This window comes from Clostridium sp. 1001283B150225_161107_B6 (genome assembly GCF_015556325.1).
GTDB lineage: Bacteria > Bacillota > Clostridia > Lachnospirales > Lachnospiraceae > Enterocloster.
Window position 1 is genome coordinate 1 of sequence record NZ_JADNMD010000011.1, and the last position, 57,671, is coordinate 57,671.

Annotated in this window: 41 protein-coding genes (1 of these 41 running past the window's edge); 22 read left to right on the plus strand and 19 right to left on the minus strand. The window is 49.5% G+C overall.

Translation table 11 applies throughout. From position 1 onward, the window contains the following. Window positions 1-248: 248 nt before the first annotated feature. From I2H39_RS21155 to I2H39_RS21165, 3 genes are read right to left on the minus strand one after another with little or no spacing between them, the layout of a single operon-like run. On the minus strand, window positions 249-1,379 hold the full coding sequence (locus tag I2H39_RS21155; protein WP_138309094.1) for a substrate-binding domain-containing protein: 1,131 nt from the start codon (window positions 1,377-1,379) through the stop codon (window positions 249-251). Window positions 1,380-1,424: 45 nt separating this feature from the next. Continuing rightward, the gene (locus tag I2H39_RS21160; protein WP_195627452.1) at window positions 1,425-2,381 is read right to left on the minus strand and encodes an ABC transporter permease; all 957 of its coding nucleotides are present in this window, start codon (window positions 2,379-2,381) and stop codon (window positions 1,425-1,427) included. After that, on the minus strand, window positions 2,359-3,120 hold the full coding sequence (locus I2H39_RS21165) for an ATP-binding cassette domain-containing protein (RefSeq protein ID WP_195627453.1): 762 nt from the start codon (window positions 3,118-3,120) through the stop codon (window positions 2,359-2,361). Before I2H39_RS21165 ends, I2H39_RS21160 begins: the two co-directional genes overlap by 23 nt. A 377-nt stretch (window positions 3,121-3,497) precedes the next feature. On the opposite strand from I2H39_RS21165, the gene I2H39_RS21170 reads away from it, so the two are divergent. The 5 genes from I2H39_RS21170 to I2H39_RS21190 all read left to right on the plus strand — a co-directional run bounded on the left by I2H39_RS21170 (window position 3,498) and on the right by I2H39_RS21190 (window position 7,781). Beyond that, entirely contained in the window at window positions 3,498-4,679 is a 1,182-nt protein-coding gene (locus I2H39_RS21170; RefSeq protein WP_195627454.1) for a histidine kinase dimerization/phospho-acceptor domain-containing protein, read from the plus strand. Between the two features lie 102 nt (window positions 4,680-4,781). Then, on the plus strand, window positions 4,782-5,183 hold the full coding sequence (locus tag I2H39_RS21175; RefSeq protein ID WP_195627455.1) for a response regulator: 402 nt from the start codon (window positions 4,782-4,784) through the stop codon (window positions 5,181-5,183). 54 nt (window positions 5,184-5,237) lie between these two features. Continuing rightward, window positions 5,238-5,783 (plus strand): GGDEF domain-containing protein, encoded by a 546-nt coding sequence (locus tag I2H39_RS21180; protein ID WP_195627456.1) that lies wholly within the window; start codon window positions 5,238-5,240, stop codon window positions 5,781-5,783. Further along, complete coding sequence (locus I2H39_RS21185) at window positions 5,759-6,061, plus strand: hypothetical protein (RefSeq protein WP_138309100.1); 303 nt, start codon at window positions 5,759-5,761, stop codon at window positions 6,059-6,061. Before I2H39_RS21180 ends, I2H39_RS21185 begins: the two co-directional genes overlap by 25 nt. A gap of 493 nt (window positions 6,062-6,554) precedes the next feature. Beyond that, window positions 6,555-7,781 carry an alpha/beta hydrolase gene (locus I2H39_RS21190; RefSeq protein ID WP_138309101.1) on the plus strand — a complete coding sequence of 409 codons (1,227 nt, stop codon included), beginning with the start codon at window positions 6,555-6,557 and terminating at the stop codon, window positions 7,779-7,781. Between the two features lie 132 nt (window positions 7,782-7,913). Here I2H39_RS21190 and I2H39_RS21195 read toward each other — a convergent pair whose 3' ends face one another. Next, the gene (locus I2H39_RS21195) at window positions 7,914-10,631 is read right to left on the minus strand and encodes a response regulator (protein WP_240305593.1); all 2,718 of its coding nucleotides are present in this window, start codon (window positions 10,629-10,631) and stop codon (window positions 7,914-7,916) included. A gap of 206 nt (window positions 10,632-10,837) precedes the next feature. Continuing rightward, the gene (locus tag I2H39_RS21200; RefSeq protein ID WP_138309103.1) at window positions 10,838-12,280 is read right to left on the minus strand and encodes a GntR family transcriptional regulator; all 1,443 of its coding nucleotides are present in this window, start codon (window positions 12,278-12,280) and stop codon (window positions 10,838-10,840) included. Window positions 12,281-12,464: 184 nt separating this feature from the next. Here I2H39_RS21200 and I2H39_RS21205 point away from each other — a divergent pair, with 184 nt between their 5' ends. Both I2H39_RS21205 and I2H39_RS21210 read left to right on the plus strand, forming a co-directional pair. Continuing rightward, window positions 12,465-15,560 carry a PAS domain-containing hybrid sensor histidine kinase/response regulator gene (locus I2H39_RS21205; RefSeq protein ID WP_195627458.1) on the plus strand — a complete coding sequence of 1,032 codons (3,096 nt, stop codon included), beginning with the start codon at window positions 12,465-12,467 and terminating at the stop codon, window positions 15,558-15,560. An 86-nt stretch (window positions 15,561-15,646) separates the two neighbouring features. Continuing rightward, a complete protein-coding gene (locus I2H39_RS21210; protein WP_195627459.1) occupies window positions 15,647-15,937 on the plus strand; it encodes a hypothetical protein in 291 nt (96 codons plus the stop codon). A gap of 157 nt (window positions 15,938-16,094) precedes the next feature. Here I2H39_RS21210 and I2H39_RS21215 read toward each other — a convergent pair whose 3' ends face one another. Together I2H39_RS21215 and I2H39_RS21220 are read right to left on the minus strand one after the other, a co-directional pair. Beyond that, the gene (locus I2H39_RS21215; RefSeq protein ID WP_195627460.1) at window positions 16,095-17,732 is read right to left on the minus strand and encodes a sugar hydrolase; all 1,638 of its coding nucleotides are present in this window, start codon (window positions 17,730-17,732) and stop codon (window positions 16,095-16,097) included. Between the two features lie 12 nt (window positions 17,733-17,744). Further along, a complete protein-coding gene (locus I2H39_RS21220) occupies window positions 17,745-19,100 on the minus strand; it encodes an MFS transporter (RefSeq protein WP_138309106.1) in 1,356 nt (451 codons plus the stop codon). 137 nt (window positions 19,101-19,237) lie between these two features. Here I2H39_RS21220 and I2H39_RS21225 point away from each other — a divergent pair, with 137 nt between their 5' ends. Further along, window positions 19,238-20,305 (plus strand): AraC family transcriptional regulator, encoded by a 1,068-nt coding sequence (locus I2H39_RS21225; RefSeq protein ID WP_195627461.1) that lies wholly within the window; start codon window positions 19,238-19,240, stop codon window positions 20,303-20,305. Here the strand turns inward: I2H39_RS21225 and I2H39_RS29690 are convergent. The 7 genes from I2H39_RS29690 to I2H39_RS21260 form a co-directional block, all read right to left on the minus strand. Continuing rightward, a complete protein-coding gene (locus tag I2H39_RS29690) occupies window positions 20,229-21,032 on the minus strand; it encodes an MATE family efflux transporter (RefSeq protein WP_347708600.1) in 804 nt (267 codons plus the stop codon). The genes I2H39_RS21225 and I2H39_RS29690 overlap by 77 nt on opposite strands. Before the next feature lie 105 nt (window positions 21,033-21,137). Then, entirely contained in the window at window positions 21,138-21,602 is a 465-nt protein-coding gene (locus tag I2H39_RS21235; protein WP_195627463.1) for a hypothetical protein, read from the minus strand. A 4-nt stretch (window positions 21,603-21,606) separates the two neighbouring features. Then, entirely contained in the window at window positions 21,607-22,404 is a 798-nt protein-coding gene (locus I2H39_RS21240) for a DUF3100 domain-containing protein (RefSeq protein WP_195627464.1), read from the minus strand. A gap of 27 nt (window positions 22,405-22,431) precedes the next feature. Next, on the minus strand, window positions 22,432-23,700 hold the full coding sequence (locus I2H39_RS21245) for an MFS transporter (protein WP_195627465.1): 1,269 nt from the start codon (window positions 23,698-23,700) through the stop codon (window positions 22,432-22,434). 22 nt (window positions 23,701-23,722) lie between these two features. Next, window positions 23,723-25,048 carry an amidohydrolase gene (locus I2H39_RS21250; RefSeq protein WP_195627466.1) on the minus strand — a complete coding sequence of 442 codons (1,326 nt, stop codon included), beginning with the start codon at window positions 25,046-25,048 and terminating at the stop codon, window positions 23,723-23,725. Window positions 25,049-25,204: 156 nt separating this feature from the next. Continuing rightward, on the minus strand, window positions 25,205-26,677 hold the full coding sequence (locus I2H39_RS21255) for a PLP-dependent aminotransferase family protein (protein WP_138309112.1): 1,473 nt from the start codon (window positions 26,675-26,677) through the stop codon (window positions 25,205-25,207). A 113-nt stretch (window positions 26,678-26,790) separates the two neighbouring features. Then, window positions 26,791-27,555: a DeoR/GlpR family DNA-binding transcription regulator gene (locus tag I2H39_RS21260; protein ID WP_138309113.1), complete on the minus strand. Its 765-nt coding sequence runs from the start codon at window positions 27,553-27,555 to the stop codon at window positions 26,791-26,793. Between the two features lie 338 nt (window positions 27,556-27,893). Between I2H39_RS21260 and I2H39_RS21265 the strand changes: the two genes are divergently transcribed. From I2H39_RS21265 to I2H39_RS21275, 3 genes are all read left to right on the plus strand, one after another. Continuing rightward, complete coding sequence (locus I2H39_RS21265) at window positions 27,894-29,423, plus strand: CoA-acylating methylmalonate-semialdehyde dehydrogenase (protein ID WP_240305590.1); 1,530 nt, start codon at window positions 27,894-27,896, stop codon at window positions 29,421-29,423. 377 nt (window positions 29,424-29,800) lie between these two features. After that, a complete protein-coding gene (locus I2H39_RS21270; protein WP_138309114.1) occupies window positions 29,801-34,660 on the plus strand; it encodes a CheR family methyltransferase in 4,860 nt (1,619 codons plus the stop codon). A 64-nt stretch (window positions 34,661-34,724) separates the two neighbouring features. Further along, window positions 34,725-37,511: a transporter substrate-binding domain-containing protein gene (locus tag I2H39_RS21275; protein WP_195627467.1), complete on the plus strand. Its 2,787-nt coding sequence runs from the start codon at window positions 34,725-34,727 to the stop codon at window positions 37,509-37,511. Between the two features lie 15 nt (window positions 37,512-37,526). On the opposite strand, the gene I2H39_RS21280 is transcribed toward I2H39_RS21275, so the two are convergent. Then, window positions 37,527-39,374, minus strand: a complete 1,848-nt coding sequence (locus I2H39_RS21280) for a bifunctional diguanylate cyclase/phosphodiesterase (RefSeq protein ID WP_195627468.1) — start codon at window positions 39,372-39,374, stop codon at window positions 37,527-37,529. A gap of 311 nt (window positions 39,375-39,685) precedes the next feature. Between I2H39_RS21280 and I2H39_RS21285 the strand changes: the two genes are divergently transcribed. From I2H39_RS21285 to I2H39_RS21300, 4 genes are read left to right on the plus strand one after another with little or no spacing between them, the layout of a single operon-like run. Beyond that, window positions 39,686-41,059: a GntR family transcriptional regulator gene (locus tag I2H39_RS21285; protein WP_195627469.1), complete on the plus strand. Its 1,374-nt coding sequence runs from the start codon at window positions 39,686-39,688 to the stop codon at window positions 41,057-41,059. A gap of 44 nt (window positions 41,060-41,103) precedes the next feature. Further along, window positions 41,104-44,007 carry a hybrid sensor histidine kinase/response regulator gene (locus I2H39_RS21290; RefSeq protein WP_195627470.1) on the plus strand — a complete coding sequence of 968 codons (2,904 nt, stop codon included), beginning with the start codon at window positions 41,104-41,106 and terminating at the stop codon, window positions 44,005-44,007. 2 nt (window positions 44,008-44,009) lie between these two features. After that, window positions 44,010-45,308 carry an ABC transporter substrate-binding protein gene (locus I2H39_RS21295; RefSeq protein ID WP_138309119.1) on the plus strand — a complete coding sequence of 433 codons (1,299 nt, stop codon included), beginning with the start codon at window positions 44,010-44,012 and terminating at the stop codon, window positions 45,306-45,308. A gap of 44 nt (window positions 45,309-45,352) precedes the next feature. Beyond that, window positions 45,353-48,070, plus strand: coding sequence for an EAL domain-containing protein (locus tag I2H39_RS21300; RefSeq protein ID WP_195627471.1), 2,718 nt, complete (start codon window positions 45,353-45,355; stop codon window positions 48,068-48,070). A gap of 108 nt (window positions 48,071-48,178) precedes the next feature. Here the strand turns inward: I2H39_RS21300 and proC are convergent, their stop codons facing one another. Beyond that, on the minus strand, window positions 48,179-49,012 hold the full coding sequence (gene proC / locus I2H39_RS21305) for a pyrroline-5-carboxylate reductase (protein ID WP_138309121.1): 834 nt from the start codon (window positions 49,010-49,012) through the stop codon (window positions 48,179-48,181). A gap of 288 nt (window positions 49,013-49,300) precedes the next feature. Between proC and I2H39_RS21310 the strand changes: the two genes are divergently transcribed. The 4 genes from I2H39_RS21310 (at window position 49,301) to I2H39_RS21325 (ending at window position 53,665) form a co-directional block, all read left to right on the plus strand. Further along, the gene (locus I2H39_RS21310; protein ID WP_138309122.1) at window positions 49,301-50,296 is read left to right on the plus strand and encodes a membrane dipeptidase; all 996 of its coding nucleotides are present in this window, start codon (window positions 49,301-49,303) and stop codon (window positions 50,294-50,296) included. Window positions 50,297-50,374: 78 nt separating this feature from the next. Continuing rightward, complete coding sequence (locus I2H39_RS21315; RefSeq protein ID WP_138309123.1) at window positions 50,375-51,811, plus strand: TIGR00366 family protein; 1,437 nt, start codon at window positions 50,375-50,377, stop codon at window positions 51,809-51,811. A gap of 279 nt (window positions 51,812-52,090) precedes the next feature. Beyond that, window positions 52,091-52,645 carry an XRE family transcriptional regulator gene (locus tag I2H39_RS21320; protein ID WP_138309124.1) on the plus strand — a complete coding sequence of 185 codons (555 nt, stop codon included), beginning with the start codon at window positions 52,091-52,093 and terminating at the stop codon, window positions 52,643-52,645. Between the two features lie 87 nt (window positions 52,646-52,732). After that, window positions 52,733-53,665 carry an EamA family transporter gene (locus tag I2H39_RS21325; protein ID WP_195627472.1) on the plus strand — a complete coding sequence of 311 codons (933 nt, stop codon included), beginning with the start codon at window positions 52,733-52,735 and terminating at the stop codon, window positions 53,663-53,665. Window positions 53,666-53,678: 13 nt separating this feature from the next. On the opposite strand, the gene I2H39_RS21330 is transcribed toward I2H39_RS21325, so the two are convergent. The 3 genes from I2H39_RS21330 to I2H39_RS21340 are packed head-to-tail and all read right to left on the minus strand — an operon-like array spanning window position 53,679 to window position 56,009. Next, window positions 53,679-54,548 (minus strand): LPXTG cell wall anchor domain-containing protein, encoded by an 870-nt coding sequence (locus tag I2H39_RS21330; RefSeq protein WP_138309126.1) that lies wholly within the window; start codon window positions 54,546-54,548, stop codon window positions 53,679-53,681. A 49-nt stretch (window positions 54,549-54,597) separates the two neighbouring features. After that, complete coding sequence (locus tag I2H39_RS21335; protein ID WP_138309127.1) at window positions 54,598-54,948, minus strand: hypothetical protein; 351 nt, start codon at window positions 54,946-54,948, stop codon at window positions 54,598-54,600. Continuing rightward, on the minus strand, window positions 54,945-56,009 hold the full coding sequence (locus I2H39_RS21340) for a hypothetical protein (RefSeq protein ID WP_195627473.1): 1,065 nt from the start codon (window positions 56,007-56,009) through the stop codon (window positions 54,945-54,947). The genes I2H39_RS21335 and I2H39_RS21340 overlap by 4 nt, the downstream gene beginning before the upstream one ends. Before the next feature lie 482 nt (window positions 56,010-56,491). Between I2H39_RS21340 and I2H39_RS21345 the strand changes: the two genes are divergently transcribed. The 3 genes from I2H39_RS21345 to I2H39_RS21350 all read left to right on the plus strand — a co-directional run. Next, window positions 56,492-56,836, plus strand: coding sequence for a cupin domain-containing protein (locus tag I2H39_RS21345; RefSeq protein ID WP_138309129.1), 345 nt, complete (start codon window positions 56,492-56,494; stop codon window positions 56,834-56,836). Window positions 56,837-56,868: 32 nt separating this feature from the next. Further along, complete coding sequence (locus tag I2H39_RS28930) at window positions 56,869-57,030, plus strand: hypothetical protein (RefSeq protein WP_207671121.1); 162 nt, start codon at window positions 56,869-56,871, stop codon at window positions 57,028-57,030. A 323-nt stretch (window positions 57,031-57,353) separates the two neighbouring features. Then, window positions 57,354-57,671 carry the start of a sensor domain-containing diguanylate cyclase gene (locus I2H39_RS21350; RefSeq protein ID WP_195627474.1) on the plus strand. The gene runs 1,575 nt beyond the window's last position, so only the first 318 of its 1,893 coding nucleotides appear in the window; its start codon is at window positions 57,354-57,356; the stop codon falls past the right edge of the window.

The window sequence follows — 57,671 nt, forward strand, 5'->3', positions numbered from 1 at the left end:
CCTGGTGTACCGGTTTCTTTTCTCTTGCCATAATAAAAGGCCTCCTATGATTTTTTATTTTATCATAGAAGACCTTTGGCTAATACCTATTTACAGAAAAATTTTCATACACTCGCGGTTAGCAACCTGAAGGCTTTTGTGGCGGGGCAGCCTGTGAACGTGGTACATTAAATAAAATATCTGCAAGAAAATCCTTATTCCGATTTAGGTTTTCTTGCAGATATGCCCCCGGACTTATGTTTCGTTTTTTATTTCCAACCCTCAAAATCACCGACATTGTCCTGGGTAACAAGTGTCAGAGGCAGGTAAACCGGCTCATCAAAGGTTTTTCCCTGAACAATCAGCATAGCCATCTCCTCAGCTGCCTTTGTGTAAATAGCACTGGAGTAAGTCATGCTCCCCATCATGGTTCCATCCTCAATGGCTGCTTTTGCGTTAGTAGTGTAGTCCACGCCGTATACCATAACATTCTCATTGCCCATTTCCTGAAGAGCCTGGACAGCTGCTAACGCCATATTGTCATTGCAGGAAAAGATGCCCTTTAAATCCGGATGTGCTGTGAGAATGTCCTTGGTGGCCTCGTAAGCTTTTGCCGTATCCCAGTCGCAGGCCTGCGTAGCCACCAACTCTATGCCTTCTGTGTTCTCAAAAACAGTTTTGGCTCCGTTTGTTCTTCCTACGCTCTGCCCTGCTCCCTCCAGTCCCGCGAGAATGGCAACCTCTCCGCCGTCCTCCATTCTGGATATCATGTCATTGGCCACAGTACTGCCCTGCTCCTCAAAGTTTACAGTGATTTTTCCGTCCAGATGGCCGCCGGCGTCAGCCAAAGCCTCAGTATCAACGCCAGGTCCCAAATTAATGACAGGAATCTCTGCATTGTTGGCAGCTACAATGCCTGGAATCAGATTTGTTCCATCAATAGGGGACAGGATAATGGCGTCAAAATCCATCGTAACCATAGTGTTTAGCGCGTCTAACTGGCCCTGGGTGTCATCCTCGGCATCTGCTTCAAATACTGTCACCTCAATACCTAGTTCCTCTGCCGCTTCTTCGTAGCGTGTCTTCATGGTTCCCCAGAACTCATTGGAAGTAGAGCTGATAAGGACTCCTATCTTTTCACCCTGACCGCTTTTGGGGAGCTCTCCCAGAGCTTCGTTCATCCTCTTTTCTACATCCGACAACAGCTGGTCCGCTTTGTCAGCGGATTCTGTCTCTTCCGCGGTTTCCGTCTCCTTAACAGGCTCTGTTTCTGTCTGCGTCTCAGCTGCTGCAGTTGTTTCCTGAGCAGAAGTTTCCGTTGCGCTGTCTGAACCGCTGCATCCGGTCAATACCGCTGCAATACACCCAGCTGCCAATAAGCCTGCAAAAAATTTTCTCATAATAATACCCTCCTAAACCTTAGTGATTTTAATAATAAATAGTTATTATTTTATTAAAGTCTTAATATTCCAGACTCTAATTTCTGAAATCAGTACAGACGCCAGCAAAAGAAAGCCTGTAATCCATTGCTGGAAATCAGAGGACACGCTTAAAAGTGTCAGCCCGTTTCTGATACTTCCCAGTATCAGCACCGCCAAGACCGTTCCTGCAATACTTGCGTTTCCTCCGCGGATAGGTGTGCCGCCCATAATCACTGCTGTGATGGCGTCCAGCTCCATGTTCATGCCGGCGTTTGGCTCGGCAGAATTCAGACGGGCTGTGATGATGACTGCTGCAGCAGCAGCTGTAATTCCCAACAGCATGTGAACAGAAATGCGGTAGAAGCCGGTTTGCACTCCTGACCGCTTCAGTGCAGCTTCGTTTCCGCCCAGGGCCCGTATGTAATTTCCCCATTTTACATGAAACATCAGGGGAAAGGCCAGAAGAATGAGTGCCAGGGCGAAAAGCAGCGGCAGCTGGAATCCTCCGATGCGGCCGATTCCCAGCTGCATGAATTCCTTTCCGAACTTGGTAATAGGTTTTCCGTCGGTAATCATCAGGGAAATTCCCCGAAGCATTCCGCTGGAGGCAAGGGTGAGCACGAAAAAGTTGATTCCCGTATAGTGAATGAGAACTCCGTTTAGAGCCCCCATCAAGCCTCCCGCTGCAATACCTGTAAAAACAGCCAGCCAAATTCCCATTCCCCCATGGAGAGACAGGGCGGTCAGCACACCGCAGAGAGACACAATAGAGCCGGCAGACAAATCCATTACTCCTGAGGCAATGACAAAGGTCATACCCACTGCCAGAACCATACGGTAGCTGGCGGCTTCCAGTATATTTCTTATATTTTTCCATGTAAAGAAGTATTCGCTTTTTCCTGCTAAGACTGTAAAGATGATAAACAGTACAGCCAACAGAAACAGCTGCTGTGAGTACTTACTCATCCATTTCTTCATCATCCGTTTGTTCTTCCCTTTCAATAATTGTCTGGTACAGCTGTTTTGGAGTGCTGTCCCTAGTCAGGAAGGAAGCTATCTGTCTGCCGTTTTTAATCACGCAGATTCGGTCGGAAATGTCAAAGACCTGAAACAGGTTATGGCTAATCAGGATAATGGTTTTTCCCTGTTCCTTTAAATAGCGGAACAGATTCATAATTCGTTCCGTTTCCTTCATTCCCATCGCCGATGTAGGTTCATCAAAAATCATAATCTCGCCATTCTGGTAAACGGCCCTTGCAATGGCAACAGCCTGACGCTGCCCGCCGGACATTTTTTCTACCGGCTGGCGTATATCAGGAATATGGATATGGAGCTGTCTCAATAGCTTTTCTGTTTCCCGGTACATGGCTCTGTAATCAAGAAAAAAACCGAAATGCAGAAGCTCACGCCCAAGAAAGAGATTACCGGCGCAGTCCTTGCAGTTGTCAAGGGCCAGATTCTGATAAACGGCTGTAATTCCCTGATTCATGGCCTCCTTTACAGTGAGAGAGTGAAAAACACGCTCTTTAATCCGGATTATTCCCTGGTCTGGCTTCAGGCATCCGGTGAGGAGCTGAATCAGCGTACTTTTTCCTGATCCATTGTCGCCCACAATGGCTGTAATCTCTCCGCCGTAGGCTTGAAATTTCATATTATCAAGAGCTGTGATGGAACCGAACTGTTTTATAATACCCTCCATCTGAATCACTGGTTTATTCAATGCAGGAACTCCAATCTGTAGAAAATCTATCCCTATTCTACCATCATATTCCACTCTTTTTGATTGGAATTTTCTATAAAAAGAAATATATGTATTGTTAATATCTATCAATCAGACATTTCTTTATGATGTGGAAATCCGGAGGGACTGTCCTGCCGCAACAGGATTTCAGGAAATAAGGCGGCCACAATCCCGCTGGCATCAAACCGCAGGACAAGGCCGCCCTAAATTGGATTTTTCTGTTATAGTATTGCCGCCGGAACAGAGAAATGAAATTTCAAAGACAGTTGGTTTACATACAAGGTGTTATTCCAGCTCTGTATTATAAGAAAAAACAGATGCCCCTGGTATCCCCAATTTAACAAGCTCAAGTGTCTATGGTGTACAGGACAGCAGTGATAAAAGGGTATATTCTTCCGATGTTCTCCAACCGGCAAAAATATGTAATGCGCTATGACAGTTGGGAAATTCCGGAGGCGGCCAGGGAAAACCTGGTTTATGGCGTCAGGTACAGCCCATTTAAGGCGGGGAATATTGAGTTTATAGGAATTGTCGGCATTTCACAGATTGATATGATTGAAAAACGCCTTAAGGTAGACAGCTTTGGCGGCCGGGGGTATGTTGGAATTATTGATATTGACGGGAATTATGTTGTCAGCCGGGAGCGCAGTGCAGGCATCGGAAAAGCAGATAATTACTTTGACCAGCTCCGGATAAATACGGCTTTGTCGGAAAACGAAATCAATGATATTATTAACCGTCTGACACAGGGCGAGGCATTCATTGAACACATTGATTACAATAATCAAGTTGACCAGGTCGTATCATTTATAAATATGCCTGAAACCACATGGAGCATTGTACTAACCGTGCCGCAGGACGTGTTCAGTGAACAGACACAGCAGTTTGTGGTAATGACAGGCATAATGCTTGGGGTTGTTGTCGTTGTCCTGTGTCTGATGATGCTCGTCATTATCCGTATATCCGTTGTTTCCAGGACGGCAAAAGCAGAGGCAAAATCCCGTGGCGATTTTCTGTCAAGTATGAGCCATGAAATACGCACTCCGCTTAACGGTATTATTGGGCTCAATCATCTGATGCAGGAGAATAACCAAAACCCTGAGAAGCTGGAGGAATATCTCACCAAGTCTGATTCAACTGCAAAGTATCTGCTTTCCCTTGTTAATGATATTTTAGATATGTCAAAACTGCAGGCGGGGAAAATTGAGACAGAAATCCTATGGTCTGATATTATCGGAGACGAGACCCGGATTGAACAAATACTGATGAATATTCTTGGAAATGCTGTTAAATTCACACAAAAGGACGGCAGTATTACCATGCGGGTATTTCAGGTTCGGGAGGAAAGCAGCAGAGTCATTACTGTCTATGAAATCGAAGATACCGGCTGCGGTATGAGTGAGGAATTTCAAAAGATAATATTTGATTCGTTCAGTCAGGAACATAATAATGTCTCACGGGGAACACATGGGACCGGACTTGGAATGGCAATCAGCTTTCTGCTGGCAAAGCAGATGGACGGAACGTTATCGGTTTAGAGTAAACTGGGAATAGGAAGCTGCTTTACGTTCCGGCTGCCAGCAGAGATTGCGGATGGGGTACAGGACACTAACAGGAAGAATTATGCCGTACCGGAGGCTGTGGATATTGTTCAGGACACAGCGCCGGAAAGAGAACTAGTGAAAATCCTGGTTGCTGAGGATAACGAATTAAATGCCGAGATTCTGCTGGAGATATTAAAAAACGCGGGTTTTTCAGCAGTCCGTGCAAATGACGGCGGTCAGGCGGTGGATATATTTGAGGCATCCTCCCTCCATGAGTTTGGTATCATTCTGATGGATGTACAGATGCCTGTACTAAATGGATACGAGGCAACGAAAGTCATTCGCGCAATGAACCGGTCAGATGCGAAAACAGTCATTATCTATGCCTGCACGGCCAACACATTTAAAGATGACCAGGTCAAGGACCTGGAAAGCGGGATGAACGGATTTATTGCAAAGCCCATTGATGTAGACAAGCTCATGCAAAAGCTTGGATAAAATCCAGAGAGACGCTGTGGGTTTTCGCAAATATGGATATTGGGGATAAGAAAAATGAAAAAAACAGAACAGTTACAGGCAGAGAATAAACGTCCAACAATGCTTACATACCAGGATTCGCTTACAGGACTTTACAACAGGGGAACCATGGCGGCAAAGGTGGGTGAGGCAGTCCGGGTCAATCATGCCGGTATCTTTATGATTATGGATATCAACCACTTTAAGCATATCAATGAAGTATATGGCCATCTGACCGGCGATAAGGTCCTTCAGGAGCTGGCCCGTGTAATAGGGTATCATTTTTTAAAAAAGGATTTAATCGGACGTATGGGCGGTGACGAGTTTGCCGTATTTATACAGGATGCATGCCGGAAGGAGATGGTGGTAAGCAAGGCGGAAAGCCTGTATTCCCGTGCAATTCAGGTTGGAAGGGAGATTGGAATTGGCAATCATTTAAAGGTGACGTTCGGTGTGGAGCAGTTCCGCAAAGGCGATACATTCCAGACTCTTTACAGCCGCGCGGACCTTGCGCTGCGTTATGGCAAGAGTGAGGTCTGGCACGGACAGGCATTCAGGTGGAACTCATCCTTATTTCACTGACAGATACAATCGGCTCTTTTGTGAGTCTGGATGAACGCGATTTTCTGGTCCGGCAGCTAAAGGAAAGCATCTGCTCATCCCTGCGATTTAATGACATTTATACGCACTATACCAGCTGCCAGTTCCTTGTCATGACACCAGGCGCCGGAAGGAACCATATGGAAATGATATCTGCACGGATTCGGAATAAATTCCATAATCTGGTGCAGGACCGGCCAGATGTCAGGCTGTTCTTCAGCTTTTATCCGCTGCAGCAGACGGCACCCGGACGTCCATAACCATTCATGGCCGTCATGGCGCTATAAAAAACCATGGGCGTATAGATGCCATTTGCAGCGGTTAGGTCTAAGAATCAATGCCGGTACCCATAAAGCATAAGGGTCAATATCGTCAAAGCCAACCACGGCACAGTCCTCAGATACACGCAGCTCCCCTGGTCTTTCAGGGTTTTCATGGCGCCGGTGGCCCTGGTGTCGCCTGCTGCAAATACAGCGGTGAATTAAAATCAAATATAGGCTGTTCGCTGCCCGGCAATTTTACAATTGCCGGGTGTTTTTTTGCTGCAGCTTATTGGAGTTATGGTCGGATAGGTTGGATGGTTGGATAAAACATTCTGATATGCTTTTAGGGCATATGAATCCATTTAATCTAAGTATTTGATATAAATACAGTTTAAGATTAAAATAAAGTTATCAAAGGTTCCATCAATGATACCTGCCCCATTGCTTATATACGTCAGCATATTGAACAGATGAAAGGAAGGATGATACAATGAGAAAAAATCTAAAAAGAATCATGGCCGGAGCATTAATGCTCACCGTATTTACGGGCACAGGATGCTCTGCACAGACCGCAGCCCGGAGCGAAGAGGGAAAGACCCAGGCGGAGGGCGCCGGCACTGCTGAGACAGAGAGTACCGGAGCCACCGGGGATGGAGGCGTCGGAGGCGCCGCAGCCGGAGGTGCCGCAGCCGGGGATGGAGCCTCCGGAGCTGTCAATTACGCAGCAATGGAGGATACATCCATCCGGGTGGAAAACATTGAGCTGACAGACCAGTGGGATAAGGTTTTTCCGCTCAGCCATGAGGTGAATCACAGGAAGGTCACCTTTGTCAACCATTTCGGCAATACATTGGCGGCTGATTTGTATGAGCCCAAGGAGTATACGGGCAGTCTCCCTGCAATTGCTGTCTGCGGTCCGTTCGGCGCGGTCAAGGAGCAGAGCTCCGGTCTTTATGCACAGGAGATGGCGAGGAGAGGTTTCCTGGCCATTGCCTTTGACCCGTCCTTTACAGGTGAAAGCAGCGGATATCCCAGGTACTTTAATTCACCGGATATCAATGTGGAAGATTACCAGGCTGCCATTGATTTCCTTTCCGTACAGGAGAATGTCAACCCTGAGCAGATTGGCGTGATAGGTATCTGCGGCTGGGGCGGAATGGCACTTCAGACAGCGGCTCTGGATACCAGGGTCAAGGCAGCCGCAGCTATGACCATGTACGATATGAGCCGGAATACGGCCCTTGGATATTTTGATTCCATTGATGAAGATGGAAGATACCAAGCGCGCGCTGCGTACAATCAGCAGAGAACAGAGGATTATAAGAACGGAGCATATGCGCTGGGCGGCGGCCTGCCGGAAGAAGCGCCGGCAGATGCCCCGCAGTATGTTAAAGACTATGTTGCCTATTATAAGACCGACCGCGGTTACCATCCCCGTTCAGTCAATTCAAACAATGGCTGGGCCGCCACTGCCGGTGGTTCCCTGATGAATATGCGGCTGTTTGAATACGCTCCTGAAATCCGAAGCGCAGTTCTGCTTGTGCATGGAGAAAAAGCGCATTCCTTAATGTACAGCCAGGACGCATATAAACTTCTTCAGGGCAGTAATAAAGAGTTAATGATTATCCCGGATGCAACCCACACAGACCTGTATGACCAGATGGACAAGATTCCTTTCGACAAGCTGGAGCGTTTCTTTGCGGAGGCTTTTCAGTAAGCAGCCTGCAGGGCGGGGTTCCTGTTTGGGGCTCCAATCCCGGATACCGGCGGGAATGGATTTAGGTTCAGCCTTACCTCCAAAAGCAACACGGCCCGGAACAACACATCGTGTTCCGGGCTGCAGCATTATCTACCTAATCCACCGTTCCAGGGTTTCCATCAGTATCCCGATATCAATAGGCTTTGCAATGTGGTCGTTCATACCCGCACTGTGGGCTTTTCCTATATCGGATGCAAATGCATTGGCTGTCAGGGCCAGGATGGGAATGGTATGGGCGTCCCCGCGTTCCAGGCCGCGGATTGTTTTGGTTGCTTTATATCCGTCCATCAGAGGCATCTGGATATCCATCAGAATACAGGCGTATTCCCCGGGAGCCGAGGCTTCAAATTTATTGACTGCGATTAAGCCGTTTTCCGCTGTATCAATGAGAAGTCCATAGGTTTCAAGAAGTTCCACTGCGATTTCCCGGTTGAGTTCATTATCCTCTGCCAGCAGCAGCTTTTTACCGTTTAAAGCATTATTTGGTTTTCCTCCCAGGGCGTCCCAGGAGTCAGAACGGCCGCTTCTGCGGAATTTGTGGAAGGTCTGCACCATTTTTGATTTAAACAGAGGCTTTGTGATAAAGGCATCTGCTCCCGCTGACCGGAACTTATCTTCAATTTCAGAAAAATCATAGGCGGAGACAATGATAATAGGGGTATCCATGCCCACTGTTTTTCGGATTAGCTTTAATGTCTCCAGGCCGTCCATATCGGGCATAATCCAGTCCAGAATCACCGCAAAAAAGTCTTCCGCCGCTTCGTGGGCAGCAGCTACACGGTCCACGGCTTCCCGGCCGGACAGCACCCAGCTGCACTGCATTCCCAGTTCGTTCAGGATTTCAGTAACGCTTTCACATATAATCCGGTCGTCGTCCGCAACCAGAACCGGAAGTCCGGCCAGCTCTGTGTAATCCGCCTCTGTCTCCCTGCATAAATCAAAGGTAACGGCCACCACAAACTGGCTGCCTTTTCCAGGCGTACTTTTCACCTCAATGGTGCCGTTCATCATACGTACAATGTTCTGGGTGATTGCCATGCCAAGGCCGGTGCCCTGGATATTATTGATTCTGGCGTCATCTGCCCGGGAAAAGGGTTCGAAGACATGTGGGATGAAGTCCTCTTGCATCCCAATTCCGGAGTCGGTTACCACGAAAGAATACTGCCCCTTACCCTTTGCAAAACACGGGATTTCCTGAATCCGCAGACCGATAATTCCGCCGTCAGGCGTATATTTGGTGGCGTTGGAAAGCAGATTTACAAGCACCTGCTGCAGCCGTCCTCTGTCCGTAATAACCTTTTCATGGCGGACCCGGTTGGCGTTTACACGCAGTGTCTGATGCTTTTCCTCCACCAGGGGGCGGAATACATCCATTACGTCTTCAATCAGATCCGGGAGGAAAACCTCCTCGGATATCAAGTCAATCTTCCCGCTTTCAATTTTGGACATATCCAGAACCTCGTTTATGAGGTTCAGCAGATGGCGGCTGGCCGTGTTGATTTTTGCAAGGCAATCCTGTATTTTATCCGGGGAATTCAGGTTGGCCTGAGCAATGACCGACATTCCTATGATAGCGTTCATCGGCGTGCGGATATCATGGGACATGGAGGAAAGAAAGTTGGTTTTGGCGTCGTTGGCTATCTGGGCTGTCTTGCAGGCATCCTCCAGCACCTGTTTCTGCCGCACCTGTTCCATGCGCTCCCTGGTCACATCAAGGCCCACGCTGTAATAAGAGGGTACTCCGTCCCAGCTGTCCTGGGCGCTGACAAAGCTGAAGGACAGCGCCAGGATTTTGATATCCCCATGGTAAGTGACCACGCGCCCTTCTGCTGCCGTGGGCCTGCCGGTTGTCCTTGACTGCTCCATGATATTGGTTATCTGTACAATATCATCCGGATGCACATAGGTGCACTGGGAATGCAGCTCCTGTTCAAATTCATTTTTTGTATAGCCAATCAGACTCAGGAAGCCGCCTCCATACCAGAGCACGGTTCTCATATCTCTTGCATCCACCCGCGCGAATCCGCCGTGAACACTGCTTATGAGCGCGTCCCGCTCCTGGTCCTTTTTTGCCAGCCTGTACTCAGCGCTGAATGTATCATGGGAGAGCTCCAGGCGCGCCCGGTGCCCCTCCCAGCTGACCTCCAGGTCCCGGATTAAAAATGTCCGTCCCAGGGTGGGATTATGGAATTCCCAGTTATAGAATTCCTCGGTACACAGTTTGTCGTTGGTGCAGAAGGGACAGGGGGAGGTCCGGCCCTGGATTATCTCATAACATTTTCTTCCCACTGCTTTCCATGCAGGCATGCCCAGCACCTGGCAGGAGGTCTGATTCAGGTACAAAAGCTCATAGGTGCTGATATCGCAGACATAGGCATTGCCTTCGTATGTATCGAGCACAGACCGGAAACAATGGTGCTGCTGTTGAAAGAGCCGGTTCATCTCTTCCTTTTCAGCGGTAAGAGCGCTGATATTGGCAAATTCCATTTGAAGCACAGGGCCTCCCTCCACTGAATCAGCGGTTATGGTACCCAGAAGACGCACCCAGAAAAAACCATCTGACTGCCTGGGCAGCCGGATGGTAATATCAATATCAGAGCTCCCTGCGTTCACTGCCTGGGCAGTTTCATGGCGGATTGCCGCGAAATCATCAGGAAACTGGGAAAAAAACTCCCTAAGGTTTGGAAATAGATGATAAAAATGTTCCCTTGTATATCCTGTAAGACGGAAGAAGCCGGAATTTCCCCACAAAAGTGTGAAAGAGTCATCCAGCAGACAGCAGATAACCCCCGCCTTTAATAAATCCATTCCAGCGGGACATTCTCTTCCTGCTGCCTGCCATGAACCGGACTTGTCCTGTTTGTTTCTTTTGTTGATATTCATACCTTCATCACCCATTCTGTATAACCGCAATTCTTTGTTCACATACATAATTATTGAATTTCCATAAGTATAACAAAAGAATTTAAAAATAGCAACAGCAACAGAAACAGGAGATGGGCCTATTTACGCTTCTAAAGGCCGGGAATAAGAAGTCCTTCTGCCTCGGCAATACCCAGCTGGACCAGCTTGGAGATGATTAAACGAAATTCGTGGACCATGAGCTTTTCCAGTTCCTGGGAAAACCGGACGGAATCCTTTTCTTTCAGTGCCTGCAGAAAGGTATCATAACACAGAATATAAAAATCCGTCTTGTTATGATATTCGTTCCAGATACTGTGCAGGCCATATCCCCAGAAGAGCTGCTTTAAGAGTTCCCCGTAGATGGTGCGGATGGCCTGGTAGGGGGCAAACTGCCTCAGCAGGTCCAGAACATCATAGGAAATAGGCTGATACATGTTGCGCGTTTCCAGAGTGGCCAGCAGCGCTATGCTCCTGCGGATACCGTCCTCATCCAAGGACGATATTGTAATCTCAGAAACCGCCTTGCAGGACAGTGTTAATATCTGCAGGCTCTGGGCCATATCTAAGAGACGTTTGCGGACCACAGGGTTGGTAAAATCGCAGTTCTCCGCAGTTTCATGAAATGGAAGGACCCTGGTTCCAATCCGCTTGACCGACTGGACAGCGCCGACCCCATTGAGCAGGGAAAGTGTGCGGCGGACTGTGCTTACGGATACATTCCGTTCCCTGGACAGCTTGTTCAGAGAGGGCAGCAGTGTGTTGACCGGATAACGGCCAAGGCTGATATCAATCAGTAAATCCATGGCAAGGGAATAGCATATCTGTGACGCCTTTTTATAGGAACTCCATGTAAAAGGAATCTCTTCCCGGGATGTCAGCGTAATCCGCTCCTTATAAAACCGGCAGAGGGACACAGAAAGGGAATCCTGGGCCAGGCAGATTAACTCCCGGAGAGAATCCCAGTCCTGCTTAAGGCAATAGTCCAGGGACCGGGGCGAAAATTCATTGAGGGCAAAATCACACCAGGGATTGTCCGGCACACATAAAAAGGGGGCCTCAAAAAACATATAGACCTGCCAGAGAAGCCGGGTAAAAAGGTCATTGCCCAGGGAGTCATAGGCCTGCATCATATGGTTAAAGGCAATCAAAGGCTGCAGGCCGTGGCTTTTCCTGAGTTCCATCATATTGGTGTAAATTTCCCCAGGGGCATTTTTCAGGCTAATCCACTGGGCATTGGTAAAAAGCGGATTTAAGGATTTGCTTAAATCAATCAATGCACTCTTTCTAAGGGAGAAGAAAAGCTGGACATTCTGTTCTATTTCTTTCTGGCTGTAAGCTTTTATGACCCTGGACCCCACATTCTGGGACAGGGTAACATATCCTTCCCGTTCTAACTGGAGATAAGCGCTGCGGATGGTATCCAGTGATACAAGGAAGTTTTCCGTGTTGTTTTCCATTGTAGGGAGAACGTCGCCAAAGCGATAGGTGCCAAATTGGATATGCGTCTTCAGAACGTCATATACCACATGACACCGCTCCATATCATTTTTCACGAATTCACCTCATTTTTGCTGGTTAATATATCGTAACCAGTATAACATGATTGCCGTTACTTGTAAAACGTTGCTATTCACAGCGGAATTTGTTATACTGAGCATATTATTATGTATGTGAGCATAGAAAAGGTGTAAAATCTGCAGGAATTCAGCCGAAAGGGCGTGAGAGGAGATTCCAGCAATGACAAAAGATACATTGATATCCATGGAACAGTTAGAGTCTGTCCTGGATTATTCACCGGCCGCCATTATTATCAGTGCCCTGGACAACCGGGAGCTTCTGTATGCAAATAAAGCTGCGGGTTTCAGGACATCCCCGGCATGCAGGTACGGACGAATGACCTGTTATCAGGCATTCGGGCGTGACTGTCCCTGTCCCGGATGTCCGGCCGGAACAGTTGGAAAGGAGAAATCCGCGTTACGGGAAGTTTTCAATCCCAAGAACGGCCATACTTACCGCTGCGTTGGGAAGGATATTGACTGGGCCGGCCGTCCGGCCCATATTGAATATATTTCCGATATCAGCAAACAAATACTGTTGGAACAGGAATTTCCCGGAGGGATTATCATGGCGGCCTATTATTCAGACGGAACCATGAAAACGGAATTCATCTCTGCGGGCTTTGCGGCGATGACCCAGCGGACCGTGGAGGAAGCAGGACGCCTGTATGGCGGGGATATCTTTGCCGGGATTCATCCGGATGATGTGGAAAAGAACCGGAATAAGTTTCAGGAATTTTTAAAGAACGGAAAAGGACCGTGTGAATTGGTTGCCCGTATGCAGCGGAAAGATGGGAGTTATCTCTGGACCAGCAGTACGCTGTCCATGCTGCCGCCAAATGGAAGTATCCGCAGGATTTATATAGTGTATACAGATATTACCAAGACAATTGAGGAACAGGAACAGCTGCAGCGCCGGTATGAGGAGCAGCTTCTGGAGCATTATCATAAAACAGGTGCCAATGAACTGATTCTCGGTCACAGCAATATTTCACGGAATCAGGTGGTGGAAATGCGGGACTCCACAAATTCCGGACTGGTGAAACGGTTCGGGACGCACAGGGAGACATTTTTCCAGGGGCTTGCCGGGATGATAACGGATAAAGAGAGCCGGACAGCATTCATGGAAATGTATATGAATGAACCTTTGCTGGAGGCATATGCCCAGAATAAAATGGAACAGGCCATGAGCTGCTACATCCGTCTTCCGGAGGAACGGTACGGACGTTTTGTCCAGTTCAAGGTGAATCTTCTGACAGGACCCGAAGCAGGCGAAGTCATTGGAATCCTTACGGTTACCGACATAACGGAAGAAACCATATCTGAGCGGATTTTCCATCAGCTGTCGGTCACCAGCCATGACTTTGTGGCAGATGTGGACCTTCGCCAGGACTCCTACCGGATACTGGCTTATAATAAAGAAGCGACCTACATCCCGGCCCTTTATGGCCGCCATTCCGGGCAGGCCGCGGAGATGGCGGGTTCCGTTGTGCTGCCAAAGGACAGCAAATCATTCCTGCATGCGCTGGAAGCAGATGAAATGCGCAGAAGATTAAAAAAGGGTCCCTATACCATTACCTTTTCCACGGCAAACCATGGGGATATCCGTATTAAAAACATGACCATTGCCTCTGTTGAACCTTTGATGGAGCGCTATTGTATGGTATGTACGGATATCACGGACTCTGTCCGGGAACAGCAGGGGCTGCTGCATATGATGGCATATACCTTTGAGCTTATGGGACTGCTGGATACCGGCAGCGGGACCGTCACCATGTACACCAGAAAGATGGTGCTGGAAAATCTTCCCCCGGATACAATAGAGAATTACAGAGAAGCCGTGGGAATGTTTACGGATTATGATATTGCGTCGGAATCCGCTTTAGAGGTGCAGAATCAGTTTCAGATAGAGTCCATTCTTGCCCGGCTGGAGCAGGAACCGTCAGGTTATGATTTTGTTGCTGCCTGCCGATGTGAAAACGGTCTCCGGTATAAACAGTTCAGCATGATTTGGGGAAACCGGAATCATGATACGGTCTGTGTGGTCAGGGCCGATGTCACGGACATGATAGCAGCGGAGCGCAGGGTAAAGAAAGAGCTGGAAAACGCGCTGGCCAATGCGGAAAAGGCCAACCAGGCAAAAAGCGATTTTTTATCCGCCATGAGCCATGATATACGTACGCCCATGAACGCCATTGCGGGCATGACCACCCTGGCTTTTGCCCATATGGACGACCGGGCCCGGCTGGAAGACTGTCTGCAGAAGATTACTGTTTCCAGCAGACATTTATTAAGCCTGGTAAATGATGTTTTGGATATGAGCCGGATTGAGCAGTCAAGAATATCATTAAGTCATATGAAGCTGCTGCTTCCCGATATTGTGGACCAGCTGAATGCAATTCTGGCTCCCCAGGCAAAGGAACAGGGGGTTCAGTTGTCCATATATGCGGAGCAGGTTACCCATACCGCATTTTACGGTGATTCGCTGAGAATTAACCAGATTCTGATTAACCTGTTGAGCAATGCAATTAAGTTCACACCTGCCGGCGGCAGGGTAGACTTCCGGGTGGAGGAAATTGCACCGGAAAACATGCCCATGGATATCCGGTACCGTTTTATTGTACAGGATACGGGGATTGGGATGAGGGAAGAATTCCTGAAGCATATTTTTGAACCGTTCACCCGGGAACAGGGGGCGGAGCGCATAGAGGGAACCGGCCTGGGGCTAAGTATTGCAAAAAGGCTGGTTGATTTAATGGGGGGAAGAATCACAGTAGAGAGCAGAGTCAATCAGGGAAGCAGATTCATGGCAGAGCTGGAGTTTGAGGAAGCAGAGCTGTCTTTAACTGTGCATGCGGACCAGGGAGAAACCTGTGATTCGAAAGTCACAGATATATTTAAGGGGCGCTGTTTTCTGGTTGCCGAGGATAATGAAATCAATGCGGAAATTCTTTGCGAGCTCCTGCAGATGAAAGGAGCATCTTCTGAACGCAGGGAAAACGGAGTCAGGGCAGTGGAGGAATTCAGGGCAGCAGAACCAGGGACCTACGATGTCATACTTATGGATATCCAGATGCCTGTCATGAACGGATATGAAGCAACCCGCAGAATCCGCAGCCTGAACCGTGAGGATGCCAGGAAAATTCCAATCATTGCCATGACAGCCAATGCCTTTGCGGAGGATGTTCAGGCTGCATTGGAGGCAGGCATGAATGCCCATGTGGCAAAGCCCATTGATATGGATATGCTGCGGGCCGCTTTGGGTAAAGTATTGTGATGAGCATTGGGCATGGAGCGGACAAGAGGCGGGAACCATGTTTATGCTGTGGCTTAAAGGGATATGAATGGAGAAAGGAAAATGATATGAAGGACGAATTGTTGGATGTGCTTAAAATAATAGCAGATAAACGAATGGAACGAACCTTTGAAGGCCTGCTCAATGAAGATGAAGAGTACAGAAAAATGTTAAAAGCAGTCCACTCCATGGAACTGGAATATGACACATTGGAATTGAATCCGGATATGAAGACAATGATTGATAAACTGCTGGCAGAGAGGGATGGAATTAATATGGAGAAAACATCGCTTGCATACTGGGCGGGAATGATGGATGCTATTATTATTTTGAGGAACATGGAAATCATTACCGTATGATTGGCAGAGATTGGACGCGGTGCGGCAGTTTGCACCGGGGAACCATATGCATTTTACACCGGAATATCTCTCTGACAACAAAGACGGGCTTGAGGTGAAGTCCTTTGCAGGGTGTATTCCTTCGAGCCCGCCGTTAACCATCCGTGTTCTGAGTAACTCAGTTAAAATATTTCCGTATAAAATAAGACGGTGTGCAGCTCCATGCATGACAATAGCTGTTAATGATTCTGGAGCCATAAGGAGAGGCGTACCTGTCCCTGGGATTAAAAAGCTCCCAGAAACAGTCAGCGCCCAGGTCCGCCATCTGCCCCCAGTAGAAACGGATGCAGCGGAGCGCGGTGTCCTTCATGTCATTTTGTATCAGAGCCTCTATAAAATGGTGGTACATATAGGGGGTGACCATGCCCACGGGCGGGTCTGTTTCAATCAGATGCTCCAGCAGTCTGCGGTTCTCCTTCCGGTCCAGCACATCCGCCAGGACCAGCCATATCTGGGATGCCCAGGATATCTGGCGGTCCGGGCCGCTTAAGAAAAAGCCGGATTCACTGTCCCACAGGTATTCCAGGGCTCCCCGGACAGCTGTCTTAGTCCAGCGCTCCAGCTGACTGACGTCCCCTGTCCCGGATTCCCCGCTGCACATAAGCCTGGCTAAACAGAGAGCCTGCTTCATGGTGTAAATCAGGACGCCCTGGGCGCCGGCCTGTTTGTTCAGGCTGTCATTCCAGTCCAGGAAACACCACCAGTCATCACTGTCTTTTACCACTCCCCGGCTGTCCAGGCGCTTCACTGCAAGTTCGGCCTGGCGGTAAGCGGTGGGCCATAACTGAACCAGGGTTTCCCGGTCGCCGGTGGCCTGATAGTAGTCATAAAGACAGGAGATAAAAAACAGGCCATAGTCAAAGAGGGAGGTGTCATCTACCATCAGGGCTGGCCGCAGGAACAGGCAGGCGCCTACGTGATAATCATTTTGGGTAAGTCCGGCAAACAGGTACAGACACCGTTTAACCAAATCATAATTCCCAAATGTCTCATAATTGGTCAGTGCCTGGAGTCTCAGGTCTCCAATCCAAAGGCGCCGGTCACGTTTGGGGCCGTCCTCAAACACGGACTGCATGCAGTCCTCCATGGTCTTAAGGGCTATGGCGTCAATCCGTTTCAGGTCTTCCGGCACAGTTTCATTTAGGGGAGCTACCTGGGACATATCTGCGGAGGTCACGGTTTTGCAGGACACATCACTTACCAGCACCTGGTATTTGGGGGAGGTGTCCAGGACCTTCAGTTCCATATAACGGAAGGCATACCGTCTGGGAAGGGAGATTCTGGCCGGCAGCTCGTCAATGTGAAGAAATTCTTCCTGAATCCAGCTGCTGCTGAGGGAGCCCTGGTAGGATGCGGTGTCCTCCATGATTTCACAGGGCATTTCCCCTAATTTAATCCGTATATGGGCCGGAGCATCAGGGGGACTGCCGGTGGGCAGAAGGCAGAAGGATATATATCCCACGTGGTGGGTGCCGAAATCCAGGCACACGGAACCGCCCTTTGACAGAGGCATGGTATCCAGCGCCTCCACTGGCTTTGGGCGGCAGGGAATCCAGTCAAAGTCCTGGCACGTCCCGTTAGGCGGGAGTTCCTGGCCGTCCGTCCGGGCTTCGGAGGCTGACGGCTCAAATGAGATGAGCCGGACGGGACGGACTGTTTTTCGGCGGAGCTTTGGTTCCAGCTCCTGTGCCTTTTTTACAAAGTCCTCATTGATATTCATTTGAAAGTTTTCTATATGGTTTGTAATCTGTGTCATTGCCGCATCTCCTTATTCATTTCTGGAATCCAGTTCAGCCTTAATTTCAGGATAGATTTTATCCAGGTTGTAAAACAGCATAGTGACGATGGAGCATACAAGAAGAAGCATAGGGATGTACAGGTACATGGATTTAATTGCCAGCACCGCATTGGAACTCTGTGCGGATGCGCCGCCCTGGTAAGCGCCCCATGCCAGAAGGGCGCCGCTGATGCCTCCGGCTATTGCTTGGGCAACCTTTCCCAAAAAGCCGTTGATGGCGGACAGGGAACCGGCTGTGTTGACCCCTGTTTTCCATTCGCCATAGTCCACAGGGTCTGCCTGCATGGAGAAATAGATGCTCTCCTTCATGCCGTATCCAAGAGCAGTTACACCGGCTCCTGCCAGTATGGCCATATGGTTCATGCCTGCAAACAGGATGACAGCCAGCCCGGCCAGCTGGATGGCTGCGCTGCCCACATACAGGTTGCGCTTACCCATCCGCCTGGCCAGTGCAGGAACCAGGAAATTGGCTGCCATGGGAACGATGGACATGATGGTGGCAATGGTGACAGACAGTTCCTTGCTGCCTATGACAGCTGTGTAATAGTATACGATTGCGCTGGTCTGAAGGAAAAAGCCGGTCCACATGAAGAGGATGTTGAGGGCAAAGATAAGCCAGGGCTTGTTCTTTTTCAGGGATACAAGGCTTTCCTTCAGGGTAACGCTGCCGGCTGTTGTGGTTACCCTTTCCTTTACATTGGCAAAGGTAAAGAAGAACAGCAGGCATCCGATGAAACCAAAGATTATCATTACAATACGGAATCCCAGTGCTTCGCTGCCCTTACCCAGGGAATCCACCAGTTTTAAGGCCGTGGAGCTGACCACAGTGGAGCCCAGGAAGGCGAAAAACTTGCGGGTGGTGGACAGGGCGGTCCGTTCCTGGGTATCGGCTGTCAGGCTTGGCAGGATGGAGGCCATGGGGATGTTCACCACCGTGTAGGTGAAGGACAGGCCAATATAAGTCACATAGGCATAGATGAGCTTGCCGCTTTGGGAAATATCCGGCACACTGAAGGCAAGGACGGCAAACAGTGCAAAGGGTATGGCGCCAAAGAGAAAATAGGGCCTGGATTTTCCCCAGCGTGTATTGGTGTGGTCAATGCAGTAACCGATGAGCAAATCCGTGCCTCCGTCTATAAAACGGGTGACCACAAACATGAAGGCAATGGACTTTGCGCTGAGTGACATGACATCCGTATAAAAATATAAGAGGTAAAGGGAAATCATCTGCCAAATCAGGTTGCATGCAAAGTCAGAGACCCCATAACCTATTCTCTGTTTCCATATCTGCTGTTTCACATATCTCATGGTTGAATCCTGTTTCATTCAATAACCCCTCCTTGTATTTGATGTTATCATTGTAAGGGATAAGATGATAAAAAACGATTGAGTTTCATAATCAAATAAATTGATGTTTTATAACCTGTCTGCTACAATCATAGCAGAGATGGGAGGTAAAGACCATGACAACCGGAGAATTAGAAAGCCAGCTGATGGAATTTAACGAGGATGAACGGTTTTATCAGCAGTATTACAATGTGAAACAGAATAAGTGGATGCTGGAGGAATTTTTAGAAAGTCTGGATTTTAATGAGGTTATACGCCGCCGTCTGATTGTGCCGGAGGTATCAGGGGGCTGGATGCCTTATGATATGAAAGATGAAGCCTACTTTGATGCGGAGGATAAGAACCATATTGTAATCAGTAAGCACAACCGTTTCACGCCCCCCTTCCGGCACCGCCATATATTCTTTGAGCTGGCCTATGTGGTGAAGGGGAGCTGCAGCCAGGATATAGGAAAAGACAGGATTGAGATGGAGGAGGGGGACTTCTGTCTTCTGGCGCCGGATACCATTCACAGCGTCGGGGTGTTTGATGACAGCCTGCTGGTAAACATACTGGTAAGGCGGAGTACCTTTGAGGACATATTTTTTAATATGCTGAGGGACACAAATATGATAGCCACCTTCTTTAACCAGTCCCTGTACTCAGGAGTCCATAATCCCTACCTGATTATCCCGGCCAGGGGTGACATGGTGCTGAAGGAATATGTTCTGTCAATGTTTCTGGAATATCTGGGAAAGAAACGGTACTATGAAAAGATACTCAATAATCAGCTGATGATTCTGTTTGCCAAAATGCTTCAGGGGTATGAAGAACGTATCCGGCTGCCCAGCAGGATGCGCAGGGCCACGCAGGAGAGCATGAGAATCCTAAGTTATATTGAAGACAACTATCAGAATGTGACCCTTGGGGAGACTGCGGCCCAGTTCCACTTTTCCCAGCCCTATTGCTCCAAAATCATAAAGGAATATACAGGCAAATCATTTACGCAGATTGTCCAGGAAATCCGTTTCCAGAAGGCTGCCATTCTTTTGAACAATACAAATATCAGTATAGCGGAGATAAGCAGACGGGTGGGGTTTGAACATGTGGAGCATTTTAACAGGCTGTTTAAGAAGCTGTACCATATGCCGCCGGGACAGTACCGGAAGGGGAATGGGGAATCATCTGATGGGATATGCCGATGATGCTTGAATACATTACATCGCCGGTTCCTTCAACTGTTCCGCGGAAGGCGGTAGCAATACCGTAAAAAATATAGAACACAGCAATGCTTCTGAAAAAGGAGAAGCTTATTCCGATGGCCTCCTGGTCTATGCCGAACATTGCAACCAGCCTGCCGCCAAAGAACGTCATGATGATTGACAGGAATACGGAGATGGCAGCCACGGTGTGTGTGCCGAATCCATTCATGAAGTTTTGCAGTACAATGTTGCCAAAGGAGGTAATGCCGGACTGGATGGCCGGCGGAAAGCCGAACCTGTTTCCCCGCCTTACGATATCCCAATGTACTATTTTATTTCTGGCTGAAAATCTTAACTGAGGATAGTGTTTCATACTGTAAAAAATAATGAAAACAGTCATTGATATCTGGGAAATCACAGTTGCGGCAGCGGCTCCGGCCACGCCGTAACGCAGCACTGCCACAAACAGAATATCCAGGAACACATTGGCGGCTGAGGATATTAATACGGAGTAAAAAGGGGCCCTGCTGTCGCCGGTGGCCCTGAGTACGGAGAAATATGTATTATATACGGCCAGGAATGGAATACCGATAAGAATAATCCGCAGGTAATCCCTTGAAAATGAATACATATCCGCCGGAGTATTTACCAGGTCCAGTATGGAGCCGGCAAGAGCAAAACCAAGTACTGCCATAACTATGCCTGTTCCCCCAAAATCAAAAAACCGTATGCGAAATAGACTCGCATACGGTAGGTGCTCACCCGTTTATAGGATATCAACAGCGTTGAATTTTGTAACAGCGTATCATGGAGCAGGGACGCTGTCAAGGCTGAATCATAGGGCTCCGGCTCCCATCAGCTGTGCAATCAGGCCCGATGTAAAGAACGTTCCGAAGATTACAAGCAGCGAAACCAGGACGCCTTTCCAGCCAATGGACAGAAATGCTTTCCAGTCCTTGCCGAGAAGCACACCTGCAAAGGCAAGGATGGGGGTGATGGATGCCATTAAATCAATTTTACCGGTCCAATAGATAACGGGCGCTGATAGGGGGGAGGCGGGAACGGCTGCCAACATGCCGATGATACCGATATAGGTTACGGCCGGCAGGCTGCCGGGGATAAAGTGCTTTGCTGTCAGGCCAAGGAAGCTGATTGCGCACAGAATTAGCATGCCGGGAATGGAGTCCAGAAAATGTCCGCCGTATCCCGCTATGTTACATGCCATGGTCAGAAAAACCATGACTGCCAGTGATATTCCCCATTCTGCACAAAGGCTTCCATAGGATTCTGTCTCGTTCATAATCTTACCCCTTTCTTTTCATGACCTTATAAATCATGTTGCTCAGCGGAATCGTAATAAAAATCCCAAGGTAAACAGTGATGGCGGATGAAATCACATTGCTGATGGTTGCAAAGGCTGTCAGTGTGTCAGGATTACTGCCGGGAGCAGCCTCTATGACGCCTGCCAGCCCCGCAGCCATCATGGAGGAGCTTCCTGCCCCCACTGCCATGGCAGCTGCTTCCGGGCGGAAGATTCCCAGTGCAACAAAAATAGGAGGAATAACACTCATAAAAATGCTGCCGAATACGGTGCCCACAATATAACAGACCATAACGCCCTTGAATTCATCGGACTCACTGCCGTACATATCGGCAATCAGCGCAACATTGGGTTCGCGGCTGAGCGCATAGCTCATCCCCACCGCTTCCCGCTTCATGCCCAGCACCAGGGCAATGGGCAGGGCAAAAAGCACGGTTCCGATGTTGCCGATGTTTTGCATAATCAGGATAGGACTGGCGGAAATCATCTCCCGGATGGAAGCGCCGCTGGAAATCCCCAGCTTTGCCATGGCAAATACAACACCCATGGACAGCATTCTGGAAGCAGCCGGAACATAGGCCTTTCCCACACCGTGAACCGGTTTGGCCAGGTACAGAACCAGCATGAAGAGCATGGCGTATAAAAGGGGCAGAAAGGTGACGGTGAACTTCCCCAGAGAAACCTTAATGGGACCAATCAGTTCTGCTGCCAGGCAGCACAGGACAACACACAGGAAAAATGAAGCGTATTTCTCGGGCATTTCGGACAATTTCTTTTGCATAGTCAGTTCCCCCCTCTCTATGCAGGTTTACCTGTTTTTGAGTTTTTCCAGTATCTCCGCCCGTCTGGCCTTGGTTCTGCGCAGCCAGATAACCGTGAGCACCAGCCCGAAGATTGTGACGGCAAAGAGGTAGACAAAGAACAGGCGGTAGCCAGCTGCGCCTGGAAAGCAATCCAGGATGACACCTGCCACAAACGGCGATGTGGCCTCCGGCAGATAGCCAATGGCACAAATCAGGCCGATGGCGGTACCCACGCATTCCGGCGGGAAATATTCCTCGTCCATAATGGCAAAATGCATGGTCACGCACATATACATGCAGAAGAAAATCATCAGGCAGGCAACCAGAATGGGGAGGACACCCAGAGAGGAGGGGGATGCCAGGATAATAACCAGCGCCGCAGCCAGTCCAATCTGTCCGGTGAGCATGACCTTGGAATTGTTAATCCTGTCGCCCAGTACGCCTGCCCCAAAGGAAGCAATGGGCCGGATATATTGTGAGGAGGAGGAGAGAACAGCGCCGAGAAGAGCGCTTACGCCAAACACCTCGGTTACATAGGGAGAAATATAGTAGTAGCCTGTGCTGATGGTGAGTGTTGAGAAAATGATGCCAATCATCAGCCAGACAGCAGGCATTTTAAGGGGTTTTGTCAGCATTTTTAGGTTTACCACATCGCTGCTGTCGCTCTTTTTGCCGTCGTCAATGCCTCTTAGCAGGAAAATATCAATCACACCCAGGAGAATGGTCATGGTTGAATAGAACAGAATGATTCCGCGCACACCGAAGGATTGGTTTTTTAAAATTGTCATCTGACCGAAAATCAGGGCTGCGATTGCCAGATAGACGGCGTTTGAGATTCCGCGGCCGCCTTCAAAGATGCCAAAGGCCTTACCCTGCTCATTGACAGACGCAAGATTGCGCACAGCCTTTGTCTGGGCCGGGAAAAAGAGCATCAGGCAGGTGATGGCAAACAATCCGTGAATGATTACCATAATGATGGGAGAAGGAATGGTCAGCATCAAAAGTCCCAGGGCGCCCGTTGATATCATTGCTGCGGGAATCAGTTTTTTGATGGATATGTAGTCGCAGATGATTCCGCCGAACAGATACGCGGCGATTCCGCCCACGCCCAATGCCGTACCGCACAGGCCCATCTGGGTATTGGTCATGCCGAAGGTTTCCATAAAGGGATTATAGTAGTATGAACGGAACCAGGGCAGGGAACAGATAAAGGAACCGGATAATGTCAGTGTGATTAAGAGCGGCAGATTCTTTTTTAAGGATGGAGTTTCCATGTATATTCACCTCTTTCGTCCGTTATGGTAATATTTGCTCGGTTTCAAGGGACTTCACATAAGCACAGTAGCCTTCGGCGCTGGCAAACAGGGGCTTGTGGGCCTCCTTCACCTTTTTCGCCAGCGCGCCCCCGTCGTCTAACAGACGGCAGGCCATGGCAGCCAGAAACAAAGATGCTGTTTCATAGATTTTCCGGTCCGCAATCCTGTAATCAGCCGCATGATGGACGCCGTGCATATAGTTGACAAATACCTGGATTCCGGGAATAACCTCGTTTAAGTCGCCCAAATCCGTGGAACCGCAGTTATGACCGCCCTGGTTTACGTGCCCTTTACCCAGAACATCATCCGCTGCCTGGGCAGCCGCCTGGTCCAGCTCCTTAAGGGGACGGTAGGGCAGATAACCCAGCTGTGTATTCACCACAGCCTTTCCGCCAAACGCATAAGCGCCTGCGCCCATGGCCCGGTCAAACTTTTTGGAAACATCCATAACGGTTTCCATCTTACCTGCCCGGCACTGGCACTCTATGCAGACTTCCTCCGGGATAGCGTTTACAACAGTGCCGCCTTTGGTGATAATGGGATGGACGCGCACCGTATCGCTGTCCTTGAAGGTTTCGCGTAAGGAATTGAGGGCAGTCAGGGCTGTGTTTGCCATGTACAGGGCGTTGACGCCGTTTTCCGGGTCCGCGGCAGCGTGGGCGGACCGTCCTTTGAAAGTGACATTTTTGGAGGTAAAACCGTTGTGGGAGCCAAGAATGGTGATTGTGCCGTCATTTCCCAGACCGGCGTGCATGGAAACCACTATGTCCACGCCTTCAAAACCGCCCCGGTACAAAAGCTCCGCCTTGCCGCCCAGGAAATGGAGACGGCCCTTTTTGATTTCCTGCATTCTCCACTCTGACTCTAAGCATTCCTCCGCCGGAACGCCGGCCAGCATGACTTTCCCGCCGAAATTCTTTAATACACCGCTTTCTGCCAGGGTCAGGAAGGCTCCTATGGCGGTCGCCATCTGGATGGAATGGCCGCAGGCATGGGCGGCGCCTGTTTCCGGATTACAGTCCGGATGAGAATAGCAGATAAGGGAGTCCATTTCTCCCATAATCATCACGCAGGGACCGGGCCTTCCGGTATCAAGGGTACAGGTAAATCCCGTTACATCCGGCCATGTACGGGCCTCGAAACCATGTTTTTTCAGGACATCCAGACAGTACTGCTGGGTTTGTATTTCCTTAAATCCTGTCTCCGGGTGATGCCAGAGCCAGTCGCCGTTTGCCTCAATCTCCGGCAGCTGTTTTTTTAGCTCCGCAGTCAGCCGTTCCAGCGTTTCTTTGTACAATTGTTCCATTAAACGTTCCTCCTGATTTCCGATAGAAGTGAAATGTGTTTCATTTATGGATGTGCACGTCCGTTGTTTTTGTATTTTATCCATAAAACGGTCAGGAGTAAAGTACCATAACGATTTTGATATGTGTACCAAGTTGAATGTTGGTACATTCGGTTGTTATACCAGGAAACACGCCAGAATTTCTGCCAGCCGGCGGACCCCTTCCATGATTTCCTCATCCGTGGCGGAAGAATAGGATATGCGCAGATAGGACTCACCGCGGCTGCCCTCGGCAAAAAAGGTATTTCCCGGCATCAGAAGCAGTCCTGCCCGCTCTGCCGCTGCAGCCACCTGGCGGTCATTTGTGTGCTCAGGAAGACGGGTCCAGATAAAAAGACCGCCCTCCGGAACCGTAAATGACAGGCCGGGAATCCGGGAAAGGCAGCTGCACATCAAATCCCGTTTTTTTCTGTAAAAGTCGGTCAGGAACTGTCTGTGCTTTTCATAGTATCCCTTTTCAAAAAAACGTGCCCACATATACTGGCTCATGCTGCTTAGAAACAGCTGGTCCTTATTGATGATGCGCCGGTAGGTTTTGATTACATTATCCGGCGCAACGATATAGCCTATCCGGGCGCCGGGAAAAAAGGACAGGTTAAAGGAATCCATGTATATGACCGAGCTGGTCCGGTCCATGGAGTACAGGCTTGGGAGGGTAACGCCGCTGTAGTTAAAATCATATAGGGAATCGTCCTCCACTATGGGAATGTTGTGTGAAACCGCGCACTGCAGCAGCTGTTTTCTCTTTTCCAGGCTCATAACCGCGGTAGAAGGATTGTGGAAACTGGGCATGGAATAGATTAACCTGGGACGGTAACGCTCTACCAGGTTTTCCAGCATTTCAATCCGTATTCCGTCCTTTTCCAAGGGTACAAAGAGTACATGGGCTCCTGTGTGCAGGAAAATATTGACAATGGCCGGAAGGGCCGGTTCTTCCACAATCACATAATCGCCCTCTTTCAGATACATGAAGGCGATATTGCTCAGGGCCTCATAGGTTTCGCTTATAATCTGGATGTTCTGGGGCTGGACGTAGATGTTGCGCCCAAAGAGCATGGAAGACAGAGCGGTTCTTACATGTTCGGTTCCCTGGGGGTCGCAGAACCAGAAGGGCTCTATATTGTCTCCGGCCGTAATTTCCCCCAGGATTTCGTGCAGATAGGACAGGGGCAGGGCTTCCCTGTTTGCCAGAACCCCTGCAAAGGGAATGGAACTGGAGAGATAGGAGGAATTGTACAAATGCTGGAACGTGTTCTGCAGCCCCAGAAAGTGGTAATTGAAATTCTTGTCCAGAGAGGAAAAAGCTTTACTGGTATCCGGCCTGCTGTCGGGCTTTATTTCGGATGGGCTGTTTCTCACAAAATATCCTCTGGGGGCCTTGGAGGAGGCATAGACTAAGCCTTCGCGTATGAGTATCTCGTATGCTTTTTTGACGGTATTGCGGTGGACGCCCAGCCGTTCCACCAGCTGGCGCTCCGATGGCAGCTTAAATCCGCCGGAGAGCTGTCCGGAGAGAATCTGGCTGCGGATTGTGTTGCGGATTTGTTTGTATAGCGGGGTTGTGCTGTTTTTAGTCAGTTGAATTTCCATGTTCGCTCCTTGGGTGATTTGTTGGAAAAGAATGAGGCCGGAAATCAAGCGCTTTCCGTAACGCTTCAGAGAAGAGATGGAACGTTTGTAAACATCTGCATTAAAAATCCACGTTAAAAAATCAGCCGTATATCTTTCTCATTACAATAAGTGACAAAGGTTTCCGGCGGTTTCCGGTCCGTAACCAGGCCGGTTATCTGGTTTAAGGCGCTGTAGGTGTAAAGGGCCATACGGTCAAATTTGTCATGGTCGGCCAGCAGGTATATCTGGCTGCTGTTTTTGCAGACACTTTTTTTCACAATATACTCATCTTCAGAAGCATTTGTGAGCCCGCCGCGAATGGAAACACCGGTGGCGGCCATGAATGCTTTTTGAATGTTGACAGAATGCATGTAAAAATCAATGTCATGCTCAACAAATGACCATGTTTTCCGGTTTAAGCGCCCCGGCATACTGATTATGGTGATATTTTCATAAGGAGAGGCTTTCATGGAAACACGCAGGCTGTTTGTAATCACTGTGCAGGGTATTTCTTTTAAATAGTCAATGAGCTGAAGACAGGTGGTGCCGGTATCAATGAAGATGATATCATCAGGCATGATTAGGCGCGCTGCCTGCCGGCAGATGTAGTCTTTCTCTGTTTGGTTGACAATATCACGCTCTTCAAAGGGGAGCAGGGGCATGGAGGCCGGGACATCTGGTTCCAGGGCGCGGATGCCACCGTATACCTTTTTGGTGTTACCTCTTTTTACAAGTTCGTCCAAATCCCTGCGGGCAGTACTTTTTGAGATATTAAAATGTTCGCAGATGGATTCCAGGGAAACGGATTTCTTTTCTATAATATATGCTTCAATCAAATCAATACGCGCGGCTTTCATTTACGGGCCTCCTTTATTTATGTTCAGGTGTGTTCCTGGTTAAGTGTGTGCCTGGATAGGTATGTACCTGTTTGGGTATATTCCTATCTGTAGTTTAGTCTATTTTTGAAAATAAATCAATAAGGTAATCAAAAGATAATCATCAATTGACTGAAATATGTAAAAGATATATAAAAGTGAATATATTTAGAATATATAATGACCCAATAAAATAAATATACTCAAAATATAGTCAAAAATAAATTGACAAGAACATAGAACAATGGTAATATACAGCCATAAACAAACCAACATAATCAAAAGATACTCAAAGACAACATTGAGAAAGGAGCGCAAAAATGGGTACTGCAAAGACGGAAGTCAGAAAAATGGGTTATTGTGTAAACGGAGAATGGAAGGAATCCAGGAGCGGAAGGTATGAGGAGGTGACAGACTCCAGTACAGGCGAAGTGATTGCCGCCGTGCCCTGCTGTACCCCGGAGGAAGTTGATGGGGCGATTGCCTCCGCGCAGGCAGCTTTTCCTGCATGGTCAAAGATGTCGCTTTCCGGAAGACAGCAGTATATGTTTAAGTGGAGGGATGTGCTGTATGCACATAAGGAAGAACTGGCTGTGCTCTGCGCCAAAGAGCTGGGCAAGAACATAAAGGAAGCCAGAGGCGATGTCCAGAAGGCAATAGAACCTACCGAAGAAGCATGCGCCCTGCCAGCCATGATTCAGGGCGATGCAGCCATGCAGGTCACCACAAATTACGATACTTCAAGCTACCGGTTCCCTCTGGGCGTAACGGCAGGCATTGTGCCCATGAACTTCCCTGCCATGATTCCATGGGGATGGATGGTTCCCCTGTCCATTGCCTGCGGCAATACGGTTGTGTTAAAGGCAAGCTCCCAGACACCGCTGACATCCATGAGGATGATGGAGCTGTTTTACGAGGAAGCAGGCTTTCCCAAGGGTGTTGTCAATTTAGTTACCTGCAGCCGTGTGGAGGCGAATATCCTTCTGACCGATGAGCGGATAAAGGCGGTGACTTTTGTGGGAACCACCGGCGTGGGAAAACAGGTTTATTCAACCGCAGCGGCAAACGGCAAGCGGGTACAGTCCCAGACAGAGGCCAAGAACCATGCCCTGGTGCTGGAGGACTGCAATCTGGAGGCAACCGTAAATGCAATCATTAATTCCACCTATGGCTGCGCTGGCATGAGATGTATGGCACTTCCGGCTATCTGTGTTCAGGAGAGCATTGCCGATGAATTTGTGAAGCTGCTGAAGGAAAAGGCGCAGGCTATGAAAATCGGGTGTGCATATGATGAGGATACGGATTTGGGTCCGGTTGTCAGCGCGGCACATAAGAAGAAAATCTGCGGTTGGATTCAGAAGGGCATTGACGAGGGCGCAACGCTTGTATTGGACGGCAGGGATGTTGTGGTGCCGGGCTATGAAAACGGATACTTTGTGGGCCCCACCATACTGGACTATGTAAAGCCGGGAATGACGGTTGGTGACAGTGAAATCTTCGGGCCGGTAACCTGTATTAAGAGAGTGAAAGATTACGAGGAAGGCATTGCAGTCATGAACGCCAACCCGTTTGCAAACGGTTCCTGTATCTTTACCCGGAGCGGATATTACAGCCGTAAGTTTGTAATGGAGACGGACGGCGGTATGGTAGGCGTTAACGTGGGTATTCCGGTTCCAACCGCTTACTTCCCATTCTCAGGAAACAAGGATTCCTTCTTCGGCGACCTGCATGTTCTGGGCAGGGACGGATACCGGTTCTTTACCAGGGCCAAGACCGTAACCACACACTGGTTTGACGAAAAGGCCGGCAAGCGTAAGGTGGGGACCTGGGAAGGCAGCACAGAGCTGTAAGGCATTGTTTATAACACCTGGATTAAAACTACATATTCTTCTGCAAACATGATAGAAGAGGACGATTCCGTTAAAGGGAATTGTCCTCTTCTTTGCAGGGAACTGTCTTTGTTTTTCAGGGTGTTTTCAACCGCCGATTAATACATTAAATCCGCAGGCCGCAGTCTGTCACGGATGTCCTGCATATGCTGCCCGGATGGAGTTACAAGTTACGGCAGAGAATACATTTGCGTCTTTGAACAAAGCGTGATACAATCAGAGCAGTACCTATTATGAACAGGGTAATTCAATATTTCGGTCAATCCAAACGAACGTGACAGAATGATAGTTCGGTCAGCCGGGAATCGGGGAGAAGGAAAGATGGAAGGAGAAGGATTATGGAGAAGAATTGCGCCGATGAGGCAGAGGACATCACTGAAAGCCAGGAGGATGTCAGATGCTATGTGGGAGTAGGAGCTTCCGCTGGGGGCGTAGAGGCGCTGCAGGAACTGTTTCATAATATGCCGGAGGATACAGGTGCATCGTTTATCATTGTGCAGCATCTTTCACCGGATGCCGTCAGCCTGATGGACAAAATACTGCAAAAATCCTCTAGGCTGCCGGTCCAGCTGGCAGAGGAAGGGGAGGTGCCAAAACCAAATCATATTTATCTGAATCATCCCGGTAAGACACTGACCATGAAAGAGGGACGTTTTCACCTGGAGTCGGCCCACGACCGGAACCAGCTGTACCTTCCCATTAACCTGCTGTTCCAGTCCCTGGCATCGGTGAGCGGCGTCCATGCCGTGGCAATTGTTTTGTCGGGAAGCGGCTCCGACGGGGCCATTGGAATCGGCTCAATCAAGGAAAACGGAGGACTGGTGATTGTCCAGAAACCAGGGGAAGCACAGTATGCATCCATGCCCCAGAGCGCAATTACAACCGGCATGGTGGATTTGATTCTGGACGTGGCCCAGATAGGGAACTCTCTGAAGGAATATTTGCAGAATCCCCACATACAGTCCATGCATCAGGGAGAACAGGACCATATGGAGCTGGCGGAGGACTATTCCTGTATTCTGAATGCCATCAGTCTGTACTCGGATATTGATTTTACCATCTATAAGACCAACACGATTTACAGAAGGATTGAACGGCGTATTGCCCTGAATAATTTTCATGGGATGGGTGATTATCTGGACTACCTGCTTTCCACTGAGGAGGAGCGGGCGCAGCTGTACCGGGATTTGCTGATTGGGGTCACCTCTTTTTTCCGTGATGAGGAGGCGTTTTGCCATCTGGGAGAAAATGTAATCATCCCGCTCCTTAAAAAAAGGAAGTCAGTGCGGCTGTGGAGCGTTGCCTGCTCCACCGGCGAGGAGGCATATTCACTGGCAATTCTGATTTGCGAATGCATGGAATCCACCCATACCAGCGTGGATGTGAAAATTTTTGCCACGGATGTGGACCAGAACGCCATAGCCATTGCCCAGAAGGGAATCTATTCGGAAAGCCTGCTGGACAATCTGAATCAGGCCATGCGGGATAAGTATTTTGAACATGCAAACGGCGGTTATCTGGTGGGTGAGAAAATCCGGAAAATGATTGTTTTTGCCAAACATAACATTTTCAGGGATGCACCGTTTTCAAAGCTGGATTTGATTGTGTGCCGCAATATGTTTATCTACGTGAAGCCGGAGATGCAGCAGAAAGCGCTGGGGGTATTCTATCAGCTTCTGGCAGAGGACGGCTACCTCTTTTTAGGCAGCAGTGAGTCAGTGGGAGAGATGGATGAGGCATACAACCTGCTGGATAAGAAGTGGAAAATCTATTCCAAAAATAAGGGGTATGCCCAGAAGAATGTATCCATATATCCGGCGCTGGACATGGGGGGAGGCTTTTCACCGCGCCAGACAAACAGGAGTGAACATTCCGCAAGAACGGGGAGACGCCTGCGCTCTGCCAGTATCTCGGAAAAACTTTTGTTTGCAATGGCCGGGCCCTCGGTGCTGCTGAATGAAGAGCTCAGGGTGGTGCAGGTAATCCAGGGAGGCGGGCAGTATATGAGGATGCAGGATGGTCAGTTCGACGGGGGACTCAGTTCCTTTTTCTCTCCCAGTCTGGCCACCTTTATTAACCGTCTGCTGACGGATTCCAAAAAAGTTTCAGACGGCATTGTGGAACGGCGGGCCACGGGGCTGTCTGATTATCCGGAAGAGGTTTTGTGCGTGAAGGTGCGGTTCTTTCACCTGACGGAAGGGGAGTACTATCTGGTACAGATTCGGTCCGAAGAATTGGCGAAGGCAGAATCAGCCGGTAATCCCCTGGATTTGCGCGAGTTAAAGGACAGCCGCATCCAGGAGCTGGAGAACGCATTGAATGAGAGCAACTGGAATCTGAAACTGGCAGTGGAGGAATCGGAGTCCCGCAATGAAGAACTCCAGGCCACCAATGAGGAGCTGCTGGCATCCAATGAGGAGCTGCAGAGCACCAATGAGGAGATGCAGTCCGTCAATGAAGAACTGTATACCATCAATGCTGAGTACCAGAATAAAATTGTGGAGCTGACCACGGCCAATGCTGACTTTGATAATCTGCTGCTGAACGCGGACGTGGGGGCGCTGTATGTGGATGAAAAGATGCACATCCGCAAGATTACCCCCATCATGCTCCAGCACACCAATCTGCGGATTACAGATTTGGAGCGTCCGGTGACTCAGATTAATTTCCTTGACTCTTATCCTGATTTTACCCAGGATGTGACGGATGTGTCAAGGCAGGGGAAAATCGTGGAAAAAGAAATCACGGACCAGAATAATGTAATATGGCTGGTGAGGATTCGCCCGTATTTTGACCATACCCATACTTCAAAAGGCGTTCTGGTCTCTATGTTTGATATCACCAAGCGTCTGGAGGCGGCAAAGTTTGACTTGAAGCACCTGACGGACAGCGTGCCGGGCGGCGTACTCCGTCTGCGGTTTGAGGAGTTTCTGTTAATTGAATATGCGAATGACAGTTTTTTTGACCTGATTGGCTATACGGCAGAAGAAATGCGTCTGGATTTGCACAACCGCTTTGACCAGCTTTTACATGGTTCGGACTGGGTAGAACTGAAGGATGAAATCCGGCAGGCTGTATCCGGAGGCGGGCTTGTGAAGGCTGAATGCCGTCTGTGGCAAAAGGACGGAAGGAGCCGGTGGTGTTCCCTCCAGGCCGTGGCATTCCGGCAGGAACGCCACATTGAGATGCAGTGTATTGTCACGGACATCTCCCTGATTAAGGACTATGAAGAACAGCTGAAAAAGGAACGGGATTACTATAACAAACTGTACCAGAATGTGGTCTGCGGTATTGTACAATATGAAATTGAGGACAATACCCTGCGCTGCTATAATGCCAACAGCGAGGCAATCCAGATGCTGGGATATGAGTCCATGGAGGAATTCCGTAGGCAGACTGCGCAGACCCTTCCGGAGGTAACTGTTTCAGAGGATGCAGATTACATAAAGCGTACCCTTCTGTCCTTAAAGGAGGAGGGGGAGTGCGCAAGCTTTGAACACCGGGTCTGTACAAAGAATCAGGGAATCCGCTGGGTGACAGGGGTTGCGAAGGTAGTCCTCACACCGGACGGTAAAAAGCTGATTCAGAGCACCTTTATGGATACAACTGCCAGAAAGCGCGCCCTGGAGCAGGTGGAGGCGGAACGGGACCGGTATGACCGGCTCTACAAGGTTCTTTATAATACAGCTGTCTGCGGAATCGTCCAGGTGGATATCAGGAGCAATAAAATCCTCAGCATTAACCGTATTGCACTGCATATTCTGGACGAGGCCAGCGAGACGGATATTGAAAGGCGGCTTTTTGACGGAAACCCCAGGGACAGCCACAGGAAGAGCCTGGCCACAGTCGGCACATTTATGCAGTCTCTCGGAAAGGTGGGCGAGCAGAGGGAGGTTCGTTTTAATTTAATTAAAAGAGACGGGGCCCAGATTATCATTGAGGGTACTGCCAATTGGATTATGGAGGATAAGGAATCCAGCATAATCCAGTTTACTTTCCTGGATGTGACGGAACGTGAACGTCTGAAAGAGGCGCAGCTAGAGCTGGCGGTTGCCATCCAGTCCAATGCGGCCAAGACCAGCTTTCTCTCAAAGATGAGCCATGAAATCCGTACGCCGATGAACGGAATTATGGGAATGATTGATATTACAAGGCTGAATCTGGAGGATAAGGAAAAAATTTTGGATTGTCTGGATAAAATGAAGCTTTCCATGCAGCACCTTCAGATGCTGGTTAATGATGTACTGGATATGTCAAAGATTGAGAGCGGGAAGATGGAGTGCAGGGAGGCGGTGTTTGACCTGCGCCAGATGCTGGAGGAGGTTCTTTCCGAATACAGTTTTTCCGCTTCCAAAAGCGGTGTGGGGCTGACCCGCGCCATCAGTATCCAGCATCAGCATGTAATATCAGACCCTGTTTTTTTGCGGGAGATTCTGGGGAACCTGCTGAGCAATGCCATAAAATTCACCCCGTCCATGGGCATGGTGGTCCTGGTAGCGGAGGAGGCGCCTTCGGAGGAACAGGCAGCATACACATTCCGGGTAAGAGATTCCGGCTGCGGTATCAGCCGTGAAAGCCAGCAGGTTATTTTTGAGGCGTTTGAGCAGGGGGATGGAGAAGGTTCCGGTAAACTGCCGGGCACAGGACTGGGTCTGGCCATCTGCAAGAATCTGGTGGAGCTTTTAGGCGGAACCCTGCAGGTGGAGAGCCAGCTGGGCAGCGGCTCAGAGTTTTTCTTTACAATTCCCATGAAATTTGCCGTGAGTGAGGAGGTTCCGGCCCGAAACGGTACGGAGACAAAACAGGGCGCTGATGCGTTTAAAGAGAGCCGTATCCTGCTGGCAGAGGACAATGACCTGAATGCAGAGATTGCCCAGACCCTGCTTGGCAGTTACGGCTTTCAGGTGGAACGGGCGGTAAACGGAAAGGAGGCCCTGAAGTGTTTTTTGCGGAAAGAGGAAGGATATTATGACCTGATTCTCATGGACATCCAGATGCCGGTGATGGACGGGCTGACAGCCGCCAGAAAAATCAGGGAAAGCAAAAAGCCGGGCTCTCTTAAGATTCCCATTGTGGCCATGAGCGCCAACGCATTCCAGGAGGATGTGGAGCGCTCCCTGAACGCCGGAATGAACGCCCATACCACCAAGCCGATTGAGATTGAGAAGCTGGTGGAGCTGCTGAGTGCTTATTTATAATGCCTGTCAAGTACCGTAAAACGGGTTTGGGAGGGACGGGGTATCATACACAGGAGGAACAGATATGCGAAAGGAATTATTGCACCGGTTCATTGTATTGACAGCCGCAGTCATTCTGTTGAATTCCAGCGCTTTCCCGGCCCTGGCGGGAGATGGGACAAAAAGCCGTGTTCTTACGGTTGCCTTTCCGGACAGTCCCGGAATCAATGAAGTTTACGAGGATGGCACATACGGGGGCAGCACCTATGACTGGCTCCATGAGATAGCCAAATATACCGGCTGGAAGTACGAATTTGTTACCGGCAGCGCAACGGAACTTCTGAACGGTATGTGCAGCGGTCAGTATGACCTTATGGGGGGCATGTTCTATCTGGACGGATACGATGAGATTTATAATTATCCCAAATATCCCATGGGCGCCAATTATTCCCTGCTCATGTACCGGAAGGACGATAAAAGTATCAAAAGCTTTGATTATACCACGTTAAACGGTAAGAGAATCGGAGTATTTAAAAATGCCGTAAGCAAGATTGACAGGCTGAATAAGTATTTGAGCTTTAACCATATCCGGTGTGAACTGGTGTACTATGATACGGTGGATACATATGAGCAATGTCTGGATAACCGGGAAGTAGATTTGCTGTATGGAAATGACGTATTCATGAATGAGAATTATAATGTGGCGGCAAAAATCGAGGCGGACCCATATTATATTGTTACCGCCCATGACGAGCCGGAGCTGTGCACACAGTTATCCGAGGCCATGGACACTATTTATTCGGCCAATCCTGACTTTGCCGTGGAGCTTTACGAAACCTATTTTCCGGCAAAGTATATCAATACCATTAACTTCAGCCCGCAGGAGCAGGCCTTTATCCGCCGGAGCGGACCCGTCCGGGTAGCAGTGGCCAGGCAGGTTTATCCTGTGTTTTATGTAAAGAAGGGGACGGCTGCCGGAATTGTTCCGGACTGCCTTGCATTGATTTCCCAGCGGACCGGGCTTTCCTTTGAATATGTGTATGCGGATTCCTATGGGGAATTGGAGACGCTTGTGAAGAATGGGGAAGCCGATATGATTGGCTGTTATCTGGGAAATGAACACAGCGCAGACACGGACGGATTGGCATGCACCGCGCCCCTGGTGTCCCTGGATTCCAGCCTGATACGAAACAAACATGCGGATATGACCCAGGACGGCCTTGTCATGGCTCTGCCGGAAGGAATGGAGCTGGAACCCATAGGTGAGAACGGGACAATCCGGTATTATGGGAAGTATAAGGACTGCCTTAAGGCCATTAACAAAGGGGAGGCGGATTATACGTTCATGCCCGCCTCGGCCCTGGAATATTTCTATGCAAAAGATTACTATGCAAACGTGGCGATACTGGCAGACACCTCCAGAAAGGAGCAGGTGTCCTTTGCCGTACCAAGACCGGTAAACGTACCCCTGTACTCAGTGCTGAGCAAGGCAATCGGAAACCTGACGGATGAGGAAACCAGCGGTGTTGTTTCCAGGAATCTTCTTCCGACCCCGGTGGCCCCTGTTACGTTCCGCTCATTGCTGTACACAAATCCGCTATTGGTAATTTCCGTATCCATCGGATTTGTGGTACTGGCCGCGGCTGTGATTCTGCTGCTTAGTTTCTTTAATATGAAGACCCGCATCATGCGTGTCAGGCTGGAAAAGGCGGAGGAGACAAGCCGGGCCAAATCAGATTTTCTCTCCCGCATGTCCCATGAAATACGGACTCCCATGAATGCTATTATCGGTCTGACCAATCTGGCCATGATGACAGGGGAGGCCACGCCTGTGATTCAGGAGGACCTGAATAAGATTGACACCTCGGCCAAATTTTTACTGTCCCTGCTCAACGATGTGCTGGATATGTCCAAGATAGACAGCCGGAAAATGAAGCTGGCAGCAGCTCCCTTCCATATAGATGAGGTGGTGGGGCAGCTTAAGGACATATTTTTGCTCCAGGCGGAGCAGAAGCAGATTGAACTGGTATTTGTATGTGATGTGCAGGATACCATGTATGTAGGGGACTGTCTGCGGCTGAACCAGATTCTGACAAACCTGCTTTCAAATGCTCATAAGTTTACTGAGACAAAGGGGCGGATTATATTGACCATCCGGGAGCTGGAACGGCAGGGAGAGGAAGCGAGCCTCCGTTTTTCTGTCCGGGACAATGGCGCGGGTATCAGCCAGGAGGACCAGGAGCGTATTTTCCTGTCCTTTGAACAGGCCATGAACCGGAATCCCAACACCCCGGGAACAGGTCTGGGCCTGTCCATCAGCCGCAGCCTGGTGGAGCTTATGGGAGGACAGCTGACGGTGAAGAGCAGACCAAAAGAAGGTTCAGAGTTTTATTTTACAATCAGGCTTCCTGTGTTCAGCGGAACACTGGAGGGGGAGAGGCTGCTGCCGGGACATAAGACTGCCCCGCTGGCAGGTCTGCGTGTCCTTTTGGCGGAAGACAATGACATCAATGCAGAGATAGCGATGGAACTTCTCGGAATGGAGCAGGTAGAGACGGAGCGGGCGGCAGACGGAGCAGAGGCGGTGGAAATGTTCAGCCTGCATCCGGCCGGGTATTATGATTTGATACTCATGGATGTCAACATGCCTGTCATGGACGGCCTTCAGGCTGCTTTTAAAATCCGGGCCATGGACCGTGATGACGCTGCCCTGGTTCCTATAGTGGCTATGACGGCAAACACCTTCCAGGAGGACAGGGAGAAGGCGCGGGAAGCAGGGATGACTGGTTTCCTGCCCAAGCCCTTTGACGCAGCGCAGCTGTATGAAGAGCTTGGGAAGATAGCGGACAAAGGAAAAAAGACTGGTTTTTAGGGCAAAGGTACGTCCTTAACCGGCTTCGGTAAGCAGTGTTTCATAGTCCTGCTGGGGCATGGGGCGGTAGAATACATAACCCTGGACATAATCGCAGCCAATCCGTTTCAGGTATTCTACCTGCTCCATGGACTCGATTCCCTCAGCCACAGTGCGTATATCAAACTTTTTCACCAGTGTGACAATGCTCTCCACCAGGGCCATATCCCTGCTCCGGTCCGGGCCTTCATCGAAGAAAAAGCTGTCGATTTTCAACACATCAATGGGAAGATTCTTCAGCAATCCCAGTGAAGAGTAGCCTTTGCCGAAGTCATCAATTGAGCAGGAGAAGCCTGCTTTCTTAAGCCTGGACACTGTCTGCAGAAGCAGGGCAGAGTTGTCAAAGGCAATGGATTCGGTGAATTCAATTTCAAGAAGCTCCGGGGGTATATCATACTGGTCGCGGATACTTACATACCGGTCGACAAAGTTCAGGTCGTAAAATTGAAGCCGGGACACGTTGACCGACACGGGAAGGGCCTGCCTGCCTGAATCCAGCAGGCTGCGGAGCCATCGGCAGACCTCCTCATAGACATACTGGTCCAGTCTGTCAATCATATACTTTCTCTCAAATACAGGGATGAAACGGTCCGGAGGGATGACAGTGCCGGCCTGGGACTGCCAGCGGACCAGGGCCTCGGCGCAGCCGATTTTACCAGTTGAGAGGTCCACCTTGGGTTGGTAGTAGACTGTGAATTCCCTGTTCTCAAGGGCTGTCAGCATCCTGTTTTCAATATTCTTTTCTTCCCACAGATGGCTTCGTATACTCTCATCATAGTACGCATAATTCTGCCTGTCCCCTGTCTTGACTGTTTTTCTGGCAAAATTCGCCCGGTCCAGAAGGCCGTCGATTTTCAATGCCTCTATGACATCCTCCACGCAGCAGATACCGCAGTTGGTGGGGAGCAGCTGGCCGTCGTGGGCCGTATGCATAAAACGGAGGATTTCCAGGTCTGCCGCTGCCTGGCGGGCAGCTATCTCGCTTTTATCCTTATAATGAAGCAGCAGAACAAAATTATCTGCGGATACCCGGCCGCATAACTCATGCTCGCGAAGTTCCTTTTGCAGAATTTTTCCGTATTGGGCCAGCAGAAGGTCGCCGTAGTCATATCCAAACACATCGTTAATATATTTAAAGTCTGAGAAATCCGTATAAACAAGGGCGAATTTCTCCGGCCGGCTGTCCAGAAGCTGCTGGGCCTTTTCCTTGAAAGCCCCAATCAGATAGACTCCGGTCAGGGCATCCCGCCGGGTTAAATCGTTCAGCTGCTCATTACGGACTTCAAGCTTCAGCAGATTTTGGGAGTTGGCCCAGAATATGAAGACCCAGGTAAGGGACATGATTCCCACCATGACCAGGCAGCCTGTCAGCAGGAACCGCATCTGCCGGGCTGAGTAGGCGTCCGCAGAAAAAACAGTGTGGTTAGCCTGCTCAAAGAAATCTTCGCTGAGGGAAAGGAGTCTGGCGCTGTCAACAGACCCGCTGCGGTAGGCAGAGATTTCCGTCCTGATTTGACTCCACATCAGCTCCAGCTTTGCAAGGTCCCGCTGGTAAGACTGGTCTTTAAGGGACGGCAGTCCGTATCTGGCCTCCCCGCCCTGGAGTTCCAGAAGAATGCCGTCCAGATACTCAATCAGCTCGTCGTCAGGCCGTCCGGAAAGCTCCAATTTTATGAGCCTCTGGCTGGCACCGCGGACAATGCCCACGTAGTTAATGAGCCTGCCATTGGTCTGGGTCTGGATTACCGTGTGAATTGTGAAACCGCCGAAAAGGAAAAGTAAAAAAAACAGAGAAATCAGTCCGCCCCTAAAAAATCGCTTCATATGGATTGCCTTTTACAGCCTTGGCTGCCTTTCTGGGTTCATCGTTCCTGCCGCATCATCAGTTCGTAATCATATCAATAGCTCAATTGTACCAAAATACATCTTTTATTGCAATGACAGACGCCAATTTGATACGGTTTTGTAATTTGTTACCGGACGCCATGGGACGGAACCGGTATTGCATGTCTGTATAAAGTGTGATACAATCAAAACAGTATCCTATATGAACAGGGTTACGTTTTTCGTTTCTCCGCGCATCAGAGCCAGCATATCAAAACTAACAATTTTACCTTTCATACAGGAGGATAAGGATGAAAAAGGACGAAGGACTTACCGAACTGATTTATGAGTATTATGAATCCCGTATCCTCTTTGGCTATTACAGGTATGGCGAACAGCTTGTATCGTTGTCACAGATTTGCAGTACCTTCCAGGTGGGCCGGAATACGGTTCTGGCTGCCCTGAAAAAACTGGAGGAAAAGGGTTATATTGTAACAGAGGAACGGAAGGTGGCCAGGATAACGTATCAGGGCACGGATGAGATTTTTTTGGAAAATACTGCAAAATATTTTGTGCCCCGAAAGGAGGGCATTCTGGATTTTTCCCTTGCAGGCAAGCTGCTGCTTTTGCCAATGTGGGAAGCCGGGCTTCATAATCCGGAACCGGATACCATCAGGCCGGATACCGGCAGGCCTGACATCATGTCAACGCCCATAAGTCTTTATTTTGACGTTCTCCGCACCTTTCACAATGATTTACTTATGAATCTCTACTGGCAATGCCTGCGTTATCTCAGCTTTCTTTACCCCAAAAGAAAATCAGATAAAGTTGACAGCACGGCGGAGGAGTTATCACCGCATGGTACGGTGGATGAACTGAACCGCAATTTTGATTACCTCTATACGAATGTTCAGAAACAAGTGCTGGATTTCATTGATTCAGCAAGTAAGAAGTATCATATGGAACAGGTGGGGCAGATTCCCTTTAAGTGGACGGTTTACAGGCAGCGTCCCCAGGTGCGCTATACCCTGGCCTCCATTATTATCCGCGAGGTTCTGTGGGAACGCTGCCCTGTGGGCAGCTACCTTCCCTCCCTGCCCAGGATGGCAGAACAGTACCAGGTATCCTTAAGCACGGTCCGCCGTACACTGGCTGTCCTGCAGTCTCTGGGCGTGACCAGGACCTATATGGGAATCGGAACAAAGGTATGTCTGGAACCTGTGGATTTTAAGGTGCTGAATACACCTGAAATTAAAGAAAACCTGCGGCTGCATGGGGAAGGACTGCAGCTTCTGGCCCTGACTGTCCGCGGCGTGACCTTATATACGCTGGAATCAGTGACAGAGCAAAAGCGCAGGGAGCTATGGGCGGAAATAACAAAGCTTCAGGGAAAAACCAGCAGCATCCTTTGTATGGACGTGCTTTTAAGCTTTATTTCCAGCGAATGTCCTTCCGGAATCATACGGGAATGTTATGGGAAGTTAAGGGAATTGGTGGTATGGGGTTACATATTGTCCGCAGTATTGATGGAGAACGGACAATTGGATTTCCGCTTTGAAGATACCATGATACAAATGAAAATGGATTTACAGGCCGGCCATCTGACCGCGTTTGCAGACCAGTGGAAGACCCTGATAGAGAGCAGAATGAACTTTTTTAATTCAAAGTTTCCTCTTACGGAGTGAAAGCAGGATACTGGGTCCAATCTGCCGTGTACTGAGGAGAAGGTATGAGGGAATATAAAAAGCGTTCCATTCTTATTTTAACAAGTGTTATTTGTCTATTGGTGCTCAGTACTGTGTTTATGCTCTCTCTGCTCCATCGCATTACGGATAAAATGGACCAGGGTTCCAACGAGAGGATGCTTGATTCCACTCGGATGATACAGAGCAGCATACGCAGGCAGTTCCGCAATGATGAGGAACGGCTCAACTCCTTTGCCGGTCTCTATGCACTCAGGGGCGGCTCCACTGAGTCAGTGACTATCCTTGCCAATTATGCGGATGCAACAGATTTTTACCGTTTCTTTTATATGGATTTGACCGGTACCGGCGTGGACAGCAATGGGGAGCCGGTGAATACCGGTTCCCTGCCCTTTGAGGAAACCGCGCTGTCCAAAGGGCAGTACGGCTATTCGGATGCCTACATAGGAGACAGCGGGCGTCTTCAGATTACCTTCCAGGCTCCTGTCTGGCTGGAAGACCGGCAGATTGGCGCGCTGTATGCGGATAAGCCACTTTCAAGCTATAAGGACCCCTCTCTTTTTACATTTGTCGACGACACGGGTTTTGCATTTATAGTGGATGGCAATGGCGCCTGGATTATTGAAAGCACGGGTTCAGAGTCGGATAATGTCTACGAATTTCTGGTGGAAAATGAAAATGGACCCAGGGCCGTGGAGACGCTGCGGGAGCTGATGCTTAACAAAAAGGCCGGAACCATGCAAATCCGGTTTCACGGCCAGGACAGTCTTTTGTGCTTTCTTCCAAAGGGAAATTCCTACAACTGGTATCTTCTCTCCGTCATGCCAAAGAGTGTTCTGCAGCAGGAGTCCTCCGAAATCATAAATATGGTAATCATTACGTTTGCAGAGCTGGCAGGCGCCCTGCTTTTGATTACGGCCCTTCTTCTCAGCAGGGAAAGCATGAAAGGACGGGAACAGGGGAGGATTTACCGGGAACGCCTGTTCCAGAATATCTCCTCAAATATTGATTTTGCATTCCTCCTCTATGCGCCTTCCAGCCAGCAGGTGGAAATGGTCTCAGATAATATCCGGGTACTTTATGATACGGAACCGGACCAGGTCATATCCAGGCCGGAGATTCTCTTTGAACAGTGCGGGGTACCGGCGGATGACAAGGACCGGGCTGCATTTTTCCGGGGAAGTCTTAAGGAAAAGGTCCGGAAAGAGTACAGGACAGGCACGGAAGACGAACTTCAGCGGTGGACAGAAGTGCATTTTCTCCCGGCGGATGACGGGCAGTATCTGGCTGTTCTGCGGGACACCACAAGAGAGCACCATATGCGGGCCGATTTGGCGGATGCTCTCCGGCAGTCCCAGGAAAATAACCGGGCCAGGACCACGTTCTTTTCATCCATGTCCCATGATATCCGAACCCCGATGAACGGAATTATAGGCATGACTGCCATTGCTCAGGCCAATCTTGACAACCGGGCAAAGGTGGAGGATTGTCTGAATAAAATATCCGTTGCCTCAGAACACCTTCTGGACCTTATTAATGAAGTGCTTGACATGTCCCGGATAGAGAGCGGAAAATTCAGCTTAAAATACGAACCAGTGAATCTGCCGGAACTGATTTCCAATGTATTGCTCCTCATTAAGCCGGATTTGGTAAAAAAAGGACACTCCATGCAGGTAAAATCTTCTGTGCTGGATTACGATATTGTCATGGGTGATGCGCTGCATATGCAGAAGATTCTGATGAATCTTTTATCTAATGCCATCAAGTACACGCCGGAGGGCGGTGAGATATCCATTCATCTCCGGGAATGTAAACGGGATGACGGGCGTATTGATATTATCTTCCAGGTGGAGGACAACGGTATTGGCATGGAGCCTGACTTTGTAAAGCGAATTTTCAGTCCCTTTGAACGGGCGGAGGACAACCGCTTAACCAAGATTGTGGGCACTGGCCTGGGAATGGCCATCACAAAAAATATTGTGGATATCATGGGTGGTACCATTCGGGTGCAGAGTACGCCTGGCAACGGCTCAAAATTTACCGTAATCCTGCCCATGTCTCTGTGTGATACCAGCAGCCAGGAGGCGGAGTATCTGGCAGGCCATACGGTTCTTGTGGTGGATGACAGTCCGGATACCTGCGAAGGCATACAAATCATGCTGGAGGAGGTGGGCGTGCATGTGGACTGGTCTCTGAGCGGCCGGAAGGCAGTGGAAGCAGCATGCAGGGCCCATGAGGCGGGAAAGGACTATTTTGCGGTCATTGTGGACTGGAAGATGCCGGAAATGGATGGAGTGGAGACCACGCGCCGTATCCGGGGCAGTCTTGGAGCAGACATCCCCATTATCCTGCTGTCCGCATACAATTGGGAAGAGGTGGAACAGGAGGCCCTGGAGGCTGGTATCAACGGTTTCCTGACAAAACCCATATTCCGTTCGGAGCTGGTGCAGAAGCTGCGGTTTTACATCATGGGCCCCTCTGTGAGAACCCAGGAAGCTTCCTGCCACATGCCCTGTAACCAGTTTGACGGACTGCGTATCCTGGTGGCTGAGGACAATGAGCTTAACCGTGAAATTGCCGTGGAGCTGTTAGGTGCTGCGGGAATCCGGGCGGACACCGTGGAAAATGGTCTTCAGGCAGTCCGGAAAATGGAACAGGAGGAGGCCGGACATTATGATTTGGTTTTAATGGATATCCGTATGCCGGTGATGGATGGGCTGGAGGCTACCGGAAATATCCGCAAACTTCCGGACATGAGAAAAGCAGGCGTTCCTATTATTGCCATGACAGCGGATGCCTTTGAGGAGGATATACAGAAATGCAGAAATGCCGGTATGGACGGTTATATATCCAAGCCCATTGACATCAATAAAATGTTTGAGATTATCCGGCTGTATTATAAGAAGGAAAACGAGGAACAGAGGACGTAAATATGAGGGGAAAAAAAACAATAGCTTGTGCCTGTCTGATGGGTATTCTGCTTTTAAGCGGATGTGCAGGAAATAACAGGGAACCCAAGGTATATATAGACGAAAATGAACCGGAGATTGTCATTTCCCTGTTTGCCCAGGGGGATATACTGGCAGGGGCATTAAATGATTGCTGTGCCAACATCATCAATCCCAGGTATAACAGCAATATCATTGTGTACAGCGATTATGCAGACTTCTTTGAAGAAGAAGGCCTCTCTTACCGCGAGCTTTTGCTAAAACGCATGGAAAGCGGGATGCCGGATGACCTTTATATCATAACCGCAGAGGACGTACTGGAGTTTGACAGGAGGGGGTATATATATGATTTATCGGAACTCACATGTATTGACAACCTGTCCGAGGATGCTTTGCAGCAAAGCATCTGCAACGGGAAGGTGTTTTCGGTTCCCTTGTCTTACACCAGCTTTGGGCTGATTTGGAATGTGGACATGCTTCATCAGTACGGCCTGGAGGTGCCGGGGAATCTGAAAGAATTCCAGACTGTCTGTGAAACCCTGAAGCAGAATGGAATTCTTCCCTATGGGGGAAACCGGGACTTCGGCATCAGTGTACCGGTTATGTGTGCGGGACTGGGCCCTCTGTACCAGAATCCGCAGAGTGAGAAACTTGTGGAAGAGCTGGCCAACGGTAAAACGCCGGTGAGCACCTATATGAGGGACGGTTTCCAGTTCCTTCAGACCATGATTGACAGCGGATATCTGGATGTGGAACAGACCCTTGCCACCCTGCCTGGCACAGATGAGGAAATATCCTTTTTTTCGGAAGGGAACTGTGCATGTATCAGCTCTATCTGCCGGGCAAAGGCATTTGCCCACGATTATCCCTTTGAGGTGGAGATGACGGCCCTGCCGGTGCTGCCCCGGGGCGCTGTCTGCGTGGTGGGTGCGGACCTGAGATTATCTGTAAATCCAAAGTCGGAACATCTAAATGAGGCAGTGATGATAGTTGAGAATCTGTGCACCAGGGAAATGCTGGATGGTCTGGCGGAACAGCTGGGCAAGGTTTCTTCTGCACAGGGAAATAAAGCCGCTACCCTGCCCCAGGCGGACCGGCTTGTCTCCTGCCTGTCAGTCAGCCGCCAGGTCCCTAATCAGGATTTTTCCCTGCATTTTAATACCTGGAATACCATTAAGGAGCTCAGTGTGAAACTCTGTGAGGGCGCCGGTGTGGACCAGGTATGCAGGGAATATGATGAACTCCAGTTAAACGAAATCGCTCTGTATGGCGGGAAGGAATAGATGATTTCTTACACAGGCACTGCGGGACAGAATGGGAGGTTATTATGCAAAAAAGAATGTTTCCTGTTATCTTGACAATAGCGCTGCTGGTATCAAGTCTGGTATCCTATTTCTACATTTATAACCTCCAGGGAAATGCCAAGGTGATTAATTATGCAGGTGTGGTGCGGGGCGCTACCCAGCGCCTGGTAAAGCAGGAACTGAATCATCAGCCCAATGACCCTCTGATTGACAAAATAGAGGGCATTCTGGAAAATCTGCAGACAGGCCAGGGTGATTACGGGCTTTCACGGCTGGACAGCGATGCGTTCCAGGAGCTGATTGTCCGGATGCAGGAGGAATGGGCAAAGCTGAAGGAAGAAATATACACGGTACGTACGGGAGAAGGCGGGGCCGCCCTGTTTGCGGACAGCGAAACCTTTTTTGAGCTGGCGGACCGGACTGTGGCTGCCGCGGAACAATTTTCCGAAAAAAGCGTCCGTTCTGCTGCCAGAAGCCTGTTTATCCTGAACTGTGCATTTATCCTTCTGACTGTCCTGTTCTATGTATACAGTGCCAAACAGGCAAAGCGCCAGAAGGAGCTGGAGAAGGCTGAGGATGAAAACAGGAGGAGAAGGGAACGTCTGTCCCAGCTGGAGGATAGCCTGCGGGCGCCTATGAATGATATCTCCGAACTGATGTATATTTCCGACATTGAAAATTATGATTTGCTTTTTCTGAATCAGGCAGGCATGGAATGTTTTCACGTGGATTCCCTGGAAGGCAAGAAGTGTTACCGTGTTCTGCAGGGAAAGGATGCGCCCTGTGATTTCTGCACCAGCCCGCTGCTGCGGGAGGGTGAAAATTACACATGGGAATATACAAATCCCATAACCGGGCGCCACTATATATTAAAGGACCGTCTGCTTGAGTGGGACCGCCGGCCGGCCAGAATGGAAATTGCCTTTGACACAACGGAGTCTGAGCGGGAAAAGCTTCTGCTTAAATTCACGCTGGAGGCTGAAAAAATGGTTACGGACTGCGTGGGCATGCTGTACCGGCAGAATGATATTGTCCAGACAACCATCCAGGTGCTGGAAAAAATAGGAAGCTTTCTCCGGGCGGACCGCACCTACATTGTGGATATCAGGGATGAGAGGATGTACAACAGCCAGGAATGGTGTGCTGAGGGCATTGCACCCCACAAGGGGCAGATTCAGGGCCTTCCGGTTTCAATGATAGAGCGGTGGATTCCTTACTTCAAACAGAAGGAATGCATCATAATACAGGACCTGGAGCAGTTTGGCGATACCGGTCAGATGGAATACAGGCTCCTGCAGGAGCAGTCCATTACCAGCCTTGTGGCTGCGCCTCTTGAGAGGGACGGGATGCTTCTGGGTTATCTGGCGGTTGATAATCCGCCTGCCGGCCAGATTATGAATATTGCGTCCCTGTTGCAGACCCTGTGCTATTTCCTGCTGATTGCCCGTGACAAGGCTGAAAGCCAGAGGCAGCTCTCGCATTTAAGCTATTTTGATACGCTGACCTCCTTTTATAACAGGAACCGGTATATTGAAGACACCAATGCCCTGGCCAGTGCAGAACAGGCGGTGGGAATCGTTTATCTGGATGTAAACGGCCTGAAGGATATCAATGACCAGTATGGTCATGAATTCGGTGATACGGTTCTGGTGGAGTGTGCAAAAAGGATGAAGGAAGTGTTTGCGGGGGCTGATTTTTACCGAATCGGCGGCGATGAGTTTGTAATCATTTGTCCGGGCATAAAGAAGGAAATATTTAACAGCAGACTGCGTGGATTAAAGGCCCGGTTCCGGGATGATTCGCATTACCAGGCAGCCATAGGAGCCCAGTGGGCGGAGTCTGCCGTTAACCTGAAACAGATTATTGCAAAAGCAGATGCCAGGATGTACGAGGACAAAAAGGAATTTTACCGCCTTCATCCCGCGTCGCAGCGTTACCGGCATCACAGTGATGAAATCCTGCACCTTGCGGACCCGGACATCCTGAAACAGGAGATTGAACAGAATCACTTTGAGGTATATCTGCAGCCTAAGATTTCCTCGTCCGACCGCACGGCGGTGGGGGCAGAGGCGCTGATTCGTTACCGATCCAAATCAGATACCCTGGTGCTCCCCGGAAATTTCCTTCCGCTGCTGGAGGAAATTGAGTCCATCAGCCTGATTGATTTTTATGTATTCCGGTTTGTCTGCGCAAAGCTGAAGGACTGGATTGACCAGGGAAAGCAGGCATTTCCTGTTTCCGTCAACTTTTCTGTCTCATCTCTGATGCAGCCCTCCTTTGTGGAGCAGCTCACAGCCATATGCCGGACCTATGACATCTCGCCCTGTTATATGGAGATAGAAGTCACGGAACGGGTGCATGATGCGGAGGGACTTGATATAAAGCTGCTTATTTCAAAATTGCACCAGGCGGGATTTGCGGTTGCTATTGATGATTTCGGAACTGAGTATGCCAACCTTGCGCTTTTGTCGGAGATTGATTTTGATGTTCTGAAGCTGGATAAGAGCATGATTGATAACATTGCCCTTAATCCTAAGACAAAGACCATTGTAGGGCTTATATCCGGGGTCTGCCATAATCTGGGAATCAATATGGTGGCTGAGGGAATTGAGACAGAGGAACAGTTTCTGGCTCTGCGCTCCTGCGGCGTGGATTTGGCTCAGGGATTTCTGTTCAGTAAGCCCATATCCGCGCAGGAGTATGAAACACGGTTTTTAAATCCGGATATGGAGAAGCAGTAAGGCGGAAGCCATCCATATCAGGCCCTGGAAGACTATTTCTTCCAGGGCCTTTTTGGGTACAGAAAAAATACTGAGGGCAGATGACCGGGATACATTTCCAAACAGGCTCTAGGCCTTATCGCCCACATTCTGCATCCGCTGAATGCTCTGCACCACTGCGTCCATCACAACGCCCCGGAACTTCCCTTCCTCCAGAGTATGTACGCCGGCTATGGTGCCGCCGCCGGGGGAACACACCCGGTCCTTAAGGATACCCGGATGGGTATTTGTGTTCAGCACCATTTTGCCGGCCCCAATCAGGCACTGAGCCGCCAGGCTCAGCGCCATCTCCCGGCTGAGTCCCATCTCCACGCCTCCGTCAGCCAGTGACTCAATAAAAAGGTAGGCAAATGCAGGGCCGCAGCCGCTGATTCCGGTCAAGGGGTCGATTAATGATTCCGGCAATACGTAGCTGATGCCGATGACATCGAAAAGTGATTTGGCCAGTGCTTCTGTCTGGGATGTGCAGCGGGCGCCAAGGGCTATTCCTGCGGCTCCTTCCATTACCAGCATAGGGGTGTTGGGCATTACGCGCACCACCGCCGCATTTTGGATGTATTCTTCTAAGAAGGAGAGCTGCACCCCGCCCATGATTGAGATTACCGTCTGTTCCGGCCGGAAGAGACTGCCTGTTCCGGAGAGTGTTTCCCTGGCGTCCTGGGGGCGGACCGACAAAAATACTATATCTGCCGCTGATACCAAATCCTCATAGGCGTGGTCCGAAGGCAAGAGGATGTTTGTGTGGTAACGGTTTTGCAGGTCCGCCAGACGTGATTCGTTTACATCATACAGCAGGATGTGTTCCGGTGAAACGGCTCCGGAACGGATAAGGCCGCTGAAGATTGCCTCGCACATCTGGCCTGCGCCGATAAAGGCAATTCGTTTCTGAATAGCTTGACTCATGATAACTCCTCCGTTTTTGAAATAATACTATAATTTTATTTCATTTTATATTCAAGCGGATACAAAGTCAAGGAGACTGACATTAAAAAACAATTCTTGTGAAAAGTGTACAAAATAGACAATATAAAATTGATATATACATAAAAAATGGGATTATATATAAGATTTGTCTTGTAAACATTATCTTTGTGTGGTACTCTTATGGCGTGGACAAAAGCTGATATGGGGTGGGGAAATGAAACTGAATCATTCTTTTGTCAAAATAAAAATTTTAGTGGAGGTAAAATAATGGAAGAGAATTTAATCATTGACGGCTGCGCGTTTACGGAGACCGAATTTACCGGTGTTACCCAGGATGTTCTGCATTCCAAAATGGACGCGTTCTTTCTGACCATTCCCGGGGAGGGGGATGGGTATGTTGCCAGCACCAGGAGCATCGGCAGGATTTATAATATGCTGGACAACCCGAAATACGGCCTCATGATTGCAAAGTCTGTAGCCGATATTTATAAAGCAAAGGAAGAGGGTAAAAAAGCGCTTATTTTAGCGTTCCAGAATCCTAACTCCATAGAGAATTCCCTGGAACAGCTCCGTGTTTTTTATGAACTGGGCGTAAGGGTGATTCAGATGACGTATAACGATGCTAACTTTATAGGAACAGGCTGCTGTGAATCCCAGGACGGCGGACTCACTGATTTTGGCAAACGGGTCCTTAAAATGATGAACCGCCTCGGCATGCTGCCTGACCTGTCCCATGTGGGCAAAAAGACCACAATGGACATCATACGCCTGAGTGAGAAACCAGTGGCGGTTACACATGCCGGTGTTTATAACATTACCCCCAGCGTGCGTACCAAGACCGATGAGGAAATGCTGGCCATCAAGGCAAACGGCGGCGTCATGGGTATTTCGCCATGGGCTCCCCTGATTTGGAAAAAGGAGAAGGGCTGCCGTCCGGATGTGGGGGATTATGTGGACCATGTGGATTACGTTGTGAATCTCATAGGCATTGACCATGTGTCATTCGGTGCTGATAACACATTGGACGGAAATAAGGATGACAAGGGAACCGCGGACCAGGCCGTGCTTTATCCCGCTGTGGTGGGAGCGTATAACAGCTGCGTGGGCACCCGGTCCGATGAACGCCATGCCAAGGGATTTGAGGGCTGCTGGCAGCTGGAAAATGTCATTGCAGAGATGCAGCGCCGCGGTTACTCGGACGGGGATATTGCAAAGCTGACCGGAGGGAACCTGCTGCGTGTACTGAAGGCAAACTGGAGCTGACATACCATAAGATACGTATCATAACAGACATATTATAACCGACGCATCACAACGAATAAGATTGATTAAGGAGCAATTATGCAAAAGAGTGATTCGATACATACCAATGGCGGGGCTGCGGTGAAAACGCGCAAACCCATAAAAGTACCGCATGTCTATGTTATTATCTGCGCTATCATTTTGTTTGTGGCTGTCTGTACCTGGTTTGTTCCGCCGGGACAGTTTGATACCCAGACCATGGAGGTAGAGGGAGTCAGCCGTACCATCGTTATTCCCGGCACCTTCCATACACTTGAGGAAAAACATCCGGCCGGACTGGTGACGGTCCTGAGCTCCCTTCACAGGGGACTTGTCAGCGGCGCGGAAGTTACCATGCTCATATTCCTTGTTAACGGCGCTTTCAGTATGGTGCTTAAGACCGGAGCATTTAATGCATTTCTGGGTTCGCTGCTGCGAAGGTTCTCATCCAGGGCAAAGCTGGTAATCCCGGTATTTTTCCTGACCTTTGCCGTCCTTTCCTCCACCTTTGGCATGTGGAATGAGTATAACGGATTAATTCCGGTGTTTATGGGCCTTGGGGTTGCGTTGGGCTATGATGCCCTGGCCGGATTCGCCATACTGGAGCTGGGCAAGGGCATCGGCTGGTCTGCGGCCACGCTCAATCCCTTCTCGGTACCTGTATCCCAGGGAATCGCAGGCGTTCCCATATTCTCCGGCATGGGAATCCGCGTTGTGTCCTTTGTGATTTTCAGTACACTGGGAATCGCTTATATCTTCTACTATGGCCAGAAGGTGAGCAAAAATCCCTCCAAGAGCCTTATTCTGGGGGACAGGCTGGACATCAACTTTAACCGTGAGGAAATTATTAACACCAAGACCACCAAAAAGCAGATGTTGATTCTTCTGGAAATACTGGTTTCACTGGTGGCTATATTTTACGGGTCCCTGAAATTAGGCTGGAGCAATGCGGAGCTGGCCGGCATCTTTGTTCTGATGGGCGTGTTTGCAGGCGCGGTCAGCGGATGGGGTCCCAGCAAGATGGCTGAAGAATTTCTTCAGGGTGCATCCACAGTTGTCATGGGCGCTCTGGTGGTGGGTTTTGCAAAGGCAATCCTGGTTATCCTGCAGGGAGCCATGATTATTGATACAATCGTGTTTTACGCCTCCCAGGTACTGCAGGGAATGCCTCCAATCATTGCAGCCCAGGGAATGCTGCTTTTACAGACACTGATTAACTTCTTTATTCCATCCTCCACCGGACAGGCCGCGACTGTGATTCCCATTCTGGCGCCGCTGGGAGATTTGCTGGGTGTCAGCCGTCAGGTGACCTGCCTTGCGTTCCAGTTTGGCGACGGCTTCTCCAATATTTTGTGGCCCACATGCTCCCTTGCCATTTCCATTGGCATCAGTGGAATTCCCATGCACAAGTGGTGGAAGTTTTTCCTGCCGTTGTTCGGCATCCTGTATATAGCGCAGACATTGATTTTGTCGGCAGCTGTTTTGATGGGGATATGATAAAACGCCTGTTTTTCTTAAAAAAAGAAAGACAAGACTCCAGCGATTATCCTTTTTGCTAAAATTTGCAGTCAGATACTGTCGGAGTTTCCGGAAATATGGTAAGATAGCTTAGAGCGTGTCTGAACATTCATTCCCGCCATCCGGCGGAACGTAATGTCAGGACACGCTCCGGGCCTGCGGACGTGGCTGTGGCGGCGGGCCTTTTTGGTTCGCCGGGCCGCAATGAAGATTCCTGCACGGCATTATCACTCAACGAATTCTAGTAAGAGGTTGCATATGGTTGGAGAAAAGATTAGAAAATTAAGAAAAGAAAAAAAACTGACGCTGAAGGATATTGCGGAGGCCACAGGACTTTCCATTGGTTATATTTCCCAGCTGGAACGGGGAGCTGTTGAGCCGTCGCTGGCGTCCCTGCGCAAGGTGAGCGAGTTTCTGGGGGTTTCGCCGTATTTGCTGGTGGACCAGTCAGAACATCATCCTGCCATGGTAAAGAGCGACCAGCGGCCGATTATTAAGTTTCCCAAAAGTGAGATTTTTTACGAGATTGTTTCGCCTATGTCAGCACCGGAATATACTCCGGCGTCCATGGTGATTCAATTCCAGATTGAGCCGGGCGGCCATGACTCTGAAGAATTTCTGACCCACCCTTCGGAGGAAATTGTCATCCTGCTGCAGGGGGAAGTGGATATGCTGCTGGGAGAGATAAGTTATCACCTGAACGCTGGTGATTCACTGGTGGTGAAGCCGAATATGCCTCACCGGACCATAAATACAGGAGAAACTCCTGCAATCGGCTTTTGCGTGATGACGCCCATGGGCTGGACGGCATGACGCATATCGGAACATTCCCGCCATCTGGCGGAATGCAATGTTCAGGCATGCTCCGGAGCCTCCTTCGGCGGTTTTTGAGGGAACTATATGAAAAGCAACTCTTCTCTGCGCAGGCTGCTTCCCTTTGCCGCCTATTTTAATATCTGTTTCTTTTGGGGGACGGCCGGCGTGGCAAATAAACTGTCCTCCAGTGTGCTTCATCCGTTTTTTGCCGGCAGTCTCCGTTTTTTGATTGCGTCGGTTCTGATGGCGCTGTGGGAGGCCGGCAGGCGGAAATCCCTTGCCATTAGTTTTCATGATGGAATAATCCTGACAGTGGGAAGCGTACTCATGTATTTCCTGAATACACTGCTGCTGCTGTTTGCCTCCCAACGTGTGGATGCAGGGATAAGCACGGTCATGGTAAGCCTGATTCCCATTACGATTCTGCTGGTGGACTCCCTTGCGGTCCGCAGACTGTGCGTGAGCTGGGTAGGGATAATTGGGATTATCGGAGGATTTATGGGGATAGCCATTGTGGTGGTGGGCAGTATCACCGGCGGAAATGCCGACCCCATAGGTATCGCATTGCTGCTGCTGGCGGATTTGGTGTGGTCGGTGGGAACCGTCTATCTGAAATACCAGAAAATCAGCGCAACGGTGCAGGTACAGATTTTTTACCAGTCCGCCATTCCTGCGCTCCTGTTTTTTCTCTGCGCCGCATTGACCGGAAACCTGGATTTGGGGGAGCTGTCATGGCGGGGCGCTCTTCCGATGGCCTATATGGGGATTGCTGATTCCATTGTGGGTCTGACATCCTACCTGTATCTGCTCCGCCGATGGAAAACCTCTGTTGTTTCCACCTATGCCTATATCAATCCGGTAGTTGGAATTCTGCTGAGCGCCCTGCTCCTGTCCGAGCGTATAACCATGGCAAAGACGGCAGGCATGCTGGTTATCCTGGCTTCTGTATTTATAATTCAGAGAGAGGACTGGCTGCGGGGGCTTTTGCTGCGAAAAGCGAAACGGGTGGCTGATTAAGGGGCATATTGCTTTATGGTTTCTTATGCTTTGCCATATGATAGATAATGACGGATGTCAGCAGCATGGCAAATGCAATCAGCCCGCCTGCGGCCAGGATTAGCTGGCCGCTGTTCCGGCCGGTTTTTGGAAGGCGTTCCAGTTCATTCCGGGCCAATGGCGGAATGATTTCAGGTGTTTCAACCGGTATGTCGGCACCGGTTGTATCACCGGGGCTGTCTGTATTGACCCAAAAGTTTCTCTGCCCGTAGTAATAACTGCTGTGTCCCCACAAGCTTCCCTCCGGGTCCCGATAAGTCATGTCGAACTGAATTGTATTTTCATCCAGATGTTCTATCTGGCCAAAGGGTTCTTCTGCTCCGGGATAACTCCATAGACAGATGGCTCCCTGTTCCGGCATGGAAATCCGGGGCATGGAGTCTGCGTCCGTGTATTTTATCTCGGATTCATGGTCCTCCAGAAAACTTTGTCCGTCATAAATAGCTGTCAGCTCATCCATGGAAATCCAGCCAATGACAGCGCCCTCTTCCCACCCGTAATCCTCTGTTGGCTGTCCGTTTTCATCCTTCCGGTATTGGACAATACCCCATGCTTCTTTGCCCTTGGGGCAGGAGAGGGAAACATAAAAGACGGGGCCGTTTCCGATGTATTCCAAAACCTGCCCGCTGCCCGGTTCTTCCATTACAGTCACATATCCTCCGGGGCCGTTGGCATAATACCGGCGGCCCACATAATCATAGTCCCTGTCGCGTTCAAATAATTCCGGGTCATTGGGGGTCCAAATCATATCACCAAAAACCGTTATACCGGAAAGCATGCATAAGAATAGGGACAGTATCAGAACACGCAGTACCATTGAACGCTGTTTGTTTCTTTCCATCATTTATCGCCCTCCCATTATTTCCTGCTGTTTCATTTTTTCCTTTTTATATCTACAGCAATTTGTTTACCGCCAAGCCTGCAATAAAGGAAAACAGGTTTGCCCCTATGGAGAACATCCAGGGATGCCGGATGTTTCTTGCCGCTGCTTTGTAGCAAAACGCTTCTGCGATTACAGCTGAAAGCTCTGCTGCGGCAGTGACAAAGACCAGGCCCCGGCCTCCGTGGGCACGGTACATATAGTGAATAAAAACAACTGCCGGATTGGTCAGCACATTCACAAGGCCAATCAGAATCATATCCCATCTGTTCCTGATTCCAGCGGTCCAGGCGAGTGCCTCCTCCAGAACAATGGTAAATCCCAGGGATACGGCCAAAACACGGACAATCCGCATACCAATCATGTCTGCTTCACCTGCCTTAACCCCCACCCTAACAATAAAAGGGACATGACCGCCATCAGCGCCATTCCCACAGGAGATGAGGCTGCACCGGAGTTCAGCCCTCTTTGTGCATTTCCTCCAAAGCCCTCCAGATATACCGGACAAAAGCCTATAAACAGTCCAAAGGTGAGAAGTCCGAAACTGAATCCCTTTGCCCCTGGAAATACCTGGGAGACAGACCACAGCGTCATGGGCATGGACATATTCCAGCAAAATACGGCCAGTATGGCGGCAGCCGGGCTGTCCAGACAGAGAAAACCCACCGCAGCAGCGGACATGGAACGGAAAGCAGCTGTTTGAATGCCGGTTTTATCTGAGAGGAAACCTCCTGCTATTTTTCCGGACACCACGGCTCCGGCCAGAAGCCAGGCGCTTCCGGCAGTATTCCCTTTCCATGGGAAGTCCTGCACCATTCCGGAATAGGAGCGCAGGATAACCGCTCCAAAAAAACATAATGCAGCCAGCATATGGCGGAGGGGAATGCCATCATAGGAAACAGGGGCATTGCCGGAGCATTTCCATATTTTGCATGACCTTGCGCGGCAGCGGATAACTGCCATGGACAGTATGAGGGAAATTCCAATCAGAACAGCAGTGCTGCCGGCCGGCCTGTCCGGTGCTCTCCCCAGAAGACTGCCCAGAAAAATGCCGAGGGCGCCGGGAGCCACGAATATTCCCAGGGGAGCGGCCCTTTTCCCGCTGTGGTTCAGTACATCAATGCCGCCGCCCACATGAAAACATGCATTTCCTGTGCCGGCCAGGATACAGGCTGCTGCCGGCTGTCCCCCGCCAATTCCCAGTATCAGTCCGGCCAGCACGCCCAGACAGCCTGCGGCCGCCACGAAACTGTTGCGGTTCAGACGGTCGGCTCCGGCGCCGATTGGCATCTGCAGGGCAAAGGCGCAGAAATTATATACCAGCACCCAGAGATACCAGTCCTGTTTTCCGATTACACAGGCATAAACCAGGTAAGCGCAGGCCAAATCCACCAACATGTGCGCCGTCGCATATACTCCTGTCATCCTTTTCCCCTCCCCTTTCCTTTATGTCCATTTTACCACGTCCATTGGTGAATATCTTTACGAATTTCCTAATAATTCTGTGCACATAAAGAAAAAACAGAATATTGTCAGCGGTTGTTTCTGTACGATTCCTGTTTTTTTGTTATAATGGTTACAGGATATATGGATTGCGGAATGCAAAATAGCAGTAAAGAAGGTGGACAGTTTGGCGAAACGTACGACATTGGCTGATGTGGCAAAGGTGGCCGGGGATTACGCTGAAAAGAATACATTGTTTCAGATTCAGTGCCACAGCTATTCTTATGAGTGGTACAGGAACGGGTAATGCCGGCGGTGGTGGTGAATGGCAATCTGGAGTGTTTTATGGATAATCACCAGAGGGAGTCAGGCTATCTGTTTTAAATACTGTATTCTATAATCATACTTAAGATAACGATAACGTTATGCTAAAATATAATCATTTATTTTATGGAGGGAAAATCATGAACGAGAGAAATGGAGAAAACTGGTGCTTTTGGGAGGAGATGGAGGCTGAGGAGGCAGGTCCTGGTGTGGTGCGCCGGGTTCTGGCTTTTTGTGATGAGATGATGTGTGTGGAAAATACCTTTAAGGCAGGGGCAATCGGTGCATTGCATCATCACCCCCACACACAGATTACATACATTGCAAAGGGCCGTTTCCTGTTTACAATTGGAAACGAAACCCATGAGGTGAAACAGGGAGATACGCTTTTGAAGCAGGATGATATCATACATGGCTGCAAGTGTCTGGAAGATGGTGTTCTGGTAGACATTTTTAATCCGATGCGGGAAGATTTTTTGAAATAGGGCAGGGAACATCCGGACCAGATACGCCGGATGTGATTTTCGGCAGCAGGAAGAATGGGATTAAGGAACGTTTTGAACCTTATGATGCAACCGACAGCAGCACCGGCCGTAATGGCTGGTGCTGTTTTTCGGGTGCGCCCGGCGGAGTGCATCTTCTGCTGGATTTTGTATCGTGCTGTATGACGCTTATATGATACTGCGGTATCCGGCAGACGTGTTCTGTAAGAAACCATGCCGTATGGAATCCATACTATATTTTCTTGTCCGGTTTTGATATAATAGATTAAATATACATGATTATGTTTATTTTGATTGGGAGGATGTCCGGTTTCCGGATGAGGAGGATGTGTTGAATATAGCAGCTGTCCGGGGCGCGGATACGCCATTTAATAGGCATCGGAATGAACGTTCAGCCGGATATATCTGTACCTATCCCTGATGAAAGCGGGGCAGCAGTCAGAGGGTGTCAGAATGATACAGAAAGAGTTGTTCCATACAGAGAACAAGGAGGTATCGAATGAAAAACAATAAGTTGTTTCAGACGAACCTGTTAGTCAGCAGCATACTGGTTGTGGGCTTTATCCTTACGGCATTTTTCAGCTACCGCGCCAATTACCGGGCGTCATTGGAAAGCATAGAACAAGTATCCTCCCTGACAGCGGAGGGAATCTATTATCAGATGACGGCAATGCTTACTAAGCCGGTGAACATTTCGCTTACAATGGCCCATGACAGCCTTCTGGCGGACCATCTTCTTGGGGAGAACAGCCATCTGGATGATTCAGACTACGTGGAGACTACAAAAACATATCTGAGAACATATCAGAGGAAATAT

Coding starts and splice junctions, on each gene's coding strand:
- I2H39_RS21235 (WP_195627463.1), bottom strand. CDS start 21,602: ATGAACGAGACAGAATCCTATGGAAGCCTTTGTGCAGAATGGGGAATA.
- I2H39_RS21270 (WP_138309114.1), top strand. CDS start 29,801: ATGGAGAAGAATTGCGCCGATGAGGCAGAGGACATCACTGAAAGCCAG.
- I2H39_RS21250 (WP_195627466.1), bottom strand. CDS start 25,048: ATGGAACAATTGTACAAAGAAACGCTGGAACGGCTGACTGCGGAGCTA.
- I2H39_RS21335 (WP_138309127.1), bottom strand. CDS start 54,948: ATGATTGGTATGCGGATTGTCCGTGTTTTGGCCGTATCCCTGGGATTT.
- I2H39_RS21345 (WP_138309129.1), top strand. CDS start 56,492: ATGAACGAGAGAAATGGAGAAAACTGGTGCTTTTGGGAGGAGATGGAG.
- I2H39_RS21275 (WP_195627467.1), top strand. CDS start 34,725: ATGCGAAAGGAATTATTGCACCGGTTCATTGTATTGACAGCCGCAGTC.
- I2H39_RS21180 (WP_195627456.1), top strand. CDS start 5,238: ATGAAAAAAACAGAACAGTTACAGGCAGAGAATAAACGTCCAACAATG.
- I2H39_RS21285 (WP_195627469.1), top strand. CDS start 39,686: ATGAAAAAGGACGAAGGACTTACCGAACTGATTTATGAGTATTATGAA.
- I2H39_RS21320 (WP_138309124.1), top strand. CDS start 52,091: ATGGTTGGAGAAAAGATTAGAAAATTAAGAAAAGAAAAAAAACTGACG.
- I2H39_RS21290 (WP_195627470.1), top strand. CDS start 41,104: ATGAGGGAATATAAAAAGCGTTCCATTCTTATTTTAACAAGTGTTATT.
- I2H39_RS21155 (WP_138309094.1), bottom strand. CDS start 1,379: ATGAGAAAATTTTTTGCAGGCTTATTGGCAGCTGGGTGTATTGCAGCG.
- I2H39_RS21170 (WP_195627454.1), top strand. CDS start 3,498: ATGGTGTACAGGACAGCAGTGATAAAAGGGTATATTCTTCCGATGTTC.
- I2H39_RS21240 (WP_195627464.1), bottom strand. CDS start 22,404: ATGCAAAAGAAATTGTCCGAAATGCCCGAGAAATACGCTTCATTTTTC.
- I2H39_RS21280 (WP_195627468.1), bottom strand. CDS start 39,374: ATGAAGCGATTTTTTAGGGGCGGACTGATTTCTCTGTTTTTTTTACTT.
- I2H39_RS21260 (WP_138309113.1), bottom strand. CDS start 27,555: ATGAAAGCCGCGCGTATTGATTTGATTGAAGCATATATTATAGAAAAG.
- I2H39_RS21340 (WP_195627473.1), bottom strand. CDS start 56,009: ATGACAGGAGTATATGCGACGGCGCACATGTTGGTGGATTTGGCCTGC.
- I2H39_RS21255 (WP_138309112.1), bottom strand. CDS start 26,677: ATGGAAATTCAACTGACTAAAAACAGCACAACCCCGCTATACAAACAA.
- I2H39_RS21295 (WP_138309119.1), top strand. CDS start 44,010: ATGAGGGGAAAAAAAACAATAGCTTGTGCCTGTCTGATGGGTATTCTG.
- I2H39_RS21300 (WP_195627471.1), top strand. CDS start 45,353: ATGCAAAAAAGAATGTTTCCTGTTATCTTGACAATAGCGCTGCTGGTA.
- I2H39_RS21325 (WP_195627472.1), top strand. CDS start 52,733: ATGAAAAGCAACTCTTCTCTGCGCAGGCTGCTTCCCTTTGCCGCCTAT.
- I2H39_RS21215 (WP_195627460.1), bottom strand. CDS start 17,732: ATGACACAGATTACAAACCATATAGAAAACTTTCAAATGAATATCAAT.
- I2H39_RS21210 (WP_195627459.1), top strand. CDS start 15,647: ATGAAGGACGAATTGTTGGATGTGCTTAAAATAATAGCAGATAAACGA.
- I2H39_RS21310 (WP_138309122.1), top strand. CDS start 49,301: ATGGAAGAGAATTTAATCATTGACGGCTGCGCGTTTACGGAGACCGAA.
- I2H39_RS21245 (WP_195627465.1), bottom strand. CDS start 23,700: ATGGAAACTCCATCCTTAAAAAAGAATCTGCCGCTCTTAATCACACTG.
- proC (WP_138309121.1), bottom strand. CDS start 49,012: ATGAGTCAAGCTATTCAGAAACGAATTGCCTTTATCGGCGCAGGCCAG.
- I2H39_RS21160 (WP_195627452.1), bottom strand. CDS start 2,381: ATGATGAAGAAATGGATGAGTAAGTACTCACAGCAGCTGTTTCTGTTG.
- I2H39_RS21205 (WP_195627458.1), top strand. CDS start 12,465: ATGACAAAAGATACATTGATATCCATGGAACAGTTAGAGTCTGTCCTG.
- I2H39_RS21220 (WP_138309106.1), bottom strand. CDS start 19,100: ATGAAACAGGATTCAACCATGAGATATGTGAAACAGCAGATATGGAAA.
- I2H39_RS21265 (WP_240305590.1), top strand. CDS start 27,894: ATGGGTACTGCAAAGACGGAAGTCAGAAAAATGGGTTATTGTGTAAAC.
- I2H39_RS21330 (WP_138309126.1), bottom strand. CDS start 54,548: ATGATGGAAAGAAACAAACAGCGTTCAATGGTACTGCGTGTTCTGATA.
- I2H39_RS21225 (WP_195627461.1), top strand. CDS start 19,238: ATGACAACCGGAGAATTAGAAAGCCAGCTGATGGAATTTAACGAGGAT.
- I2H39_RS21195 (WP_240305593.1), bottom strand. CDS start 10,631: ATGGATTTATTAAAGGCGGGGGTTATCTGCTGTCTGCTGGATGACTCT.
- I2H39_RS21315 (WP_138309123.1), top strand. CDS start 50,375: ATGCAAAAGAGTGATTCGATACATACCAATGGCGGGGCTGCGGTGAAA.
- I2H39_RS21190 (WP_138309101.1), top strand. CDS start 6,555: ATGAGAAAAAATCTAAAAAGAATCATGGCCGGAGCATTAATGCTCACC.